Annotated in this window: 45 protein-coding genes and 2 pseudogenes (2 of these 47 only partly in view); 24 read left to right on the top strand and 23 right to left on the bottom strand. The window is 73.6% G+C overall.

All coding sequences use genetic code 11. The features are described from left to right. A protein-coding gene (locus tag ACFWUZ_RS24600; protein WP_384376977.1) for a hypothetical protein crosses the window boundary here: on the top strand, positions 1-76 show its final stretch. 404 nt of this gene lie to the left of the window's left edge; 76 of the gene's 480 nt are visible here — the last part of the coding sequence; its start codon lies off the left edge, out of view; the stop codon is at positions 74-76. 52 nt (positions 77-128) lie between these two features. Here the strand turns inward: ACFWUZ_RS24600 and ACFWUZ_RS24605 are convergent, their stop codons facing one another. The 7 genes from ACFWUZ_RS24605 to ACFWUZ_RS24635 all read right to left on the bottom strand — a co-directional run bounded on the left by ACFWUZ_RS24605 (position 129) and on the right by ACFWUZ_RS24635 (position 11000). After that, positions 129-1025 (bottom strand): DUF4231 domain-containing protein, encoded by an 897-nt coding sequence (locus tag ACFWUZ_RS24605; RefSeq protein WP_384376980.1) that lies wholly within the window; start codon positions 1023-1025, stop codon positions 129-131. A gap of 81 nt (positions 1026-1106) precedes the next feature. After that, entirely contained in the window at positions 1107-5090 is a 3984-nt protein-coding gene (gene fxsT / locus ACFWUZ_RS24610; protein ID WP_384376743.1) for an FxSxx-COOH system tetratricopeptide repeat protein, read from the bottom strand. Then, complete coding sequence (locus ACFWUZ_RS24615; protein ID WP_384376983.1) at positions 5074-6513, bottom strand: TIR-like protein FxsC; 1440 nt, start codon at positions 6511-6513, stop codon at positions 5074-5076. The genes fxsT and ACFWUZ_RS24615 overlap by 17 nt, the downstream gene beginning before the upstream one ends. Positions 6514-6556: 43 nt before the next feature. Next, positions 6557-7399: an aminoglycoside N(3)-acetyltransferase gene (locus ACFWUZ_RS24620; protein ID WP_384376746.1), complete on the bottom strand. Its 843-nt coding sequence runs from the start codon at positions 7397-7399 to the stop codon at positions 6557-6559. After that, positions 7396-9660 carry a radical SAM/SPASM protein FxsBH, inactivated beta-hydroxylase extension form gene (fxsBH, locus tag ACFWUZ_RS24625; RefSeq protein WP_384376749.1) on the bottom strand — a complete coding sequence of 755 codons (2265 nt, stop codon included), beginning with the start codon at positions 9658-9660 and terminating at the stop codon, positions 7396-7398. The genes ACFWUZ_RS24620 and fxsBH overlap by 4 nt, the downstream gene beginning before the upstream one ends. A gap of 29 nt (positions 9661-9689) precedes the next feature. Next, on the bottom strand, positions 9690-9854 hold the full coding sequence (fxsA, locus tag ACFWUZ_RS24630; protein WP_384376752.1) for an FxSxx-COOH cyclophane-containing RiPP peptide: 165 nt from the start codon (positions 9852-9854) through the stop codon (positions 9690-9692). Positions 9855-10097: 243 nt separating this feature from the next. Then, positions 10098-11000 (bottom strand): alpha/beta fold hydrolase, encoded by a 903-nt coding sequence (locus ACFWUZ_RS24635; protein ID WP_384376755.1) that lies wholly within the window; start codon positions 10998-11000, stop codon positions 10098-10100. A gap of 332 nt (positions 11001-11332) precedes the next feature. Between ACFWUZ_RS24635 and ACFWUZ_RS24640 the strand changes: the two genes are divergently transcribed. Then, positions 11333-11623 carry a hypothetical protein gene (locus tag ACFWUZ_RS24640; RefSeq protein ID WP_384376758.1) on the top strand — a complete coding sequence of 97 codons (291 nt, stop codon included), beginning with the start codon at positions 11333-11335 and terminating at the stop codon, positions 11621-11623. Between the two features lie 148 nt (positions 11624-11771). On the opposite strand, the gene ACFWUZ_RS24645 is transcribed toward ACFWUZ_RS24640, so the two are convergent. Continuing rightward, complete coding sequence (locus ACFWUZ_RS24645; RefSeq protein WP_384376761.1) at positions 11772-12374, bottom strand: TetR/AcrR family transcriptional regulator; 603 nt, start codon at positions 12372-12374, stop codon at positions 11772-11774. Between the two features lie 140 nt (positions 12375-12514). Between ACFWUZ_RS24645 and ACFWUZ_RS24650 the strand changes: the two genes are divergently transcribed. Next, positions 12515-13915, top strand: coding sequence for a purine-cytosine permease family protein (locus ACFWUZ_RS24650; protein ID WP_384376764.1), 1401 nt, complete (start codon positions 12515-12517; stop codon positions 13913-13915). 45 nt (positions 13916-13960) lie between these two features. Continuing rightward, the gene (locus tag ACFWUZ_RS24655) at positions 13961-15628 is read left to right on the top strand and encodes an amidohydrolase (RefSeq protein ID WP_384376767.1); all 1668 of its coding nucleotides are present in this window, start codon (positions 13961-13963) and stop codon (positions 15626-15628) included. A 128-nt stretch (positions 15629-15756) separates the two neighbouring features. On the opposite strand, the gene ACFWUZ_RS24660 is transcribed toward ACFWUZ_RS24655, so the two are convergent. The 3 genes and pseudogenes from ACFWUZ_RS24660 to ACFWUZ_RS24670 all read right to left on the bottom strand — a co-directional run bounded on the left by ACFWUZ_RS24660 (position 15757) and on the right by ACFWUZ_RS24670 (position 17975). Then, positions 15757-15948, bottom strand: coding sequence for a hypothetical protein (locus tag ACFWUZ_RS24660; protein WP_384377004.1), 192 nt, complete (start codon positions 15946-15948; stop codon positions 15757-15759). Between the two features lie 80 nt (positions 15949-16028). Beyond that, a pseudogene (locus ACFWUZ_RS24665) lies at positions 16029-16667 on the bottom strand (AAA family ATPase); the annotation flags it as partial. Between the two features lie 177 nt (positions 16668-16844). Next, complete coding sequence (locus ACFWUZ_RS24670; protein ID WP_384376770.1) at positions 16845-17975, bottom strand: DUF3533 domain-containing protein; 1131 nt, start codon at positions 17973-17975, stop codon at positions 16845-16847. Between the two features lie 160 nt (positions 17976-18135). Here ACFWUZ_RS24670 and ACFWUZ_RS24675 point away from each other — a divergent pair, with 160 nt between their 5' ends. From ACFWUZ_RS24675 to ACFWUZ_RS24685, 3 genes are all read left to right on the top strand, one after another. Beyond that, complete coding sequence (locus ACFWUZ_RS24675; protein WP_384376773.1) at positions 18136-21723, top strand: DNA polymerase III subunit alpha; 3588 nt, start codon at positions 18136-18138, stop codon at positions 21721-21723. 116 nt (positions 21724-21839) lie between these two features. Continuing rightward, positions 21840-22814, top strand: coding sequence for a hypothetical protein (locus ACFWUZ_RS24680; protein WP_384376986.1), 975 nt, complete (start codon positions 21840-21842; stop codon positions 22812-22814). A gap of 160 nt (positions 22815-22974) precedes the next feature. Continuing rightward, complete coding sequence (locus ACFWUZ_RS24685; RefSeq protein WP_384376775.1) at positions 22975-23835, top strand: esterase/lipase family protein; 861 nt, start codon at positions 22975-22977, stop codon at positions 23833-23835. Positions 23836-23887: 52 nt separating this feature from the next. Here the strand turns inward: ACFWUZ_RS24685 and ACFWUZ_RS24690 are convergent, their stop codons facing one another. Continuing rightward, on the bottom strand, positions 23888-24973 hold the full coding sequence (locus ACFWUZ_RS24690; protein WP_384376778.1) for a lytic polysaccharide monooxygenase: 1086 nt from the start codon (positions 24971-24973) through the stop codon (positions 23888-23890). Positions 24974-25230: 257 nt separating this feature from the next. After that, complete coding sequence (locus tag ACFWUZ_RS24695) at positions 25231-25716, bottom strand: DUF402 domain-containing protein (RefSeq protein ID WP_384376781.1); 486 nt, start codon at positions 25714-25716, stop codon at positions 25231-25233. A 302-nt stretch (positions 25717-26018) separates the two neighbouring features. On the opposite strand from ACFWUZ_RS24695, the gene ACFWUZ_RS24700 reads away from it, so the two are divergent. After that, positions 26019-26408, top strand: a complete 390-nt coding sequence (locus ACFWUZ_RS24700) for a GntR family transcriptional regulator (protein WP_384376784.1) — start codon at positions 26019-26021, stop codon at positions 26406-26408. Positions 26409-26529: 121 nt separating this feature from the next. Here the strand turns inward: ACFWUZ_RS24700 and ACFWUZ_RS24705 are convergent, their stop codons facing one another. Next, positions 26530-27627: a DUF5925 domain-containing protein gene (locus ACFWUZ_RS24705; RefSeq protein WP_384376787.1), complete on the bottom strand. Its 1098-nt coding sequence runs from the start codon at positions 27625-27627 to the stop codon at positions 26530-26532. A 206-nt stretch (positions 27628-27833) separates the two neighbouring features. Between ACFWUZ_RS24705 and ACFWUZ_RS24710 the strand changes: the two genes are divergently transcribed. After that, complete coding sequence (locus ACFWUZ_RS24710) at positions 27834-28637, top strand: SGNH/GDSL hydrolase family protein (RefSeq protein WP_384376989.1); 804 nt, start codon at positions 27834-27836, stop codon at positions 28635-28637. Between the two features lie 39 nt (positions 28638-28676). Here ACFWUZ_RS24710 and ACFWUZ_RS24715 read toward each other — a convergent pair whose 3' ends face one another. Continuing rightward, positions 28677-30314 (bottom strand): serine/threonine-protein kinase, encoded by a 1638-nt coding sequence (locus ACFWUZ_RS24715; protein WP_384376790.1) that lies wholly within the window; start codon positions 30312-30314, stop codon positions 28677-28679. A gap of 364 nt (positions 30315-30678) precedes the next feature. Here ACFWUZ_RS24715 and ACFWUZ_RS24720 point away from each other — a divergent pair, with 364 nt between their 5' ends. Beyond that, positions 30679-30948 carry a hypothetical protein gene (locus ACFWUZ_RS24720; RefSeq protein ID WP_384376793.1) on the top strand — a complete coding sequence of 90 codons (270 nt, stop codon included), beginning with the start codon at positions 30679-30681 and terminating at the stop codon, positions 30946-30948. A gap of 39 nt (positions 30949-30987) precedes the next feature. Here ACFWUZ_RS24720 and ACFWUZ_RS24725 read toward each other — a convergent pair whose 3' ends face one another. From ACFWUZ_RS24725 to ACFWUZ_RS24735, 3 genes are all read right to left on the bottom strand, one after another. Next, entirely contained in the window at positions 30988-32199 is a 1212-nt protein-coding gene (locus ACFWUZ_RS24725) for a CaiB/BaiF CoA transferase family protein (protein ID WP_384376797.1), read from the bottom strand. A gap of 81 nt (positions 32200-32280) precedes the next feature. Further along, a complete protein-coding gene (locus ACFWUZ_RS24730; protein ID WP_384376800.1) occupies positions 32281-33069 on the bottom strand; it encodes an ABC transporter permease in 789 nt (262 codons plus the stop codon). Further along, positions 33066-34037, bottom strand: a complete 972-nt coding sequence (locus tag ACFWUZ_RS24735; RefSeq protein ID WP_384376803.1) for an ATP-binding cassette domain-containing protein — start codon at positions 34035-34037, stop codon at positions 33066-33068. The genes ACFWUZ_RS24730 and ACFWUZ_RS24735 overlap by 4 nt, the downstream gene beginning before the upstream one ends. Positions 34038-34109: 72 nt before the next feature. On the opposite strand from ACFWUZ_RS24735, the gene ACFWUZ_RS24740 reads away from it, so the two are divergent. Next, positions 34110-34838 (top strand): TetR/AcrR family transcriptional regulator, encoded by a 729-nt coding sequence (locus tag ACFWUZ_RS24740; RefSeq protein ID WP_384376806.1) that lies wholly within the window; start codon positions 34110-34112, stop codon positions 34836-34838. Positions 34839-34910: 72 nt separating this feature from the next. On the opposite strand, the gene ACFWUZ_RS24745 is transcribed toward ACFWUZ_RS24740, so the two are convergent. Beyond that, on the bottom strand, positions 34911-36059 hold the full coding sequence (locus ACFWUZ_RS24745) for a type ISP restriction/modification enzyme (protein WP_384376992.1): 1149 nt from the start codon (positions 36057-36059) through the stop codon (positions 34911-34913). A gap of 119 nt (positions 36060-36178) precedes the next feature. On the opposite strand from ACFWUZ_RS24745, the gene ACFWUZ_RS24750 reads away from it, so the two are divergent. Continuing rightward, a complete protein-coding gene (locus ACFWUZ_RS24750; protein WP_384376809.1) occupies positions 36179-36343 on the top strand; it encodes a hypothetical protein in 165 nt (54 codons plus the stop codon). A 135-nt stretch (positions 36344-36478) separates the two neighbouring features. Here the strand turns inward: ACFWUZ_RS24750 and ACFWUZ_RS24755 are convergent, their stop codons facing one another. After that, positions 36479-37228, bottom strand: coding sequence for a GntR family transcriptional regulator (locus ACFWUZ_RS24755; RefSeq protein WP_384376812.1), 750 nt, complete (start codon positions 37226-37228; stop codon positions 36479-36481). Positions 37229-37303: 75 nt separating this feature from the next. Next, positions 37304-38647, bottom strand: coding sequence for a homogentisate 1,2-dioxygenase (gene hmgA / locus ACFWUZ_RS24760; RefSeq protein WP_384376815.1), 1344 nt, complete (start codon positions 38645-38647; stop codon positions 37304-37306). 220 nt (positions 38648-38867) lie between these two features. On the opposite strand from hmgA, the gene ACFWUZ_RS24765 reads away from it, so the two are divergent. The 5 genes and pseudogenes from ACFWUZ_RS24765 to ACFWUZ_RS24785 all read left to right on the top strand — a co-directional run bounded on the left by ACFWUZ_RS24765 (position 38868) and on the right by ACFWUZ_RS24785 (position 46381). Beyond that, positions 38868-40973, top strand: coding sequence for a right-handed parallel beta-helix repeat-containing protein (locus ACFWUZ_RS24765; protein ID WP_384376818.1), 2106 nt, complete (start codon positions 38868-38870; stop codon positions 40971-40973). Positions 40974-41833: 860 nt separating this feature from the next. Continuing rightward, positions 41834-42661, top strand: a complete 828-nt coding sequence (locus ACFWUZ_RS24770; RefSeq protein WP_384376995.1) for a hypothetical protein — start codon at positions 41834-41836, stop codon at positions 42659-42661. Positions 42662-43013: 352 nt separating this feature from the next. Further along, the gene (locus ACFWUZ_RS24775; protein WP_384376821.1) at positions 43014-44381 is read left to right on the top strand and encodes a hypothetical protein; all 1368 of its coding nucleotides are present in this window, start codon (positions 43014-43016) and stop codon (positions 44379-44381) included. A 36-nt stretch (positions 44382-44417) separates the two neighbouring features. After that, a complete protein-coding gene (locus ACFWUZ_RS24780; RefSeq protein ID WP_384376998.1) occupies positions 44418-45038 on the top strand; it encodes a TetR/AcrR family transcriptional regulator in 621 nt (206 codons plus the stop codon). Positions 45039-45191: 153 nt separating this feature from the next. After that, a pseudogene (locus ACFWUZ_RS24785) lies at positions 45192-46381 on the top strand (IS701 family transposase). A gap of 122 nt (positions 46382-46503) precedes the next feature. On the opposite strand, the gene ACFWUZ_RS24790 reads toward ACFWUZ_RS24785, so the two are convergent. Beyond that, positions 46504-46887, bottom strand: a complete 384-nt coding sequence (locus ACFWUZ_RS24790) for a hypothetical protein (protein ID WP_384376823.1) — start codon at positions 46885-46887, stop codon at positions 46504-46506. A gap of 285 nt (positions 46888-47172) precedes the next feature. Here ACFWUZ_RS24790 and ACFWUZ_RS24795 point away from each other — a divergent pair, with 285 nt between their 5' ends. The 4 genes from ACFWUZ_RS24795 to ACFWUZ_RS24810 all read left to right on the top strand — a co-directional run bounded on the left by ACFWUZ_RS24795 (position 47173) and on the right by ACFWUZ_RS24810 (position 53806). After that, entirely contained in the window at positions 47173-49473 is a 2301-nt protein-coding gene (locus ACFWUZ_RS24795; RefSeq protein ID WP_384376826.1) for a molybdopterin-dependent oxidoreductase, read from the top strand. 73 nt (positions 49474-49546) lie between these two features. Continuing rightward, on the top strand, positions 49547-51109 hold the full coding sequence (locus ACFWUZ_RS24800; RefSeq protein WP_384376829.1) for a CitMHS family transporter: 1563 nt from the start codon (positions 49547-49549) through the stop codon (positions 51107-51109). A 97-nt stretch (positions 51110-51206) separates the two neighbouring features. Continuing rightward, positions 51207-52619 carry an aldehyde dehydrogenase family protein gene (locus ACFWUZ_RS24805; protein ID WP_384376832.1) on the top strand — a complete coding sequence of 471 codons (1413 nt, stop codon included), beginning with the start codon at positions 51207-51209 and terminating at the stop codon, positions 52617-52619. 107 nt (positions 52620-52726) lie between these two features. After that, complete coding sequence (locus ACFWUZ_RS24810; protein WP_384376835.1) at positions 52727-53806, top strand: Zn-dependent alcohol dehydrogenase; 1080 nt, start codon at positions 52727-52729, stop codon at positions 53804-53806. Between the two features lie 31 nt (positions 53807-53837). Here ACFWUZ_RS24810 and ACFWUZ_RS24815 read toward each other — a convergent pair whose 3' ends face one another. Then, positions 53838-54620, bottom strand: a complete 783-nt coding sequence (locus tag ACFWUZ_RS24815; protein ID WP_384376838.1) for a TetR/AcrR family transcriptional regulator — start codon at positions 54618-54620, stop codon at positions 53838-53840. An 87-nt stretch (positions 54621-54707) separates the two neighbouring features. Between ACFWUZ_RS24815 and ACFWUZ_RS24820 the strand changes: the two genes are divergently transcribed. The 3 genes from ACFWUZ_RS24820 to ACFWUZ_RS24830 all read left to right on the top strand — a co-directional run. After that, the gene (locus tag ACFWUZ_RS24820) at positions 54708-55859 is read left to right on the top strand and encodes an acyl-CoA dehydrogenase family protein (RefSeq protein ID WP_384376841.1); all 1152 of its coding nucleotides are present in this window, start codon (positions 54708-54710) and stop codon (positions 55857-55859) included. A gap of 70 nt (positions 55860-55929) precedes the next feature. Beyond that, entirely contained in the window at positions 55930-56241 is a 312-nt protein-coding gene (locus ACFWUZ_RS24825) for a YiaA/YiaB family inner membrane protein (RefSeq protein WP_384376844.1), read from the top strand. Positions 56242-56299: 58 nt separating this feature from the next. Beyond that, on the top strand, positions 56300-56801 hold the 5' portion of the coding sequence (locus ACFWUZ_RS24830) for a TetR/AcrR family transcriptional regulator (RefSeq protein WP_384376847.1). Its footprint extends 140 nt past the window's final position; the window shows 502 of its 642 coding nt (coding positions 1-502); it begins with the start codon at positions 56300-56302; its stop codon lies off the right edge, out of view.

A 56801-nucleotide genomic window follows, 5' to 3' on the forward strand; every position in this document is an offset into this window, starting at 1 on the left:
CGAGATCGTCGCCTACGCCCGGGCGCTCGGGAAACCGGTCACCGTCATCTGGCGCGAGGGCGTGACCCGGGACTGAACCACCGCACCCGGACCACGCACCCGCACCGCACTTCGGCCCTGAGGTGCCGTCAACTGCTGTGCCGGGCCAGCCAGTCCGTGTGCTGCGGTGACACGTACCGCTCCGTCTCGTAGACCGCCGACGGCCACTGCGCCTCGGTGATCGTCGTCTGCATCACCACCATCATGGCGGCCAGGTCCTGCTCGATCAGCGTGTGCGCCTCGATCAGCGGATGGTGGCGGCGCACCTCGTTCCAGGCGATGCCGGCCGCGGCCGCCGCGCTCAGCAGACCCGGCAGCCCCGCCCCCGGACCCGAGCCGAACGTCCCGAACAGGGCGAACAGCAGGGCCAGACAGGTCAGCAGCACGATCGTCCACGACCACACGGTGGTCGCCCGCCGGGACACCTCCGTCCGCCGCCGGTACCAGTTGCGCTGCTCGATCAGCCGGTCCCGGACGTACGTCTCCCGCCGCACCTGGTAGTCCAGCCCGCGCAGCCGCTGCATCGCCCCGGTGATCTCCCCGCCCTGCGGCACCTGCCCGGCGGCCCGCGGATCCTCCCAGCCCATCTTGCGCAGCTCGTCCAGCCCCGCCTCCAAACGCGTGCGGTACGTCGACTCCACCCCGTCCGCATCGCTGCCGAAGGGCGCGCCGTGGACGGCGTACCGCCAGGCCAGCGACTTGATGAACTCCGCCGCACTGCGGTTCAGCTGCCACTGCGGGCGGGCCCGGCGCCGCGTCGCCCGTACGCCCACCCCCAGGACCCCGGTGTACGCGAGCACGCTGAACAGCCCGAACAGCCGCAGCGGGCCCAGCTGCGGCCCCGACGGCAGCGCGGCGGCCGCCGCGGCCGCGACCAGCAGCACCAGCTGCGCGCGCGTGGCCTGGGTGGACTCCCGCTGCCGGGAGACCGCCGCCTGGTCGGTGTGGTGGAAGAGGGCCGGCAGGTCCTCGTTGCGAAAGGTCATGCTGTCGGTCACGGCGCCCCCTGCTGTCGGGTGACGGGCGGCGGGACCCCGCTGTGGCCGGGCCCGCCGTCCGCCGTCGGATCACACGGCGAGGGGCTCCAGGTCACGATGGACCCGCCGCTCGTCGCGGGCGTAGCGGGTCAGCCCGTGGTCCTCACCGAGCAGCCGGGTCAGCTCGGACACCGCCTCGGCCCGCACCCGGGCCGCGTCCTCCTTGCGGCCCATCATGTCCAGGCTGACCGCCATGTTGGACGAACTGGCCAGGGTCTCGGGGTGGTGCGCCCCCAAGGCCTCGCGCAGCCGCCGGACGGCGACCCGCTCCAGCTCCAGCGCCCCTTCCGGATCGCCCAGGTCGGCCCGGGCGTTGGCCAGGTTGAGGTGCGCGAAGATCGTGTGCGGATGGTTGTCGCCCAGCACGTCCCGCATCAGCAGGATCACCTGCCGCAGCATCGGATCCGCCGTGTCGGCCGCCCCCGTGCCCCAGTGGAAGACCGCCAGGTTGTTCAGCGCGGCCAGGGTGTACGGGTGCCGCTCGCCCGGGACCTTCATGTACTCGTCCACCACCTCCTGCGCCAGGTCCCGCGCCGCCGCCGGGTCCCCCGTCGCGAACAGGTCCGCCGCCAGGTTCAGCTCGCACGCCAGCAGGTCCGGATTGACCGAGGTGTACTTGGCCCGGTAGCGGTTGCGGGTCGCCGTCGTCAGCCGCAGTGCGTCCTCCAGGTCACCGGCCCGCCGCAGCGACACCGCGAGGTTCTTCGCCGCCGACAGCGTGCCCGGAAAGGCCCGGCCCAGCTGCCGCTTGTAGGTCTCGTACGCCCGGCTCAGCAGCTGCACCGAGTCGTCGTACCGGCCCACCTCGCGCAGGTCGCGGGCGAGGTTCTGCGCCGAGGACAGGGTGTACGGGTGGTCCGGGCCGAGGACCTCCGTACGCCGGTCGAAGACCTCCTGGTCGATCTCCCGGGCCCGCGCGTACTGGCCGATCATGCGCAGGTTCAGCGCCAGGTTGTTCGCCGCGGCCAGGGTGCGCGGATGCGCCTCGTGGAAGATCTGCCCGAAGCCCTCGTGCGCGGCCGTGGCCAGCTCCATCGCCTCGCCGTAGCGGCCGAGCGCGCCGAGGTCCATCGCCAGACCGCTCGTCGTCATGTACGTGTGCGGGTGCGAGGGCCCGAGCGCGTTGCGCTGCCGCTCCAGGGTGCCCTCGTCCAGCTCCATCGCCTCCACGAACCGGCCCTGCGAACGCAGGATGTTGGAGAGGTGGAACCGCAGGTACAGGTACTGCAGGTCGTGGTCGCCCAGGGTCTCCTTCCAGACCGCGCGCAGCTCCTCGCCCAGCGCGTACGCGGCCTTGAAGTCACCGCGCTTCCACAGGTAGCGGACCCGGTCGATCAGGAGCCGGCGCGTCTCCGGCTCCTTGCAGTACCGGGCCTCGGACGGACTCAGGTGCGGCCAGATCGTGTTGAACCGCGGCCAGGTCTCCGGGTTGTCTATCGGCTCGTCGTCGTCCGGCCTGGCACCCGCCAGGATCCGGTGCACGGCGTGCCGGGCCTGGCTCTGCTCCTCCTCCGACAGCTGCGCCCGGATCACCGCCTGCACCAGGCGGTGGACCTGGATGCTGTTGCTGACCTGGTCGACCTTGGCCAGCGCGAAGCGGCCGATCTCCCGGATCACCCGGCCCAGCACCAGCTTCTCCTGCAGCGAGGAGTCGTACGGCTTGAGCGCGTCGATCATCTCCTTGCTGTACAGGAGGTTCGCCGAGATCGGCTCGGGCGCGAAGAAGGCGCACAGCTGCAGCAGCCGCACGGCAGCGGGGGAGCGGGACTGCAGCCGTTCTATGGACACGTTCCAGGTGGCGGCCACCGGCTGCGGGTAGCCGGGCGGCTGGTTCAGCGCCAGCACCCGCGCGGCCTGCTGCGCCAGCTGCTCGATGTACGCGGACACGGGCGTCGCGGTCTCCGCGATCCAGGCGCCCGCCTGCTCCACCGCCAGCGGCAGGTCGCCCACCGCGACGGCCACCTGCTCGGCATCCTCCTTGTCCAGTCCGGGGGCCCGGCGCTGGAGGTGCTCGATCGACTCCTCCCGCAGGAACACGTCCACCGGCAGCGCGTCACCGTACTGGGACCAGGACTGGTTGCGGGAGGTCACCAGCACGTGGCCCGGTCCACCCGGCGGGAAGAACCGCTTGAGGGCCTCCGGATCGTCGGCGTTGTCGAAGACCAGCAGCCACCGCGACGAAGGAACCCCCCGCCGCAGCAGGTCGATCGCCTCCTGCGAGGCCGCCGACATGTCCTCACCGGTCTGCGCGCCCAGCCGTACGGCCAGCTCCGCGAGGGCCGCGACCACGTCGTCGGTCTGCTCCGAGGAGATCCACCACACCAGGTCGTAGTCGGCCATGAACCGGTGCACGTACTCCAGCGCCACCTGGGTCTTGCCGACGCCGCCGAGGCCGTACAGCGTCTGCGGCTGGGGCAGCACCACGGCCATGCCGCCGCCGAGCTGGTCGCGCATCCGCTCCAGCACGATGCTGCGCCCGGTGAACCCGGGGTTGCGGGGCGGCGCGTTCCAGATCTTCGGGACGGTCCCCGGGAAGCGGGGCCCTGGCTGGGAGGCACTGCTGACGCTGTCGGGCAGGGCCATCGGCCGCTCCACCGCACGCAGCAGGGCGGTGGTGGCGTGCACCTCGTCGAGCCGGAACAGGTCCACCGGGTTGCGGTCGATGTAGGGGGTGGCCAGCCGGACGTCGCCCACCCTCAGCGGCACCAGCTGGCGCCGGCCGCCGGTCGGGTCCTCGGCAGCCGCCCGGTTCCACACGTCCACGGCCCGCGCGGACTTGAGGTAGGCGCTGGACAGCAGCACCACGGTGCGGGCGGCGGTGTCCACGCTGATGCCCGCGCCGCCGAGGGTGTCCCCCGCGGAGTCCGGCGGGGTCTGCTCGGAGGAGACGTCCTTGGGGACGACCCGGAAGCCGGCCCGGGTGAGGACCGACTCGATCCAGTCGGCCCACATCCGGTTCTCGGCGACGTAGGAGAGGAACAGGTCGGCGGGCAGCGCCGGGCGGCGCCGGGTGAAGGCGTCCCGGATGCGCAGCCGGACCTCCTCGCCGATCACCGGCATGGAGGTGATCTCGCCCTCGGTGACCACGGTCGTGAGCCGTTCGAAGGCGGAGAGCAGCGAGTTGGTGAGCCCGGCCTCGTCCCCGAAGGTGGCCAGGGTCTCCTCGTAGGCGTAGTAGGGACGGTACGGGATCTCCACCGCGCCCCAGTAGGAGGTGAGTTCGTCTCCGACCAGGCCGCCCGGGAAGCGGTCGAACTTGATCCGGGCCAGCGCCCGGCCGGCGTCGGCCTTCTCCTTCTCGCCCTCGTCGATCCGCATCGGGACCGGGTAGATCTTGATGCCGCGGTCGTTGAACCGCTCGTCGATCTGCCGGGCGACCGAGGCGGCGCCGTCGATGGACTGGTCGGAGAGGGTGAAGCAGTCGACGAGGACGTCGGGCAGGTGCACGGTGCAGATGTCGGCGATGTCGGACAGGCCGGTGCGGCTGTCGATCAGGACGTAGTCGTAGTTCTGCTTCATGTCCGCGCGTAAGGCGTCGAAGAAGAGCCCGCCGCCGAGCCGGTCGTAGAAGTTGTCCCAGTCGAAGGTGGAGACGGTCGCGGAGTACTCGCGGTTCTGCCGGCCCGCCGAGACGAAGTCGAGGGTGCCGCCGTCCGGGAACTCCCAGCCGAGGGTCTCCGGGGTGAGCGAGACGGCGTGCGGCTGTATCCGCGCGTAGTCCTTGTGCCAGTCGTCGGCGCGCTGCACCGGGCTGGTCGCGGCCCAGGCGTACTCGCTGATCAGGTCGATGACCCCGGTGGTGGCCCCGAGGGTGGAGGGGTCCAGGAAGGGGTGGAAGAAGCGGTGCAGGCCCGGCGCCTCCAGGTCCCAGTCCACGGCGAGGACCCGCTTGCCGTTGGCGGCGAGGATCCAGGCGGTGTTGGCCAGGGCCATGGTGCGGCCGGTACCGCCCTTGTACGAATAGAAGGTGACGATGCGTCCGTCACGGCTGTCACTGTCACGACTTGTTGTCATCCGCGTCCCCCCGGTCGGTGTCGTTGTCGTCGTCGTGAAGGCCCGCGCCTTGGAGGCCGCCGTCCTGGAGGCCGGTCTCCTCGAAGCCGGCCCGTTCCCGGTCCGTGTCGGGCGGGAAGGGGACGCGGGGCGGTGGCGGCCCGGGCGGCCCGTTCATCCCCATCGGCCCGAGCAGCCGGGGCCGTTTGATGGAGGCGTCGCCCTTCGGCGGGTTCGGGTGGGCGTGTCTGAGGAACTGCTGTGCGGCGGCCTCGACCACCTGCGGCAGTATCTGGCCGAGCGTCTCCACGTTGGCCACCCCGTTGGCGGCGGCCCGGCAGGCGGCCCGGCCCTGGCCCATGGTCTTCGGCATGGTGTCCTCCAGCCGGTCGGCCAGCTCGCCCTCCTTCGACCGGCTCTGATGGTCGTAGCGGTTCCACGGCACGACCACGTGGATCCACGGTCTGGGGTCCTTGTCGAAGGCGGCCAGACGCCGGCGCCGCTCCTCGTCCTCCACCGCCCAGCGGTCCACGATCAGGATCTCCGGCCGGGTCGGCAGCTGCTTGGGGTCGACGTGCCCGGCCTCGTCGTCGAAGGAGGACATGGTGGTCTGGTAGTTGAGGTTCTTGACCAGGTCCTCGGCCACGTAGGCGATGGGCCGCTGGGCGTCCGGATGATACGGGTTCCACTCCAGTGCGGTGTCCCCGTAGTACTCGGGGCTGCGGCCCTCGGGCAGGTCGTGCCGGGAGGCGGCGGCCACGGTCACGTGCAGGGTGCGGGCGGGACTGCCGCTGGTGCCGAAGGCGCTCGGCACGTTCCGGTAGTCCAGCGGACGGATGGGTTCGAGGTGGGCGGTCGCGGCGACCTGGACGATGCGTCGGGCGAGCTCGTACACGGCCTGCTCGTACTGCTCGGCGTAACCGCGCAGCTTGATCAGCCCGTACAGGCCGTCGGTGACGTAGCGCTCCCCGAAGGTGTTGTGGTTGAACTGAAGCCGTTCGGCGGGGCCGGGGAGCTGCTCCGGCGGCACCGGCACCCACAGCGCGGGCACGATGGCCTCGGCCTGCTTGTTGTTGACCGCGCCGTGCTGGACGGCGCGCTGCGCGAAGGCGAACCACTCCTTGCCGCACATCTCGCTGGCGAAGTACCGCGGCGAGAACAGGGGGACGAACACCCGGCAGTTGGCGAGTGCCCGCGCGAGCCGTTCGGACCAGCCCTCACCGCTGCGTATCTCCCGGTCCATGAACCCGACGTCGTACCCGGCGCGCAGGTCCGTGAGCGCCATGACGTGACCGCAGAGATCGCGGAAGAGACGCTCGACCCACATGTCCGGATCGGGTCCCCCGGGCCCGAACCTCGGTGTATGTGCGTAACTGAGAAAAAAGTACGGCTCCCCTGATGCGGGCACACGACCCCCGTCCCGAAGATGCGAGCGAAGAAACATCATTCCGGAGCTGCTTCGCCGCATCCCCTCATCGTTCAGTCAATCAGCGTCTGTTTTCGGTCATCCATTCCACGGCGTGATCGACGGCATCCGGAATCGAGAAGAGCATGGCCGCTGCCCCTCCCACCCGCCCCCTGCGCACCCGCGAATCCGGGAACGTCCGGCCGATCTCCGCGAAATCGCTGTCGTCCAGCGCGACGTCCTCGTATGCGGTCCACTCCCCCTCCTGGCGGCGTCCTTGCCGCCCCTCCGGAAGGTTCACCTTCACCACACACTCGTACATGCGCAAGGGGGGCTTCGGAATTCGATACTCCGCGAGATGGAAAGCGGTGCAGACCGAGAAACCCACATTGATCATGAGTACCTGGCCCCCCTCCCAGCACAGCTTTCCCAGGGGCGTCTCCTCGCCGAGATGGCTTTCGACGCGGTGCCCCGAGCAGAGCCGCTCGGCGTCCTTGCCGAGGGCCGCGAAAGAAGTCTGCGGATGGGCGCTGCGCGCGGCGCCGGGGGCGGTACGGACGGCCTCGGCGAGGGCACCCATGCCCTGACTGGGGGTGCTCGCCGGGTCGAAGGGCGGCATCCGGTCGCGGAAGGCCGCCGCCCCGGACGCGTCCAGGCCGGCGATCCGCTCCAGATGGGCGCGGGAGCTCCGGGAGTTCTCCGGGGTGAAGGCCGGGACCACCAGGGTGCCGCCCGGGCCGAGCACGCCCGTCAGGGCGTCGCGCACGCTCGCGGGGGCCAGGCCGGTGCCCGCCAGCGAGGCGTGCACCATGAGGCGCATGCCGGGACGCACACCGAGCAGCCGCAGGTGCACGGCCAGCGCGAGGGCACCCGGCCCGCGGCGGGGCGGTACCGGACGGGGGCCCGGCGGGGCGGGGGGCGTCACGCGTCGACCGCCTTCAGCTCCCAGCGCAGCTCCGCCACCAGGCGCTTGCCGGTGCTCGTCAGCTCGGCCGCCCCCGAGAGCCGGTCCAGGGCCTGGTGGATCGGTTCCGACCCGGACGGCCCCGGGGTGCCCGTGGCCCGCCGGTACGCCTCCACCGCCACCCGTTCGTACACGTCGGCCAGCAGCCGCGACACGGGAACCGGGCGCTGCCGCCACGGCGACGGGTGCTGCCACTCGCCGTCGAGGGCGTACAGGTCGGCCACCTCGGTCAGTGCCCGCAGCCGGGCCCGCCGCCCCCCGGTCAGCAGGGCCAGCGCGGTCTCGGGCACCCCCGCCGCGTACGGCACCCCCAGTGCGCCAGGGCCGTGCCTCCCGGCCTCGCCCCAGCTGCCGGCCCGGGGTCCGCCCGCGAGCGGGGTCAGCGTGGTCAGCCCGGCGGCTGCCGCCCGGGCGAACTCCGGCACCGCCCCGTGCAGCAGGGCCCAGGCCCCGTCCAGCCTGGCCCGCCACTCCCCGGCCTCGCCGGCGCCCAGCCGCAGCCGGGGCGGCCGGGCGAAGCAGCTGCGGTCCGGGTCGAGGTCCTCCAGGGCCACCGGGGGCGCGCCCGGCCCGGGCGACCAGCTCCGTACGGGCTGCCAGCGGGCGTCCCCCGCAGCGGGCCCGAAGCGGTGCTCGGTCCGGCCGTCCCGGACGGCGTACCCGTCACCGGTGGCGCGGAGCGCGGCCCGGCCGTCCGTGCCCGGCTCCCCGAGCCGCAGCAGGCCCAGCGTCGGCAGGTACACCTGGCCGTCCCGGTAGGCCACCTCGGCCGGCAGCTCCAGCCGGCCCCGCAGGACGGCGGCGGCGGCCAGCGCGGTCAGCCGGCGCGCCGCGTCCGGGCCCCCGGTGCCGCCGGCCCGCGGCCCCACCCGTACGCCGTCCAGGGCGGCCAGCACCCAGGTCCGGGTGAAGGGGTGGCCCAGTACGGCGTCCAGCGCGGCCTCCCCGGCCCGGCCGGCCCGCTCCACCTCGCCCAGCAGCTCCCAGGCCCGGGCCCACGCGGGCTCCCCGGCGAGGTCCTCGTGGAGCCGGGCCAGCAGCACCCGCGTCAGCTCCTCCTGACTGCGGGCGAGTTCGGCCGGGTCGGAGAGTTCCGGGGCGGTCTCGCGGAGCCCGGCCCGGCCCTCGACCCCGTCCACGAGCTCGCGCAGGTCGGCGCAGTACACGGAGGGGTTGTCGAAGCCGTTCGCGGCCCGGTAGCGGTGGGTGTAGAGCCCGCCCCCGCACGAACGTACGACGGGGCACCGGCGGCACGGGTCGCTGACCCCGGCCAGGCCCAGCTGCCGGGCCCGTACCCCCGGATGGGCCGCGACCTCGTCCAAGGCGTGGTCGAAGACGTTGAAGCCGGTGGCCGCGGCTCCGTCGAAGGCGCTCTTGAGCGAGTCCACCTGCTCCAGGGTCCCGTCGGTCTCCACGACGACCAGGTCCGTGGGGGCGAGGCCCAGGGACTCGGTGAGGCTGGGCCCTCCGCGCAGGGTGGAGTGCAGGGACTCGAAGAGCCGTACGGGCACGGGCCGCTCCCGGCGCTCCCAGTGGTCGTAGACCCGCAGCAGCCAGCGCGCGTACGCGTCGGGGGCGCCGTCGGGCCGGACCGGGGGCGTCTCCCAGGTGGCGTGGGGGAGGAGGAAGTCCACCAGGGGCGGCTCCAGTTCGACGAGCGCGTCCAGGACGGCGACGGGGTCGTTGGCCACGTCCACGGTGCACAGCAGGCCCTGGTAGAGGTGGCGGTAGGGCGCGGAGCGGAGCAGGGCCACGGCGGCCAGGACCAGGGGGTGGCTCGTACGGCCGTCCGCGAAGCGGCGGTGGCGGTCGTTGGCCGCGCGGTCCCCGTCGAGGGAGATGCCGACCCGGACGCCGAACTCGTCGAAGAGGTCCAGGTGACGGGGGCTCAGCTGCAGGCCGTTGGTGTGGATCCGCAGGTCGAGGGTGGCGGTCCCGGCGAGGGCGCGGCTGAACTCCTCGCACACCGTCCGGAGCCGGGAGGTGCCCGCCAGCAGGGGTTCCCCTCCGTGAAGAATCACCGTGACAGAGGGGAGGGCATGGTCACGGGCATGTTCGGCGAGCCGCGACGCGGTGCGGGAAATGACCTCGGGGGAGATCACTTTCGGCCGGGCTCGCCAGCTCTGATCTGCATGTTCGTAGACATAGCAATGATCACACGCAAGATCGCATCTGCTGTGGACTTTCAGGACGATCTCACGAAAAGCGATCAGGCCGGTCATTCCACCAGTCTAGAGCGCGTACTTCGGTGTCAGAGCGCAGAGTTGAAGATCGGTGACTGAACCGGACGGCTGGATTCTGCCGGCAGCACGCGGCCGAGCTTGGCCGCCGCGGAGGCGCTGTGGACGTCGATCTGGGCGAGCGGGGTCCGGCGGGCCTTGACCGTGCTGGTCGCGGGGGCTGCGGAAGTGTTCACGACACCGTCCTTGAGGGGGCCATGTGGAATGGGCATGTGAATGACAACAACGGTGCGCTGCTGTCAAGCGTGGACTTTACTCGGCCACACCCCATTGGCAACTGAGACATGACGCCTGGTCAAGCGTTCTAGGCAAAGCCTGGGGGATTTCCAGAGATGATGGATTCGGCCGTTTGCCGGACGGCAAGATCCATTTCATTGTCCGGCCCCGTCGGGCGTGTCCGGCCCGCTCGCAGGCCGCGGCTAGGCCGGCTGCTGTTCGGTGAGCGGGGGTGCGGGCAGGTCACGGAGCAGCCAGGTCAGTACGTCGGGCAGGGCGCGCAGGGCGGCGAAGTGGGCGGCGGCCGGGTCGATGGTGGTGGTGGCACCCGGGATGCGGCGGGCCAGCCAGCGGGAGTGGCCCACGGGGGAGAACACGTCGAGCTCGCCGTGCCAGATCAGCACGGGGCAGCGGATGTCGGCCGGGTCGAAACCCCAGGGGCGGCTGAAGGTCAGGACGTCGTCGATCCAGCCGTACGCCGAATGGCGCAGCCCCTCGCTGTAGTTGCGCAGCAGCATCGACCGCAGACCGGCGTCGGAGACGATCAGGCGGTCGTTGGCGGTCAGCTCCCGGCGCAGCTCGTCCAGGAGCCGGCCGGGGTCCTTGCGGATGCCGGCGGCGCGCGGGATCAGCCGGGCCTCCAGGCCCTCCGGGTCGTCGGAGGCGGCGGTGTACTCCCGCACGTTGGAGGCGGCCATGCCGGCGAACCAGTCCAGGTCCTCGGCGTCCCGGGGGGCCAGGCCCACCATCGCCGCGGTCCGGGTGACCCGGTCCGGGAGCAGGGCGGCGCAGGCCAGGGCGCCGGGGGCGCCGCCGGACCGGCCGGCCACCGCGAAGGTCTCCAGACCGAGGGCGTCGGCGATGGCGGCCACGTCCTCGGCCACGTCGGCGACGCTGCGGCCCGGATGGCGGTCCGAGCCGCCGTATCCGGGCCGGTCGTAGGCGATGAGCTGCATCCGGCGCTGGTAGAGGACCATGCCCCGGGGGGCCGGGCCCAGGCGGCTGCCCGGCATGCCGTGGAGCAGGAAGACCGGTTTGCCGTCCGGATCGCCCCAGCGCTCCACCGTCAGAGCGCGTCCGTCCGCGGCGCGCACCTGATTGCGCACGCGTTCCCTCCCTCGCAGTCGAAGTGGGTCGTCACGGTGATTGTGCGCGCTGGGGGAGGAGCGCGGTAGGGCGCACTTCGCGCAAATTATTGTGAAGACATTCACAAGCTCTCAGGGGTCTTTGGCCCTTCCCTGTTCATGCAGGTCACCATGGGTATGGCCGGGGAGTCGAGGAGGGTGGGGGAGGGTGAACGGTACTTCGTCCTCCCCGGAAAGGGCCTTTTCGGCGCGGCAGCTTCCGCTTTTGGATGTCGAATTGAGGTGGCAGGTCGAGCCGTCGGGAAAAGGCGGGTCGCCGGTTCGGTCCGGGTCGAAATGAAGGAGTTCCTGTCGTGCGGGCCGACGAGAGGGCGGACGGGCTGGTCCAGGCGGCGCTCACGGTGCTGGACCGGTTCGAGCCGCCCGATCAGGAGCGGGCGGGCCGCATCGTCAGGAACTGGCGCAAGAGCCGCCGCATGTCGTCGGTCATCGGCATCCGCCAGTGGGCGGGGGCGCACTGGTCGGCGTGGGCGTTCACGGCCTGGGCCGGCCGGGGCGCCGAGGAAGGTCCGCTCGTCCACCCGGCGCACTGCGGCACCGCGGAGGGCGTCCCGGCCGGGGAGGCCGCTGCCGAGGAGGGCTGACGTCCGACCTCCGGCGCCCGACCCCCACCCCGACCCTGACTTCCGCCCGGTGCCCGGCCACCGCCCCTGACCCCCGACCCCGGCCTCCGGCCGGGACCCCGGAGCCCGCCCGGGACCCCGGGCCCCGGGCGGGCTCCCGTCCTGCCGGTCAGAGGTGGGGGACGAGGGCCGCGGCGGCCGAGCGGGCCCGTTCCAGGGCGGCGGACCGGTCCGCGCCGCGCTGGCCCAGCACCACGCGGGTGCTCAGGCCGTCCAGCAGGGCGAGCAGCTCGGAGGCCCGGCCGGGCACGTCCATCGCGGCGAAGCGGCCCTGGTCCACGCCCTTGACCAGCAGGGCCTCCAGGTCGCGCTGCCAGCCGGCGTCGATCTCCTGCTGGGCGGCGCGCAGCGGTTCGTTGGAGGCCGTACGGGCCCACAGTTCGATCCACAGGGTCCAGCGGGGGTCGCGGGGGCCGTGCGGCAGGTACAGCTCGACGAAGAGCGCCAGCTTGCGCTGCGCGGTGACCCGACGGCCCATCAGTTCCGCCCGCTCGGCGCTCAGTCGGGCCTCGCTCCAGCGCAGGGCCTCCAGCAGGAGCCGGTCCTTGCTGCCGAAGTAGTACAGGATGTGGCCGCCGCTGGTGCCGAGGCGCTCGGCGAGCGCGGACATCGTGAGCGAGGCCAGCCCGTCCTCGGCGATCGCCGCCATGGCCTCCTCCAGCATCCGCTCCTGGGCGATCTGCCCGTCGCGCCGCCGCGCCGTTCCCGCCACCGGCCCCACCCTCCTGATCTTCCTGGCCCGACCTTATCCCGGACAGGGTCTTGACGGGCCGCGGTCCAGCGCGCATCTTGAATGCCATTCAAGAACTTAGAACGTCATTCAAGGTTCGCAGCCAAGGTCAGGGGCCCGCCATGGGACAGCAGCTGAGACAGCAGGAGACCGTCGACGCCGACGAGGTGTTCCGGGTCGAGACCCACGGCATCGACCCCATCCCCGACGCCGAGCGCCACGGCAGCGCCAAGGACCTCTTCTGGCTCTGGTTCGGCTCCAACCTCACCTTCACCTACGTGATCAACGGGGCCCTCGCCGTGGCCTTCGGGCTCTCCTTCTGGCAGGCCACCGCCGTGGTCGTGATCAGCGGGCTGTCCTTCTTCGCCGTCAGCGCCGCCGGCCTCAGCGGCATCCGCACCGGTACCGCCACCCTGGTCATCTCGCGCGCCGCCTTCGGGGTCCGCGGAAACCTTCCGGCAGGCGTCCTGAACTGGGTGGTGAGCATCGGCTACACCATCGTCAACACCGTGGTCGGGACGCTCGCCCTGGAGGTCTTCCTCGCCGGCGTCGGCCTCGGCAGCGGGACCGCGGTACGCGCCCTGTCGCTCGCCGTCACCCTCGCGCTGACCTTCGCCGTCGCCCTGTGGGGACACGCCACTGTGCAGTTCGCCGAGCGCTGGATGGCCTACGTCCTCGCCGCCGGCTTCGGCGTCCTGCTCGTCTTCGTCCTGCCCGGCGCCGACACCGCCGCCCCGGCCGCCGCCCCCGGGCTGTCCGGCTGGAGCCTCGCCTTCGTGGTCATGCTCGCCGGACCGTTCTCGTACCTGCCGATGCCCGCCGACTACACGCGCTACCTGCCCCGCACCACCACGCTCAAGTCGATCACCTGGAGCGGCGCGCTGGGCGGATTCCTCTCCTCCGTGGCCCTCGGCGTCGCGGGCGTCGCCGCCGCCACCCAGACCGACATGACCGACGCCGTCGCCGGGGCCGGGAGCCTGCTGCCCGGCTGGTTCCAGCCGCTGTTCCTGGCCCTCGTGCTCGGCGGCTCCGTCACCAACTCGATCATCACCCTCTACTCCTCCAGCCTGAACCTCCAGGTCCTCGGCATCCCCTGGAGCCGCGCCCGCGCCATCGTGATCAGCGCCGCCGTCACCGCCGCGGGCTCGCTGGCCGCCCTCTTCCTCACCGACTTCACCACCTCGCTGCTCTCCTTCCTCTCCCTGCTGATCATCGTGTTCGCCCCCTGGGGCGGCGTCTTCCTCGCCGACATGCTGCTGCGCCGCTGCCGCTACGACGCCGACGCGCTGCACGCCGGCCGCGCGGGCGCCTACTGGTACCGGGCCGGCTACCACCCGGCCGGCCTGGCCGCCCTCCTCGTCGGCATGGTCTTCGCCGCCCTGACCTGCGACTCCGCCCTGTGGACCGGGCCTCTGGTGGCCCCGCTCGGCGGCGCCGACCTCACCCTGCTCGGCGCGGTCGTCTCGGGGCTCGCCTACTGGGCCCTGGCGCGGCGCGTCCCCGCGTACGCCGCGGCCGCCTGACCTCCCCCCCCCGCACCCCACCCCTCTGCACAGGAGCACCACCCCATGCCTGGCACTGCACAGCCCTTCCCCGCCGACCTGCTGCTCACCGGAGCCCGCATCCACACCGTGGACCCGGACCTGCCGGAGGCCGAGGCCCTCGCCGTGCACGACGGCCGCATCGTCTGGGTCGGCCCGGCCGCCGGGGCCGCGGCCTGGTCCGGACCGGACACCGAGCGGATCGACGCGGGCGGGAAGCTGGTGCTGCCCGGCTTCATCGACGCGCACAACCACGTCCGGCTCGGCTCCGACGGGGCCTGCGTGCAGCTCGCCGGGGTACGCACCCTGGAAGGCATCCACGGGGCGATCCGGGCCTGGCACGTGGAGCACCCGGACGCCGAGTGGATCGAGGCCGAGGCCTTCGACTACTCGGCCATCCCCGGCGGCCGGATGCCGACCGCGGCCGACCTGGACCCCGTCACCGGGGGCACCCCCGCGATCGTGCTCTCGTACGACGTCCACACGGCCTGGCTGAACACGGCGGCCATGCGTCGCCTCGGCGTCACCCGGGACCGCACCGACCTCCCCTTCGGCACCGCCGCGACGGACCCGGAGACCGGCGAGCCCACCGGGTTCGTCAAGGACTTCGCCGTCAAGGGGCTCTCGCGCGACGGCCACCGCGCCCTGCGCGACCTGGGCGTGCCGTGGGCCTCGCCGGACCGGCAGTACGGGCGGCTCGCCAAGAGCCTCGACGACGCGATCGGCTTCGGCATCACCACGGTGGTGGAGCCGCAGAACTCCCTCGACGACCTGGAGCTCTTCGAGCGGGCCCGTGCGGAGGGGCGGCTGCGCTCGCGGATCGTCGCCGCGCTGTTCCACCCGCGGGGCACCACGGAGGCGGAGCTGGACGCCTTCGCCGCGGCCGCCCGCCGGTACGCGGGGGACCGGCTGCGGGTGGGACCGCTCAAGCTCTACATCGACGACGTGGTGGAGCCGCGTACGGCCGCGCTGCTGGAGCCGTACGCGGGCTGCGGCCACCACCGGGGCGAGACGTTCTACCCGGCCGAGGAGTTCGCGGAACTGCTCGCGGGGCTCGACGCGCGGGGCTTCCAGTGCTTCGTGCACGCCACCGGCGACCGCGGCATCCGGACCGTCCTGGACGCCGTGGAGCACGCCCGGGCGGTCAACGGCCCCCGCGACGCCCGCCACCAGGTCGTCCACGTGGAGTGCCTGGACCCGGCGGACGTCCCGCGCTTCCGGGAGCTGGGCGTGGTCGCCTGCATGCAGCCGAGGCACTGCGCGCCTGAGATCGCCGGTCCCGGCCAGGACTGGGCCGAGAACGTCGGCGAGGACCGCTGGCACAAGGCCTGGCCCATGCGGAGCCTGCACGAGGCCGGGGCCGTACTGGCCTTCTCCAGCGACTGGAACGTGGCCGAGATGGACCCCATGGTCGGCATCTACACGGCGGTCACGCGCCGCCGGCTGTCCGGCGGGGGCCCCGCGTGGCAGCCGGCCGAGACGGTGGACGTGGAGACGGCCGTGCACGGCTACACGATGGGCTCGGCCCACGCCAACTTCCTGGAGGCGGACCGGGGTTCGCTCACCGTGGGCAAGGCCGCCGACTTCGTGGTCCTGTCCCGCGACATCCTCGCCGTCCCGGCGGAGCAGATCCCGGGCACGGTCGCGGAGACGGTGGTGGTCGCGGGCGAGGTGGTCCACCGGGCCGGCTGCTGACGCGGGGATTCCGCTCGTAGGGCGGGGCCGTTCCCCGCAGGGGCAGCGCTTGTCCGGGGGGTCACCGTCTCCTGGCCGTCCCGGACCCGGCCGACTGCGCCTGAGCCAGGGCGGGTGCGGGCCCCGGTTCAGCGCTGGGGCCAGTACCAGAGCGGCTCGTCCAGGGGGCCCTCGCGGTCTGCGACCTCCGTGCGGCCGTACTCCTTGACCAGCTCCACCGTCCGCAGGTGCACCCGGTGGCGCCGGGCACCCGCGGCCAGGGCCTCGGCCAAGGGGGAGGCGTGGGTGACCACCACCGTCCGGGTGTCCCGGCTCGCCATGAGGACCAGGTCGGCGAGGGGGCCAGCAGGTCCGGGTGGAGGCTGGTCTCCGGCTCGTTGAGGACCATCAGGGCGGGCGGGCGCGGGGCCAGCAGGGCCGCCGTCCACAGCAGGTGGCGCAGGGTGCCGTCGGAGAGTTCGGCCGCGCCCGGTGGCCGCAGCAGGCCGTGCTGGTGGAGTTCCAGCCCGAACCGGCCGTCGAGGTCGGTGACCGAGACCCGGGTCCCGGGGAAGGCCGCGTCGACGGCGGCGTCCAGCGCGGCGTGGTCGCCGGTCTCCCGGATCGCCTGGAGCGCCGCGGGCAGGTCTGAGCCGTCGGAGGCGAGCACCGGCGTACGGGTGCCGATCCGCGGGCGAAGAGGGAGCCCGGGACGGGCGCCGGGTGGCCGAAGTCCACCGCGTACCCGAACCCTCCGCCCGCGAAGCCCAGCCGCAGGCTGACCGGCTCGGTGCGGACCGTCCCCGGAGCGGCTGGGTCCCCTCGCGGACGGCCCGGGCGAGCTTCTCCGGGCCCGCCCACAGGGTGGACGGCAGCCCGCCCTCCCGGGCCGGCGCGGCGACGGCCCGCCCCGCCCCGGGCGGAGCCGGCGAGCAGGCGCAGCGCGGTGGAGGCTGGACTTCCCGGTCCCGTTCGCGCCCGTGACGACGGTGAGCCGGGCCAGCGGGACGACCAGTCCGCGCAGGGAGCGGTAGTTCTCGACCGCCCGGGTCGTGATCACGGGGAGGTCATGTCTCGGGGTGTTCCTCGGGGGCGAGGAAGCGGCCCACGGGTGAGGGTGACCACGCTGAAGCCGGTGAGCCCGGGCGCGCCCGGCCGGGCCCGGGCGCCGGGTTCCGTCCGCCCGAGGGGCCGGCCTGTTCGGCCGGCCCCTGACGGTTGCGGAGGACGGGGTCGTTCACCGGGCGTCCGTCTCCTCGGGGCCGCCGGTGGCGGCGAACCGCGGGACGGAGGGCGCGTCGTCGGGGAGCCCGCTGCCCACGGCGGCCCCGGCCCGTCCCTTGCGGGACCGCGCGCAGAGCAGGGTGACCGCGGAGCCCAGTACCGCCCAGCAGGCCAGCACCAGCACGGGTCCGCCCGCGCCGTTGCCCCTGAAGTACGCGATGGAGCGCGCGGCGTACGTACCGGCGCCCGGCGGCAGGGCCGGGCCGATGGTGCTCCAGAACGGCGGCAGCAGCGGGTAGGGGTAGGCGCCGCCCGCACTCGGGTTGCCGAACACCACCACCAGCAGGATCGCGAGGCCGATGCCGACCACGCCCGCCAGCCCCTGGAAGGCCAGGGTGATCGCACCGACCGCGAAGACGACCAGGGCGCCCAGCCCCCACAGGGCCACGAGGGATCCGGGCAGGGCGTCCAGGACCGGGCCCGCGATGACCGCGCCGAGCAGCCCCGCGGCCAGGGCGTACACGAGCAGCGCGCCGAGCCGGATGACCGCCCGGGCGGCGTTCGCGGGCCGGGCGCCGGCGCTGATCGCGAGGATCGCGGCGCACAGGTAGCCGCCCACGCACCAGCCCACGACCAGGTAGAAGGAACTGAGGCCGCGCGCGTCGCCCGCGGCGACCGGGGCCACGTCGGTGACCCGGACGGAGCGGCCCTGGCTCTCCCCGACCTTGAGGACGACCTCCTCGATGGCCTGGGCGAGCGAGGCCCCCGCGCCGCCCGCGACCAGCAGCCGGTCGGTCCGCCCGGCCGGGTCGACGATCAGGGCGCCGTCCACCTCCCGGTTCCTGACCTGGGCGCGCGCCGTGCCCTCGTCCTCGACCGCGCGCGGGTCGAGCGGCCTGCCCTCCAGGGCGCCGAGCTGCCGTGCGTACTCCTCGGCGGCCCGGGGGGTGGGTGCGGCCACGGCGACCGGGATCTCGCTGGGCCGGGGGTGGTGGAACGCGCCGACGTACGAGGTGATGAAGGCGAGCTGGAGCGCCAGCACCCCCAGGACCAGCAGCGCGGCCCGGGTGGTCACGGCGTCCTTGATCTCGGCGAGGAACCCGCCGGACGGACCTGCGTCGTTGCTCTGGGTGGGCTGGGTCATGCCCCCACGCTCGGCGCGGGGGCGGGGAGCCGCAGCAGGGACGGGCCGAATGGATGACCTGCGAGCCAAGAGCAGTCGAACTGGTGTTTCGCACGGATATTCGAATTGCTCTATGGTGGATGACGGGGGGAGGTTCATCGAGCGAAGCAGGAGGCCGCGGGTGCCTGGTTTTACGCATCTGCACACCGTTTCGGGGTTCTCCGTGCGCTACGGAGGCTCGCACCCGGAACGGCTGGCGGAGCGCGCCGCGGAGCGGGGCATGGACGCCCTCGCCCTGACCGACCGCGACACCCTGGCGGGCGCGGTGCGGTTCGCGAAGGCGTGTGCGGAGGCCGGGATCAGGCCGCTGTTCGGGGTGGACCTGGCCGTGCCGTCCGCGGCGGACTCGGCAGGTCCGGGGAGCACCGGCCCCGGCCCCGGTTCCGCAGGATCCGGTCCGGCAGGGTCCGGTCCGGCGGGGTCCGTCTCCGGTCCCGGCGGTTCCGCCGAGGCCTCGTACCGGCGGCGCAGCCCCGTCAAGGGCGGGGCCTTCATCGACGAGTCCGCCCCGCGCGCCGTCTTCCTGGCCCGCGACGGGGCCGCGGGATGGGCCGAGCTGTGCCGGATGGTCACCGCCGCCCACGCCGGGTCCGGGTCCGGGTCCGGGCAGCCCGTGCTGTCCTGGGGCGACCTGCGCGGAGAGGGCGTCTTCGTCCTGCTCGGGCCGGGCTCCGAGCCGGTCCGGGCGCTCGCCGCGGGCCGCCCCGACCGGGCCGCCCGGCTGCTCGCGCCCTGGCGGGAGGTCTTCGGTGCATCCCTGCGCCTGGAGGCCGTCCACCACGGCCGGACCGGCACCGGCCCCGGCTCGCTCCGACTGGCCGCCCGCACCGTCGGCTTCGCCGCCGAGCAGGGCGTCCCGGCCGTGCTGACCAACGCCGTCCGGTACGCCGACCCCGGGCAGGGCCCGGTCGCCGACATCCTCGACGCGGCCCGCCGCCTGGTCCCCATCGACCCCCGCGGCCCCCTCGACAGCGGCGAACGCTGGCTCAAGGACCCCGGAGCCATGGCCGAGGCCGCCGACCGGATCGCCCGGGCGGCAGGGCAGCGGCCCGCCGACGCCCGCCGGCTCCTCGCGGAGACCCGGCGTACGGCCGAGGCCTGCGCGGTGGACCCCGAGGACGACCTCGGCATGGGCTCCGTGCACTTCCCCGAGGCCCGACTCGTCGGCGCCGCCCACCGCAGCGCCCAGCGCGTCCTCGCCTCCCGCGCCTCGGCGGGCATGGTGCTGCGCGGCTACGCGGACGACCGGGCGTACTGGGAGCGGATGCACCACGAGCTCGACATCATCGCCTACCACGGCTACGCCTCATACTTCCTGACGGTAGCTCAAGTAGTGGACGACGTACGGGAGATGGGGATCCGGGTGGCCGCCCGCGGCTCCGGGGCGGGCTCCCTCGTCAACCACCTGCTCGGCATCGCGCACGCCGACCCCGTCGCGCACGGCCTGCTGATGGAGCGCTTCCTGTCCAAGCGCCGGCACGTCCTGCCCGACATCGACATCGACGTGGAGTCCGCCCGGCGCCTGGAGGTCTACCGGCGGATCATCGGCCGGTTCGGGGCCGAGCGCGTCGCCACCGTGTCCATGCCCGAGACCTACCGGGTCCGGCACGCCATCCGCGACGCCGGCGCAGCCCTGTCCATGGACCCGGCCGCCGTCGACCGGCTCGCCAAGGCCTTCCCGCACATCCGGGCCCGCGACGCCCGCGCCGCGCTGGAGGAGCTGCCCGAACTGCGCGACGTACGGGGGGAGTCGTACGGGAGGCTGTGGGAGCTCGTCGAGGCGCTGGACGCGCTGCCGCGCGGTACCGCCATGCACCCGTGCGGGGTGCTGCTCTCCGACGCCTCGCTGCTCGCCCGTACGCCGGTGGTGCCCACCAGTGGCGAGGGCTTCCCCATGTCCCAGTTCGACAAGGACGACGTGGAGGAGCTCGGATTGCTCAAACTCGACGTGCTGGGCGTGCGCATGCAGTCCGCGATGGCGCACGCGGTCGCGGAGATCCGGCGCGGTACGGGGGAGGAGCTCGACCTGGACGACCCGGCGCAGGTGCCGCCGGGCGACCGGGCCACGTACGCGCTGATCCGCTCCGCCGAGACGCTGGGCTGCTTCCAGATCGAGTCGCCGGGCCAGCGCGACCTGGTGGGACGGCTCCAGCCGTCGACCTTCGACGACCTGGTCGTCGACATCTCACTGTTCCGGCCGGGGCCGGTGGCCGCCGACATGGTGCGGCCCTTCATCGAGGCCCGGCACGGGCGGGCGCCGGTGCGCTTCCCGCACCCGGACCTGGCCGACGCGCTGCGCGAGACGTACGGGGTGGTGGTCTTCCACGAGCAGATCATCGAGATCGTGAACGTCATGACCGGCTGCGGGCGGGACGAGGCGGACCGGGTGCGGCGCGGACTGTCCGACCCGCAGTCGCAGGGACGGATCAAGGTCTGGTTCGCGGCGAAGGCGGGCGAGCGCGGCTATCCGCTGGAGGTGATCGGCCGGACCTGGGAGATCGTGGAGGCCTTCGGCAGCTACGGCTTCTGCAAGGCGCACGCGGTGGCCTTCGCGGTGCCGACGTACCAGTCGGCGTGGCTGAAGGCGCACCACCCGGCGGCCTTCTACGCCGGCCTGCTCACCCACGACCCGGGGATGTACCCCAAGCGGCTGCTGCTGGCGGACGCGCGGAGGCGGGGCGTCCCGGTGCTCCCGCTGGACGTGAACCGGTCGGCGGCGGACCATCGTATCGAACTGGTGTCCGATGCACCTCGGGTGTGGGGCCTGCGCCTGGGGCTGTCCGACGTCCACGGCATCAGCGAGGCCGAGGCGGGCCGGATCGAGGCCGGACGGCCGTACGCGTCCCTGCGCGACTTCTGGGACCGTGCGCACCCGGGCCGGCCGGTGGCCGAACGCCTCGCCCAGGTGGGGGCGCTGGACGCCTTCGGCGCCAACCGGCGCGACCTGCTCCTGCACCTGACGGAACTGCACGGCGCGCAGCGGGCCGCCGGGGTGCGCGGCGCCGCCCAACTCCCCCTGGAGGGAGGCCGTTCCACGGCTCCCGTCGGGCTGCCCGACCTGACCGACACGGAACGGCTCAGCGCCGAACTGGGGGTGCTCGGGATGGACACCTCACGACACCTGATGGAGGACCACCACGCCTTCCTGGCCGAGCTGGGGGTGATCCCGGCGCGGCGGCTGCGGGACGTCGAGCACGGGCGGACGGTGCTGGTCGCGGGCGCCAAGGCGGCCACCCAGACCCCGCCGATCCGCTCCGGGAAGCGGGTCGTCTTCACCACGCTGGACGACGGGACGGGCCTGGTCGACCTCGCCTTCTTCGACGACAGCCACGAGGCCTGCGCGCACACCGTCTTCCACTCCTTCCTGCTGCTGGTACGGGGAGTCGTGCAGCGGCGGGGCCCGCAGAGCCTGAGCGTGGTCGGGGCGGCGGCCTGGAACCTGGCGGAACTGGTGGAACTGCGGGCGTCGGGCGGCCTGGACGCGGTCGCCTCCCGGCTGGCCTCCGGCGGCGGCGGTGCCGGGGCGGCCCGGAACGGAGGCGGGGACGCCGGCGGGGCCGGGGCCGACGCCGGCGCGGCGGGGGCCGGCCGCCGGATCCGCCTCTCCACGGGGTACGAGCTGAACCCCTGGGCCGACCTGCAGCCGCCGGGCGAGGGCCCCGCGACCGGCCGCAAGCTGTGGCACTCCAGCCCGGGGAGCGCGGGATGACCTCCGCCGGGAAAACGGCGACGGGACCGGCTCCGGCCCCGGCTCCGGCTCCGGTGTCGGGTCTGCTCCCGGTTGCGGGGGCGGGTGGGCCGGAGCGGGTCGTGGCCTGTCTGCGGATGCACCCCGCGGACGGCGGACCGCTCGGCGCGGAGCAGTACGCCGGGGTGCTCGCGCTGCTCGGCGGACTCACGCCGGCCGTGCAGGCCCTGCCGCCCGAGACCGCCCTCGCCGAAGTCCGCGGCGCACTGCGGTACTTCGGGTGCGATGCAGCCCGGCTGGCCGCCGTGGTCCGGGTCCGGGCCCTTGCCCTGTACGGCGTCGACTGCACCGTCGGCGTCGCGGGCAACCCCATGCTGGCCCGGGCGGCCGCCCGCACGGCCCGGCCCGGGGGCACCCTGGTGGTGCCCGACGAGCCCGCCGCCGTACGCGAGTTCCTGGCGCGCAGGCCCGTCGGCGCCCTCGACGGCGTCGGCCCCAAGGCCGCCCGCACCCTGTGCTCGTACGGCCTCGACTCCGTCGGCAAGGTCGCCGCCGCCCCGCCCGCCGCCCTGCGCCGGATCCTCGGCGCCCGGCTCGGCCGCGAGGTGCACGAACGCGCCCTGGGCATCGACCGGACCCCCGTCCAGCCGGGCGCGGCCGCCCGGTCCATCGCCGCCGAGCGGCCCTTCGACCGGGACGAGCTGGACCCCGTACAGCACCGGCGGGCCCTGCTCTCGCTGACCGAGGAGCTCGGCGCGAGGCTCCGTACGCCGGGGTCGGGGCCGGGGCAGGTCTGCCGCGCCCTCTCGCTCACCGTCCGCTGCGCCGACCGCACCACGCTCACCCGGACCCGCACCCTGCCCGAACCCACCGCGCACTCCGCCGCGTTGACCGCCACGGCCTACGCCCTCTACGCCGGGCTGGGACTCCAGCGGGCCCGGGTCCGTGCGCTGTCCTTGCGGGCCGAGGACCTGACCGCGGCCGACCGGGCGGTCCGGCAGCTCAGCTTCGACCCGGAGGACGAGAAGGCCCGCCGCCTGGAGGCCGTGACGGACCGGGTCCGCGCACGCTTCGGACCCCACGTCATCGCCCGCGGCACGCTCGCGGCGTAGCAGGGTCCCGGTCGACACGTGAGTTTTTTACCGACGCGTAACTTCCCAGACTTACTACTCACCCGTAATTTAGCGGCAGCAGCACCCCTTGTGATCCGGATCACGGGATGAAACCCCCACGCTCCATCCCCTTGAGTCGCAACCGCAAGGAGATCACACGATGCTGCCCTGGAGACGCCTGCTCCGCCAGCTGGCCGTCCTCGCCCTCACCGCCGCCGCGCTCGTCGCCCCCACCGGCACCGCGCAGGCCGCGTCCGCACCCAGCAGCGGCTGGAACAACTGGTCCTGCAAACCGTCCGCCGCACACCCGAGGCCCGTCGTCCTCGTGCACGGCACCTTCGGGAACTCCGTGGACAACTGGCTCGGCCTCGCGCCGTACCTCGTGCACCGCGGGTACTGCGTCTACTCGCTCGACTACGGGCAACTGCCCGGCGTGCCCTTCTTCCACGGGCTCGGCCCCATCGACAAGTCCGCCGAACAGCTCGACGTCTTCGTGGACAAGGTGCTCGCCGCCACCGGCTCGGCCGAGACCGACATCATCGGGCACTCCCAGGGCGGCATGATGCCGCGCTACTACCTGAAGTTCCTCGGCGGCGCCCCCAAGGTCAACGCCCTGATCGGACTCGCCCCCGACAACCACGGCACCGACCTGCTCGGTTTCACCAAGCTCCTCCCGTACTTCCCCGGAGCCGAGCACCTGATCAGCACCGCGACCCCGGGCCTCGCCGACCAGATCGCCGGATCCGCCTTCCAGAACAAACTGAACGCGGGCGGGGACACCGTGCCCGGCGTGAAGTACACGGTGATCGCGACCAGGTACGACCAAGTGGTCACGCCGTACCAGAGCCAGTTCCTCAGCGGACCCGACGTACGCAACGTCGTCCTCCAGGACCTGTGCGTCCTGGACTTCTCCGAGCACGTGGCCATCGGGCTCACCGACCGGATCGCCTGGCACGAGGCGCTCAACGCCCTCGACCCGGCGCACGCCGAACGGACCACCTGCGCATCCGTCTTCGACTGACGCGCAGGCGGTCCGGGGCCGTCGGGCCGGCGCCCGCGGCGGCGCTTCCCGCCTACCGCCGGGAAGCGCCCCCGGTCGCACGGCGGCGGGCGATGCCGAACAGCACCGCCGCGCCGACGGCCAGGGCGCCCGCTCCGGTGATCGCGATCGCCGGGGTGGCGCCGCTGCCGCCCGTCTGCGCCAGGTTGTCCGACGGGTCGGACGAGCCCGAGGGGGCTGCCGCGACGGGGACCGGAGCGCCGGAGGCGCCGTTCGTCTTCGGGTCGTTGTCGCCGTGGCCGTTGTGCTCCACGCTGGACTTGTCCGCACCGTCGGCGATCTGCTGGTCCGTCGGGACCTTGGCCGGCGGCGCGGCGGGCTTCTCGGACGGCTTCGCGGAGGGCTTCCCGGACGGCTTCGCCCCGGGCGTGGCACCGGTGCCGGTGCCGGTGCTCGGCTCGGCGCCCGTCCCGCCGCCGCTCCCGTTCCCGCTTCCGCCGCTGCCGCTGTCCTTGCCGAAGACCACGTCCGAGCAGGTGTAGAAGGCCTCCGGGCTGTCCGAGCGCTGCCAGATGCTGTAGATGAGGTGGCGGCCCGACTTGTTCGGGACCGTGCCGGAGAAGACGTAGTCACCGCCCTGCATGCCCGGGTCGGTGGCCTTCGCGAACGGTGCGGGCTCCAGGTCCGACCACTTCAGCGGCTTCGCCGGGTCGTAGCCGTCCTTCGTCACGTACAGCTCGAAGGACCCCTTGTGGGGTGCGGTCCCCTTGTAGCGGAAGGTGTGTGCGCCCGCCGTCATCGGGCTGGCCGGCCAGTCGCCGCGGGCCAGGTCGAGGCCGCGGTACTTGTCGTTGCCCGCCGAGCAGAGCTGGCCGTTGGGGATGAGCGCCCGGTGGTTGCCGGCCGCGTTGGCGATGTTCACCGCGTTCCAGTCGTAGAACGCCTGCGACCCGCTCTCCTTCACCGCCGCCTTGCAGGCCGCCGACTGCGGGGACTCCGGCCCTTCCGCGTAGCACGCCGCCACCCGGCTGACCGGGTCCGTCATCGAACCGTGGGCGGCCGCGGGAACGGCTGCGTACGCGGCCACCGCGAGCGGGGCGAGGCCGGCGGCGGCGATCCGGGTCAGGGTACGGGCGGTGGCGGTGCTGCGTGCGGGCATGGGTGGATCTCCTTCGGGCGCAAGGCAGGGTTGCGCCAGTGGAACCGGGCTGTGCAGCGCCGCCCCCCGTGGGCTCCGGCGCCGCCTCCGGCCCTCCCTGGCCCCGCCAAGCTAACCGCCCGGACCCCCCGTCCCACCGGGTTCGGCCCCCAGGAAGGGATCTTTAGGCTCCGCTTAAGGAAGCGCTAAGCGGGCCCACAGGCAGAACGGCTCCCCGGGCTCCGGTGCGGGCTCCTGGTGAGGGACCGGCAGAGGGTTCAGGGCAGCAGCGCGGACAGGCCGGCCGGCGTGTGGGCCTGTTCGTCCAGGGCGTCGAGGGCGCGTACGGCCTGGCCGGCGGCCTCCGGGTCGCTGGTGGCGAGGCCGCTCGCGGCGAACTCGTCCTCGTCCAGCCGCAGTACGGAGGTGCCGTCCGCCGACACCCACAGGTCGAGGTCCAGGTCCTCCACCAGGATCTCCCCGGCCCGTACCACCGCGGGTCGGGTCACGTCGCAGTACCAGCCCTTCAGGACGCCGTCGCCGGTCCACACCTCCTTGACCGCGTACCAGCGGGTCCGCCAGAAGTGCTCGACGAACACGTCGCCCGGCTCGAAGCGCACGAAGCCGAAGTCCCGTACGCCCTCGGCCGCCCAGGGGGCGCGTACGGAGATCCGGTCGCCGTCGTCGGCCACCTGCACCGCCGGGTACCGGATCTTCGTGCGTCCCGCCTTGGTCAGGACGACGGTCAGGGGTGAGCCGTTCACACTGCCTCCGGTTTCTTCGTGCAGCGCGTCCCGGTCGCGCAGATCTCGTAGCCGAACCCGCTGTGCGCGGACCGGCGGGGTGCTCCTCGGCCGCGGCCGGCAGCAGGCCGCCGGCGCGAAGGCCCCCCCGGGAGGTGGCGCTCATGAAGGGGAGTGCGGCGCGGCGCACCCGTACGACGGCCTCCGTGTCTGGAGGGTCGCCCGGGCGCAGCTCGCGAACGAGAAGGGGCATGGGGGCGACGCTACGGGCGGGACCGGTCCGGGCGCCTCCCGATTGACGGCGATGGGGGACAATCGGCCAGGTGACCTCGACGAACCTGAAGATCACCATCGACGGCTCGGCCGGTTCGGCCGCCCCGTACGAACAGCTGCGCGCGCAGATCGCGGACCGGGCCCGGTCGGGGAAGCTGCCCGCGGGCTTCAAACTGCCCACGGTACGCGGGCTGGCGGAGGAACTGGGGCTCGCGGCCAACACCGTCGCGAAGGCCTACCGGGCGCTGGAGGGCGACGGGGTGATCGAGACGCGGGGCCGGCACGGGACGTTCGTCGCGGCGACCGGCGAGGGCCCGGCTCGCGAAGCGGCCTCCGCCGCACAGGCGTTCGCGGAGCGGGCCCGCCGGCTGGGCCTGACGCAGGCCGAGGCCCTTGCCGCCGCCACCGAAGCACTCCGGGCCCGGTACGCCGCCGAGTAGCCCCCGCGGCCGGTCGGCACCGCGCGGCACCAGCCACCGCGGGTCCGGCCGGCGCCCGGGCTGCCCGGCCCGGGCGCCGGGCCCGCGGCCCCGGCCGCCACCCCCGGGTCCGGCCCGGCAGTTACAGGTAGAGACCCGCCTCGGGAGAGTGCGGCTGGAGCGGGAGGACCGCCGCCGGGCCCGTGCCGCGGCGCAGGGCGAACAGCTCCGCCAGGGTGGCCCCCTCGCGGGGGACGCCCTCGTCCGTGCCCAGCCAGTCCACCGCCTCGGGGTGCGTGAGCCGGCCGACCTCGATGCGGGCCAGGCAGCGGCCCGGCCGGACCACCGCCGGGTGCAGGCGCTCCAGGTCCTCGTTGGTCGTGACGCCGACCAGGACGTTGCGGCCCTGTCCGAGCAGACCGTCCGTCAGGTTCAGCAGCCGGGACAGCGCCTGCCCGGCCGTGTGGCGGGCCTCGCCGCGGATGAGCTCGTCGCAGTCCTCCAGCAGCAGCAGCCGCCAGCGGCCCTTAGCCGTGCCCTCGTCCTCGCCGATCGCGATGTCCATCAGGTAGCCCACGTCGTTGAACAGCCGCTCCGGGTCCAGTACGCAGTCCACCTGGCACCAGTTCCGCCAGGACCGGGCCAGCGTGCGCAGGGCGGAGGTCTTCCCCGTACCGGGCGGGCCGTGCAGCAGGAGCAGCCGTCCCGCGATGTCGTCGGGCGTCACCTTCATCAGCCGGTCCATCGCCCCGGCCACCGGCGCGGTGTAGTTGGGCCGCACCTCCGGCCAGGTGCCCGCCGCGATCTGGCGGGTCGTCCGGTACGGGCCGCGGCGCGGGGAGACGTACCAGAAGCCCATCGTGACGTTCTCCGGCTGGGGTTCGGGTTCGTCCTGCACCCCCTCCGTGGCCCGGCCGAGGACCTCGGCGGCGAGTTCGTCGCTCACCGCCGTCACGGTGACATCGGCGCCCCGGTTCCACCGGGAGACGAGCATCGTCCAGCCCTCGCCCTCGGCCAGGGTGGCGCTGCGGTCGGTGTCGCGCGCGGAGCGCAGCACGGTGGATCCGGGCGGCAGGAGGGTCGACTCCGGCTTCACCCGCTCGATGGTCACGCTGTGCGAGTACGGCTGTTCGCCGGACGCGAACCGGCCGAGGAACAGCGCGTCGACGACGTCCGACGGTGAGTCGCTGTCGTCGACGTTGAGCCGGATCGGCAGCGCGTCATGCGGGTTGGCTGGCATGGCGCCCATGATCCGGCACGCAATGCCCCGACGCACCCGTGTTTCGCCGGATCGGATGCCCGTGTTTCCCCCTTCAAACGCACTGGTCGTGAAGATTCCCGCGGTGATCTGCCCGGAACATTCTTGGCATGGACACTTCCGGCCAGGCCCGGCTGCTTGTACCACGGACTCAGGAGTAACCCCCACAAGGAGCCGCACACATGAGCATGAGACTGTCGCGCTTCGCAGCTTTGACCTCCTCCCTGTTACTCGCCGCGGGCGCCGCCCTGTTCGGCGCCGGTCAGGCGGCCGCCGCCCAGGCCGACTTCGGCTACGTCGCCCTCGGTGACTCGTACTCCTCCGGCGTCGGCGCCGGCAACTACGACAGCGCGAGCGGCAACTGCAAACGCACCAGCCGCGCGTACCCGGCCCTGTGGGCCGCCGCACACTCCCCGCAGACCTTCTCCTTCACCGCCTGCTCGGGCGCCCGTACCGGTGATGTCCTCTCCGGCCAGCTCGGCCCGCTGAACTCCGGCACCGACCTGGTCAGCATCACCGTCGGCGGCAACGACGCCGGTTTCGCCGACGTCATGACGACCTGTGTGCTCCAGTCCGAGTCCACCTGCGTCAACCGCGTCAACCAGGCCAAGGCCTACGTCGACACGACCCTCCCCGGCCGGCTCGACCAGGTCTACGACGCCATCGACAGCCGGTCGCCCAACGCCCGCGTCGTCGTCATCGGCTATCCCCGCTTCTACAAGCTGAACGGCACCTGCACCACCGGCCTGACCGAGGGGGAGCGCGCCGCCATCAACGGCGCCGCCGACCACCTCAACACCGCCATCGCCAAGCGCGCCGCCGACCACGGCTTCACCTTCGCCTCGGTCGCCGGTGCCTTCACGGGGCACGAGATCTGCTCCGGCGCCCCGTGGCTGCACAGCGTCAACTGGCTCAACATCGGCGAGTCCTACCACCCGACCGCCGCCGGACAGTCCGGCGGCTACCTGCCGGCCTTCACCAACGCCGCCTGACCGGCCCGACCGTTCCGGGGGACGCACCGGCGGGGGCCGTCAGGCGGCCCCCGCCGGACCCGCCGGCGGCGGGTCCGGCGACTCGCCCGGGGACGCGCCGGGCGACGCGTCCGGGGACACGCTCGCGGACGTGCCGGGCGAGGCGCTCGCGGACGTACTCGCACCGGGGGAGGAGGCCCCGCCCGTCGGGGTCTCCTCCTCGCAGGTCACGGAGATCCCGACCCACTGGGTGGCCACCTCCGCCGGACCCCGCACCTCCAGCCGGACCGCGTCGTCGAAGGCCCGCTCCGGGACGTGCGTCAGCTCCGTGTGCTCCAGCCGCCGGCTCCGCGGCCCGCCCGTCCCGTAGGTGACGGACTGCCAGCCGGGTCCGGAGGTCTTCCCGCTCCGGGTGGCCCAGCGGTACTCCAGCACGGCCGGGACCCGCTCCACCTCGACGGTGGCCGTGAAGGCCGGCGCCCGCTCCGGGGGCGGCGGGCAGATCCCGGTGTAGGAGGTCCGTACGGCATCCACGTACGCGAGGACCTGCTGCCCGGGAGCAGCCGACGGCGTCCCCTGCCCCGGCGCCGGGCCCGAGGCGGACGGGCCCGGACCCGTGGAGCCCGCCGTCCGGGAGTCCGTCGCCGTCCCCGCCGGGCCGCCGCCGCGGCCGTCGTCCCCGGCCCCGCGGTCCTTGAGCAGCAGCCAGGCCAGCGCGGCCAGGGCCAGCAGCAGGAAGACGATCCCGGCCGTCAGCACCAGCCCGGCCCGCCCCCGCGCAGGCACCGGCCGCGGCGGAGCGGGCTCCCCGTACGGAGACCCGTGCGCCCCCCGTGCTCCCGCCCCGGCGCGCGCCGCCCCGTCGCGCGGCCCGTGTCCGTGGCGCGCCGTCACCGCTGTCGTGTCCGGGCCCGGCACCCCCTCGCCGCCCGGGGCCCGCGCCGTCCCGCCCGCGCCGATCACCCGCAGCATCCGGGCCGCCTCCGCCGCGGGCAGCCGCTCGGCCGGGTCCTTGCGCAGCAGGCCCTCCAGGACCGGTTCCAGCGGCCCGGCCCGGCGCGGGCGGGGCAGCTCCGCTTCCATCACCGCCCGCAGCGTGGCCAGCGGGGTGTCCCGGCGGAAGGGCGTGCTCCCCTCGACGGCCGCGTACAGCATCACCCCGAGCGCCCACAGGTCCGACCCGGCCCCCGGTTCCTGTCCCCATGCCTGCTCCGGCGCCAGGAATTCGGGGGAGCCGAGCACCTCGCCCGTCATGGTGATCGCCGAGGAACCCTCCAGGCTCGCGATCCCGAAGTCGCTCAGCACCACCCGTCCGTCGTTGGCGATCAGCACGTTGCCCGGCTTGACGTCCCGGTGCAGCACCCCCGCCTCGTGCGCCGACCGCAGCGCGGCCAGCACCTGCTCCCCGAGGTGTGCGGCCCGCTGCGGGCTGAGCCGCCCCTCGGCCTCCAGGACGTCGGCCAGCGAGAGCCCCCGGACCAGCTCCATCACGATCCAGGGCCGGCCGTCCTCGGAGGCCACGTCGTAGACCGTGACGACCCCGCGGTGCGAGACCCGGGCCGCAGCCCAGGCCTCGCGCTCCAGCCGCCGGTACAGCCGCTGCAGTTCGGCGGCCTCCAGGCCGGCGGGCGCCCGTACCTCCTTCACGGCCACCTCGCGGGCCAGCACCTCGTCCCGGGCGCGCCACACGATGCCCATGCCGCCGCGTCCGATCGGCTCCAGCAGCCGGTAACGGCCCGAGATGACATGACCGGCGCTTGAATTCCCGCCCCCGCCACCCGCGTTCCCACTCACGCGACCCCCCTGTGCGTCCTTGTGTTACCGGGCGATCACTTCAAGTTAGCGCAGTGCGTGCGAAGTGACCCCTGGTGCGACACGACTCGGCATGAAGGCCCCCGAACGCGGCCCATCTGTGCGGAGAGTGACGGTCGACTCCGCTGAGTAATCGTCAACCCCCGTCGCCACAGGGGTAATTCACACCACCGGGATACCCGAGCGCGACGCGGGGGCGATAGGGTTAACCTGCCCGGGCCGGGTGCCCTCGTACGGGTGGGGAGAGAACATGGAACAGATAGCAATGCGCAGCAGGCCGCCTCGCGTGCCTGCCATCACGTGCGGAAGCAGTGCGACCAGCTCGCGCCTCGACCGCCACCTCGCCGTGCTGGGCGGTCCCGCCCTGCCGCACGGCGAGACCGCCGAGGCGACGCTGCTGATGCGCGAGCTGACCTCCCGCGACCACACGCACCGTCTGCGGAGCCGGAGCGCGCGCGTATCGCTCTTCGCGCCGCTGCGGCGTCTGCGTCGCACGCTCTTCGGCAGCCGCCGCTCGTAACCGTCCCCCGTACCGCGACCGTCCGCCCTCCGGCACCCTCTACGCGACGACACCGTCCCGGCGCAGGTCCGCGATCTGCGCGCCCGTCATCCCCAGGGCGCGCAGCAGGGCCTCGGTGTGTTCCCCGAGTGCCGGCACCGCACCCATCCGCGGTGCCGCACCACCCGGCAGCCCGATCGGCGGCAGCAGGGCCCGCAGCGGACCCACCGGTGAACCCACCTCCCGCCAGCGGTCCCGGGCCGCCAGCTGCGGATGTCCGGCCAGCCGGCTCACCGGGTTCAGCCGGGCGCAGGCGATGCCCGCCTGCTCCAGCCTCCCGATCGCCTCGTCCGCCGTCAGCCCGCCCAGCGCCTCCGCGACCACCGCGTCGGTCTGCTCCCGGTGGGCGGTGCGCGCGGCGTTCGTCCCGTACGCGGGGTCACCGGCCAGCTCCGGCCGTTCCAGCACCCGCTCCGCCAGCCGCCGCCACTCGCGGTCGTTCTGCACGGACAGCAGCACCCGGTCCCCGTCGGCCGTCGCGTAGGCGTCGTAGGGCGCGATGACGGCGTGGGCGAGACCGGTGCGCGCGGGCTGTTCGCCCCCGTGCATCGTGTGGTGCAGCGGATGGCCCATCCACTCGGCGAGCGCGTCCAGCATGGACACCTCCACCCTGCCCCCGCGCCCGGTCGTACCGCGCCGCAGCAGGGCCGCGAGGACCCCCGAGAAGGCGTACATGGCGGCCGCGATGTCCGCGGCCGGGATGCCGGCCTTGACGGGCTCGTCGGGCGTCCCGGTGACCGAGACCAGCCCGGCCTCGCACTGGACGAGCATGTCGTACGCGCGCTTGTGGGCGTACGGGCCCTCGGGGCCGTAGCCGGAGACGTCCACGGCGATCAGCCGCGGGTAACGCCCGCACAGCACGGCCGAGTCGAGGCCCAGACGGGCGGCGGCGCCGTGCGCGAGGTTCTGGACGAAGACGTCGGCGTCCGCCAGCAGACCGTGCAGGACCTCCCGGCCGCGCGGGTCCTTCAGGTCGAGCGCGATCGACTCCTTGCCGCGGTTGGCCCACACGAAATGCGAGGCGAGACCCTGCGCGGCGGTGTCGTAGGCGCGCGCGAAGTCGCCCCCGTCCGGCCGCTCGACCTTGATCACCCGAGCGCCGAGGTCGGCGAGCTGACGGGTGGCGAAGGGGGCCGAGACGGCCTGTTCGACGGAGACGACCGTGATGCCGGCGAGCGGGAGGGGTTCGGGCTGGTGCGCGTCGTGGTTCATGACGCGTGCCTACCTGCTCGGACCCCGTTCTGTCACCACCCCGGGGCCGCGGACGTCCCCCGGGTGCGGTCCCGGCCCCGCTCAGTCCTGGCCGCGCGCGAACCTGTGGGTGGCCAGCGGAACGAAGAGCGCGAGGAGGAGCACCGACCAGAGCAGCGCCCCCGCGACCGGGTGCGCGGCGGGCCAGGCGGCCCCCGCCGCCGCTTCGGCCCCGGCGTTCCCGCACAGCTCGCGGACCGCGGTGGCGACGGCACTGATCGGGTTCCACTCGGCGACCGTACGCAGCCACCCGGGCAGCCCGGCCGTCGGCAGGTACGCGCTGGACAGCATCGGCAGGACGAAGGTGGCGCCGCCCAGCTGGCCCGCCGCCTCCTCGCTCCGGCTCAGCAGGCCGAGGTAGGTGCCCACCCAGGCGGTGGCGAAGCGGAACAGCAGCAGCACGCCGAGCGCGCCCAGCGCCCCGGGCAGCCCGTTCTCGATCCGCCAGCCCATGGCCAGCCCCACCAGCATCAGCGGCACCATCGACAGGGACGTGGTCAGCAGGTCGGCCGCGGTCTGCCCCAGCGGGACCGCGGTCCGGCTCATCGGCAGGGTCCGGAAGCGGTCCATGACCCCGCGGTGGGCGTCCTGTGCGGCGGTGAACAGGCCGGTCATCAGGCCGTTCGCGGCGGTGGCGGCGAGCAGCCCGGGGACGAGGAACTCGCGGTACTGCGAGCCCGGCATGGCGAGCGCACTGCCGAACACGTAGCCGAAGAACAGCAGCATCATGATCGGCATGGTCTGGGTGAGGATCAGCAGGGCCGGAGCGTGCCGGGCCTTCTGGAGCTGGCGGGTGAAGACCGCTCCTCCGTCGTACAGCAGGGTGTTCATGCGGCGAACTCCTTGTCGTCGGGACCGGCCCGGCCGACCCGGGTGAGGCGGAGGAACACCTCGTCGAGGGTCGGCGGGCGCAGGCTCGCGTCGGTGACCGGGACCCCGTGGGTGTCGAGCTCGCGGATGATCCGGGGCAGGGTGAGCCCGGCGTCGAGCACGGTCACGGCCACGGTGAGCGCGTCCTCGTCCAGGGCCGGCCGGCCCCCGGTGAGCCGGTCGAGCACCACGGCGGCGCCCGCGAGGGCTTCGCGTCCGGCGACGGCGACCTCGGCGCGGGCGCCGATCCGGGCCTTCAGCTCGGCCGGGGTGCCGGTGGCGGCGGCCCGGCCGCCGTCCACCACCACGATCTCGTCGGCGAGCCGGTCGGCCTCCTCCAGGTACTGGGTGGTGAGCAGCACGGTGGTGCCCTCCTCGGCGAGTGCGCGCACCGCCGTCCAGATGTGCTCGCGGGCCGCCGGGTCGAGCCCGGTGGTGGGCTCGTCGAGGAACAGCACGCGGGGGCGGGTGGTCAGTCCGGCGGCCAGGTCGAGGCGCCGGCGCATACCGCCCGACCAGGTCGAGGCCACCCGGTCGGCGGCCTCGGCGAGCCCGAACCGCTCCAGCAGTTCGTCGGCGCGGGCCCGGCCCGCGGCGCCGCGCAGCCCGGAGAGGCGGGCGAAGAGCCGGAGGTTCTCACGGCCGGTCAGGTCCCCGTCGACGGAGGCGTACTGGCCGGTGGCGCCGATGGCCCGGCGGACGACCGCCGGTTCCCGGGTGACGTCGTGCCCGCTCACGAGGGCGCGGCCGCCGGTGGGGGTGGCGAGGGTGGTGAAGATCCGGACGGCGGTGGTCTTGCCCGCGCCGTTGGGGCCGAGGAGCCCGCAGACCGTGCCCTCGGGAACGGCGAGGTCGAGGCCCCGCAGTGCGTGGACCTCCCCGTAGGTCTTCTCCAGACCTTCACTAAGTACAGCGTACGTAGTAGTCATGAGCGGCACCCTACCTCACTACGTACGGTGTACGTAACTAGGATGGAGGCAAGACGGACGAGGTGATGAGCGATGACACCCAGCGGGCGCCCCGCTGAACCCGAAGTGATCTGGGCCCGCCCGCACCGGGCCGGACGCGGACCCCGGCCCGCGCACAGCCGCGAGTCGATCGCCGCCGAGGCGGTGCGGATCGCCGACGCGGAGGGGATCGAGGCCGCCTCCATGCGGAGGGTCGCGGCCGGGATCGGCGCCGGGACGATGTCCCTGTACAACTACGTCCCGCGCAAGGAGGACCTGTACGAGCTGATGGTCGACGCGGTCAGCGGGGAGTACGAGCTGACCCCGCCGACCGGCGACTGGCGCGCCGACCTGCTCGCCCTCGCCCACCAGACGCGGGAGCTGATGCACCGCCACCCCTGGCTGCCCCGGCTGCTGAGCCCCGTCTACGGCTTCGGCCCCAACGCCCTGCGCTATCTGGAGCACAGCCTGGACTGCCTGCTGCCGCTGGACGTGCCCGACGGCGAGAAACTGGAGCTGGTCGCCGCGGTCAACGGCGCGGTGGCGACCTACGTGTCGGGCGAGCTGGCCCTCGCCGAGCGCGCCCGGGCGCTGCCCTGGTCCGCGGCCCAGGAACGGGGCGTACGGGCGGCATGGATCGGGTCGCAGCTGGCCACCGGGCAGTACCCGCTGCTGACGGCGGCCCTGACGGGCGGCCCCGCCCCGATCACCGAGGCGGGGCCGGAACTGGCCGCGGCCTTCGACCGCTCGATGGCCCGGCTGCTGGGAGCCTGGGGCGCGTAGGACACGTGGCGCCGGCCGTGCCGTGCCGGGGGTGGCCGCCGGGCCGGGCCGGACCCCGCGTCGCCCGGCGGCTCAGAGGAGCGCGAACTGCCCGCCCGGGCCCTCCTCCTGGTGGTCCAGCACCGAAGCCGGGCGGCGGGCCCAGCGCGGCGCCGGCAGCACCCCGGCCGCGCGCAGCTCCGCCCCCGGCAGGAGCGGGCCCGGCTCGAACGCGGCCCGCTCCGGGGCCAGGTCCGCCAGCAGCGCCAGGGTCGTGACCAGGGCCAGCAGCTCCGAGGTCCAGCCCTGCGGCCATGCAGCCGGGCCCAGCGCCTCCAGCCCGTCCGTCCCGGGCCGGCGGTGCGCGGTGCGGGCGGCGAACCAGGCGTCGAGCACCCTCACGCCCTGCACCTCGAACTCCCAGGCGCCGGCCGGGACGGGGGAGAGGGTCCCGCCGCCGAGGTGCAGCGACTCGGTCCCGGCGTCGTACGACAGCTCGTGCGGCCACGCCGGGACCGCCGACCGCACGTACGGGCGGCGCCCGCCGGGCAGCCGCGGCGGCTCACCCCCGCGGCCCCCGCGCACCTGCACGGTGAGCAGGCGGTGCCCCAGCTCCAGCCCGGCCCGCCAGCGCCCCGGATCGGCGGTGAGGGGGACCTCGTGGCCCCGCGGCCCCGGGCGGCCCGCCGCGAGGACCCAGCACAGCACGTCCTCGGGGGTGACCCAGCCGCCGTAGCGCTCGCCCAGCAGCGTCAGCAGGCCGGGCGCGAGGTTCGGCTCGGCGCCCCCGGGGCGCCGGTGCAGCGGGCGGACCCGGCCCAGCCGCCCGGCCGGCAGGTGTGCGGTGACCAGCAGGTCCGGCGTCTCGACCAGGAACAGCTGGTGCTCGTCCCGCACCCGCCACAGCTCCGGGCGGGCGCTGTCGATGAGCCGCTGGTCCGGCAGCAGCCACTGCTCGTCGAAGGGTTCGCGGAGCACCCGTACGGGATCGGGGCAGGGGCCCGGCTCGTCGGCGAACCGGGCCGTACCCGAGCGCTGGCCCGGCAGCGCCGCCGCCCCGGCGGCGGGCGTACGGCTCCGGCTCGGGCGGAACAGCCGCTCCCGCTCGGCCCCTTCGGCGGCGGTCAGGGCCGCCCAGCGGGCGCGCAGGGCGGCCGGATCGGGCGCGGCCACCCAGTCGCGGCCCAGGCGCAGCCCGCCCACGGCCCAGGGCATCAGATCGTCCAGCAGCAGGTCCGGCATCGGCGTGTCAGCGCTCACCCGGCAGATGGTAGCGACGGGCCCGGGTGGCCGGGCTGCGCACAGGCCGAAGGGCTACGCTCCTTATGTACGCATACGTACCATCGACCGAGGAGACGGCCATGAGTCAGTACGACGAATACTCGACTCCGTCGCAGGCCGAGGGCGAGCGGCTCGACGAGGACATGGACGAGGTCCAGAAGAAGCAGACGCACCCCCAGACGATGCGGACCACCCCCTCCCAGGCGGAAGGCGAGCGCGGCGCGGAGGAGGAGGGCAAGAAGTAGCCCCGAACCGCGGCGGGGCCGTCACCGTGCCCGTCACCGCCACGGCCGCGGGCGGCCCGGCCCGCCGCTGTGGCCGTCAGCGGGCGTCGGCGTCGTCGGCGAGCTTCGGCGTCCGTCGGCGGGCTTCGGCGTCCGTCAGTGGGCTTCGACGGTCACCGTGAAGGAGAACCGGTCTCCGCGATAGCGGATCCGCGCCACGTCCACCACCCTCCCGTCCTCGTCGTAGGTCACGCCCGTGTAGTGGAGGATCGGGCTGAGCAGGGGGACCCGGAGCAGCTCGGCCGTCTCCGGGTCGGCGAGCCTGGCCTCCACCGTGTCCGTGATCCGGCTGATCCGCACCCCCACGACGTCCCGCAGCACCTTGGTCATCGGCCACCGTTCGAGATCGGCCAGGTCCACCGAGTCGGCGAACTCGGGAAGCACCGCGTTCTCGGCCCAGTTGGTCGGCTCGCCGCTCTCCCGGTCGTGCCGGAGCCGCCGGTACGTGACCACTTCGGACGTGTCCGGGAAGTGCTCCAGCAGCTCCCCGGCCACGGTCGTCCGCGCACGCCCGAGAACCGTCGTACGGTCGCCCGACTGCTGGGCCACGATCGCGTCGACCGAGCCCAGCAGCCGGACCGGGGTGCCGCGCCGCGCCCCCGGCTCGATGAAGGTGCCGCGCCGACGGTGCCGGCTGATCAGCCCCTCGCCCTCCAGCTCCTTCAGCGCCTGCCGCATGGTCAGCACGCTGACCCCGTAGTGCTCGGCGAGCTGCTCCTCGGTGGGCAGGCGCAGCGAGGCGTCCGGAGTGCGCCCGAGTATCGAGGCGCGCAGCGACTGCGACACCTGGTACCAGAGCGGCAGCTTCCGGTTCAGCACCAGGGAATCGGGGGCGAAGGCGGTCACGGCTGGGTTCTCCGAACGGCTGGACGGGGACGACGTGCGGCGTCGCACGCAGCGTAGCCGCGTACGCGGCGCAGGTCAGGGGCGGAAATGGCGCTCGAGCCCCTGCCAGACATCGTCGTACGCCTGCTGGAGGTGGTCCGCCGCGGCGGCCTGGGCGGTGGCGGTGATCGGCCACCGCGTCTCGAACATGAAGGCCAGGCCGTCGTCGATCTTCTGTGGCTTCAGCTCGGCGGCGCTCGCCCGGTCGAAGGTCTCCCGGTCCGGGCCGTGCGCGGACATCATGTTGTGCAGCGAGCCGCCGCCGGGGACGAAGCCCTCCGCCTTGGCGTCGTAGGCCCCTTCGATCAGGCCCATGTACTCGCTCATGACGTTGCGGTGGAAGTACGGCGGGCGGAAGGTGTCCTCGCCGACCAGCCAGCGCGGGGCGAAGACCACGAAGTCCACGCCCGCCAGCCCCGGGGTGTCGGAGGGCGAGGTCAGCACGGTGAAGATCGACGGGTCGGGGTGGTCGTAGCTGATGCTGCCCAGCACGTTGAAGCGCCGCATGTCGTAGACGTACGGCACGTGGCTGCCGTGCCAGGCGACCACGTCGAGCGGGCTGTGGTCGTAGGTGGCGGACCAGAGGTTGCCGCAGAACTTGTTGACCACCTCGGTCGGCCGTCCGTCCGCGCCCGGGTCCTCGTACGCAGCCACCGGGGCCTGGAAGTCCCGCGCGGCGGCGAGGCCGTTGGCGCCGATCGGACCCAGGTCGGGCAGCTCGAAGGGCTGGCCGTAGTTCTCGCAGACGTAGCCGCGGGCGTCGGCGTCGAGGAGCTCCACGCGGAAGCGGACGCCGCGGGGGATCAGCGCCACCTCGCCCGGGCGGGCGGCGAGGAGGCCGAGCTCGGTGCGCAGGAGCAGTCCGCCGCGCTCGGGGACGATCAGCAGCTCGCCGTCGGAGTCACTGAACACCCGGTCCGTCATCGGGGCATTGGCGGCGTAGAGGTGGATGGCCATGCCGGTGCGCTGCGCCGCGTCGCCGTTGCCGCCGAGGGTCCACAGGCCGGCCAGGAAGTCGGTGCCGGGGGCGGGGTCGGGCAGCGGGTTCCAGCGCAGCCGGTTCGGGTCGGCGGGGACTTCGGTGAAGGGCGCGGTGCGCAGGTTCCCGTTGTCCGTCCGGGTGAAGGGCGGGTGCGCGGCGGAGGGGTGGATCCGGTAGAGCCAGGAGCGGCGGTTGCGGCTGCGGGGCTCGGTGAAGGCGCTGCCGCTCAGCTGCTCGGCGTAGAGGCCGAGGGGGGCGCGCTGGGGCGAGTTCCGGCCGAGCGGCAGTGCACCAGGGACGGCCTCCGAGCTGTGCTCGTTGCCGAAGCCGGTGAGGTACTCCAGTGCCTCCGCCGTCTTCCTGGCCTGCTCGATGCCGTCGGCCTGCTGCTCGCTCATCGCTGCTCCCGCTCCGTCGAAGGAATCCTATGGCTGACAGTAGGATTCCGCGGCCCCTCGCGTCAACGGCCGCTCCCGGCCGCCTGGCCGATTTCGCGGGCCGGGCGGGCCGGCCGCGCGGGCTGTCCGGGCGGGCTGCCCGGCGGTCGGTGGGCGGGGCCGGCGCGGATTCGTGCAGAGGGGGATCACAAAAGATGAACATTGCTCTACTCTCTCGCGCATGTCGTGGACCCGCAGGTTCCCTGCCGTGCCCGGGAGTACCCCCGGACGAATCCTGGGGGTGGCGCTCCTCGCCGCCCTGCTAGCCCTCCTGTCCCTCCTCGCCGCCGCGCCCGCCGCCCGCGCGCACGAGGAGCGCCCCGTCACCTTCCCGGACGGCTCCGGATCCGTGCCCGAGTACCGCACCGGGGAGCCCGACCTCGTGGTCTGCAAGACCGACCGGGCCGCCTTCGAACGCCGGATATCCGCTTTCCCGGACGACCTCAGGCAGCGCAACCTCGCCCTGTACGAGCGGTGCGAGAAGAGCGGCTACCGCCACCTCCAGGAGGCCGTCGACGCCGTCGACCGTCCCGGGATGAACATCGCGATCCTCCCCGGCCTGTACGAGGAAGAGCCCTCGCTGCCGCCCCCGGCGGGGGAGTGCGCGTCGCTGAAGGCCCCCAGCTCCTCGCTGGGCTACCAGATCCTCAGCTACGAGCAGCAGGTCCAGTGCCGCCACAACCAGAACCTCGTCGCGATCCTCGGCAAGACGAACCTGCAGATCGAGGGCACCGGAGCCAGCAGGCAGGACGTGGTCGTCGACGCCAAGTACCAGAAGCTGAACGGCATCCGCGCCGACCGGTCGAACGGCATCTACTTCCGCAACTTCACCGCGCAGCGCACCACCTTCAACTCCCTGTACGTCCTGGCGGGCGACGGCTTCGTCATCGACGACGTACTGACCCGGTGGAACGACGAGTACGGCTTCCTGACCTTCGCCAGCGACCACGGCCTGTACAAGAACTGCGAGTCGTACGGGAACGGCGACTCCGGCATCTACCCCGGCAGCGCCTCCGACATCAACAACGGCCGCGGCTACGAGGTCCCGCGCTACTCCATCGAGATCACCGGCTGCCGCAGCCACCACAACATGGTCGGCTACTCCGGCACCGCGGGCGACTCGGTGTGGGTGCACGACAACGAGTTCGACCAGAACATGGGCGGCGCCTCGATGGACAGCGCCTTCCCGGGACATCCCGGGCTCCCGCAGAACCACGCCAAGTTCGAACGGAACCTGATCCACGACAACAACCAGGACTACTACAAGTACGTCGCCGACGGCACCTGCGCCAAGCCGCCCGTCGAGCGGGGCTACGAGCGGGGCGTCGTCTGCCCGCAGATCTCCATGCCGCCGGGCACCGGCATCATCACCGCGGGCGGCAACTGGAACCTGTACGAGGACAACTGGGTGTACGGGCACCGGCGCGCCGGCTTCTACCTCAGCGCCGTCCCCGCCTTCATCCGCGGCGAGGAGGCCTGGTCGAAGCAGGCGGACACCTCCCACCACAACCGGTACGCCGGGAACGTCATGGGCAAGGACAGGTCCGGCGCGTCCCGGCCGAACGGCATGGACGTGTGGTGGGACGGACAGGGCCGCGGAAACTGCTGGCAGGACGGGCCCGGCGGCTCCAGCCCCGGCACGCTGCCGCAGTGCGGCGAGCGCCGCGGCGCGGTCTCCGGGGCGTCGGCCCGCCTGGTCGGCGAACCGGTGAAGCTCGTCCAGCTCCTGGTCTGCGCCGACTACAGCGTGCAGGCGCGCAAGCTCCCGGCCGGCTGCGACTGGTACGGGGCCCGGGGCCTGGAGCGGGTCGAGACCCAGATCGCGCTGGCCGTCGCCGCGGTCCTGCTCCTGGTCGGCGGCGTCCTGTGGGCGCGCCGCCTGCGCGGCTCCCGCCTGGGCACGGCCGCCTCCGTGCTGGGCCTGGCGGGGCTGGCCCTCGACGTGGCGGGCTCCACGACCCCCCTGACCGCGACGGCCGTCCCCGCACTGGCCCTGCTCCTGCTGGGCGTGTGGTGGACGGGCGTCGGCCTCGCCCTGCGCCCGAGCCGCCCCTGGTTCGCACGCCTGAGCCTGCTGCTGGCCGGCCTCACCCTGCTCGACGCCTTCGACAAAGCCGTCCTGATGATCCCCTGGACCCCGCTGAGCCCCGCCTGGGTACGGGCGCTCGTGGCCCTCGTCTGGGTCCTCTGGGCCGTCATCGCCTCGGCCCGCCCGACCCCCCAGCCCCAGCCCACCCCCACCCCCACGACACCCCCCGCCCCACCCGTACCCACCCCGACCCCTTGACCGCCCCTGGTCGCCGCCCGACCACCGGGGCGACCTCACGGGCGGCTGGCCCCGGCGGGGAGGCCCGCGCGGAGGCTGGCCCGCGGGGAGGCGGGCCCGCGGGGTGGCCCGAGCGGGGGCTGGCCCGCGGGGTGGCCCGCGCGAAGGCGGGGCCGTGTGAGGCGGGCACCCCGCATCGGGCGGTCCCGTGCGAGGCGGCCGTCCCGCAGCGTGCGGTCCCGCATGGGGCGATTCCGCACCGGGCCCGTCCCCCATGGGGTCGCCTCGCTGGGCCTGCCCCGCTGGGCCCGTCCCGCCGCGGGGCTCCCGGAGGCGGGCATCGCGCACCGGGCGGTCCCGCACCGGGCCCGTACCGCGGGCCCGTCCCGCCGCGGGGCTCCCAGGGAGGGCATCCGCACCGGGTGGATCCGGCACCGGGCCCGCCTCCCTTGGGGCCGCCTCGCTGGGCCCGTCCCCCGTGCGGGGCTCCCGGAGGCGGGGATCCCGCACCGGGCGGTCCCGGCACGAGGCCCGCCCCGCTGGGGTCCGTCCCGCCGGGGTGGCTCCCCGGAGGCGGGCATCGCGCACCGGGCGGTCCCGCGCCGGGCCCGTTCCGCGCCGCGGGGGGCCCACCGGGCCCGGCCCGCGTGCGGTCCAACGCGCCGATCCCGGCCCGTGTTCGGCCGAACCCGCCGATCCCGGCGAGCCAGACGAGAGAAGCCGTCCAGGCGGCACCGACCACAGGAGGCCCTGCTGTGACCGACCGGCCCGAGGAACGCATCCGGTGCGATGCCTGCGCTCCGCCCACCCGCCGCCGGACCCGAAGGGCCCGCGCGGCGCGCGGCACGGACAGGCCGCAACCGGCCGCCCGGACCACCGCACTGGTCGCCCTGGCGCTGCTCCTCGCGGGCAGCGCGGCGACGGGCTGCGGCGGGCGGGCCACCACCCACCACAAGCCCGGCACCAGCCACGAACAGGCCTCCGGCAGCGTGGGCACCCTGCTCACCACCGAGGACGGCTCCGGCCACCGGCTCCGCGAAGTCCCCGCCGCCGGCGCGCCCGAGGTGCGGCTCGCCGCCCGCCCGGACTCCGAGGACGGCTGGAACCTCCAGCTGACGGTGAACAACTTCCGCTTCACCCCCGACAGTGCCGGCGGCGCAGCCCTGCCCGGCGCCGGCCACGCGCACCTGGAGCTCGACGGCCGCAAACTCGCCCGGCTGTACGGCCCCTGGCACCACCTGCCCGCCGCACAGGTCCCCGAGGGCACCCACACCCTGACGGTCCGCCTCTACGCCGACGACCACACCGCCTGGGCGGTGTCCGGCAAGCCGGTCGAGGGCACGACCCAGCTCACGGCCACGGCCACCGCTCCCGGCGGCCACGGTCACGGCAGTACCCCGCAACCGCCGGAGCAGGGACAGGGACAGGCACAGGGGCAGGGCGAGGCCGACCGCACGGTCACCCTCACCGTCCGGGACGGCAAGGTCAGCCCCGCCCCGGCCCGGACGGAACTCAAACGGGGCGAACGCGTCGCCCTGCGCGTCACCAGCGACCGCGCCGACACCCTGCACGTCCACGGCTACGACCAGGAACTCGCCCTGCCCGCAGGCCAGGAGGCCACCCTGGTCCTCACGGTCGACCGCACCGGCCTCTTCGAGGTCGAGACGCACGAGTCCGACCTCGTACTGACCCAGCTCCTCGTCCGATGACCCCGCACCCGCCCGTACCGGCACCCGGGTCCGCAGCCACCACCCCAGGCGGCCCGGCACCGACCCCGCCCATGCCGGCACCCCAGGCCGCAGCCACCGCCAGAGGCCCGGCACACACCCCGCCCAACGCCCGGCCCGGTGCCGCAGCTGCGACCGTTCGCCCGACCCCGACCCCGACCCCGACCCCGACCCCGACCCCGACTCCGACCCCGACCCCGAGCACCGCGCGCGGCACCGGAACCGGCACCGGAACCGGCCACCGACTCCGCCCCGAGCGACCCCCCGGGCTCGGGCCCGAGCCCGGGAGGCCGGTCCGTCGGCGAGGCGGGGCCGCGGCCCCGGTGGGCCGGTGGTGAGCATGCTCGGGCTCGGGCCCGACACCGGTGCCGGCGGCGGCGGCGATGGCGGTGGCCAGGGCGTGGTCCCGTACCCGGCCGAGCCGTTCACCGCTCTCGCGCACGGGATCGGGTCCCAGCACGATCTTCCGATCTCTCCCTTCTACGCCTTCGCCGGTGCCTTCACCGCACTGTTCGTCTCCTTCCTCGCCCTCGGCCTCCTCTGGTCCGCCTCCCGCTTCCGCGGAGACCGCTCCGGGATCGCCCTGCCCGCCGTCCTCCAGCGGGCCGCCGACCGGCCCGCCACCCGCACCGCCTTGCGCCTGCTCGGTCTCGCGGCCGCCCTCCTGCTCCTCCTGCACCTCCTCCTCGGTCCCGACGACCCCGCGCGCAACCCCGCTCCCGGCGCCGTCTACGTCCTCTTCTGGGTCGGGCTCGTCCCCGCCTCCCTCCTCCTCGGCCCCGTCTGGGCCCTGCTCAACCCGCTCCGCACCACGCACCGCCTGCTGTCCCGGGCGCTGCCCCGCCGCAGCCCCCACCGCCCCCTCCCCGCCCGGCTGGGCCAATGGCCCGCCGCCATCGGGCTGTTCGGCTTCACCTGGCTCGAACTCGCCGCTCCTGATCCCGCATCCACCACCACCCTCCTCATCGCCCTCGCCCTCTACGCCACCGCCCAACTGCTGTTCGCCGCCCGGTTCGGCGAGCGCTGGTTCGCCGACGGGGATGCCTTCGAGGCGTACAGCGCCCTCCTGGCCCGGCTGGCCCCGCTCGGCCGGCGCAGCGACGGCTGCCTGGTCCTGCGCAACCCCTTCCACGGACTCGACGCGACACCCGAGCGGCCCGGACTCGTCGCCACCGTCTGCGTCCTGCTCGGCTCCACCGCCTACGACGGTTTCTCCGACCACCCCACCTGGATCAACGCCCTGCAGACCTCCCCCCTCGGCCGCACCCCCACGGCAACCCTCGGACTCCTCGGCTCCGTCGCCCTCGTCGCCACCCTCTACTGCCTGTGCGCGGCGGCGACCCGCCTCGTCTGCGGCCCCCATCCCGGCCCGCTCACCGCCTTCGCGCACTCACTGGTGCCGATCGCGCTCGGCTATCTCATCGCCCACTACTTCTCCCTCCTGGTAATCGAAGGACCACGCACGGTAAGCATGGCACTCGGCACTGACAACGCCACCGCGCCCGCCCCACCACTGGGCCCGGGCGCCCTCGCCGCCCTCCAGGTCGTCGCCGTCATCACCGGCCACGTCCTCGGCGTCGTCGCGGCGCACGACCGCTCCGTACGCCTCTTCCCGCCCGCCCGGGCGGTGGCCGGACAACTGCCCCTGCTCGCGCTGATGATCACCTACACCATCGGCGGGCTCGGCCTCCTGCTGAACTGAGGCCTCCCGCCGACGACGGAAGCGAAGCGCGGCATGATGGACCCCGTGCCCCCCGCCCACCCCATGCGCCGTACGCCCGTCCAGCAGCGCAGCGCCGACCGGCTCGCCCGGATCCTCGACGCCTGCGCCGAGCTGCTGGACGAGACCGGGTACGAGAAGCTCAGCACCCGCGCCGTCGCCGTGCGCGCCGGGGTGCCGATCGGCTCCGTCTACCGCTTCTTCGGCAACAAGCGGGCCATGGCCGTCGCCCTGGCCCACCGCAACCTCGACCGGTACGCCGACGGCATCGCGGTCCGCCTCGCCGGCCTCCCGGCCAGTGACTGGCGGCCCGTCGTGGACGCCGTGCTGGACGAGTACCTGTCCATGAAGCGCAGCGTCCCCGGCTTCGCGCTCGTCGACTTCGGTGTGCCCGCGCCGCCGCCCGACGGGCCTGCGGCCGACCCCAACCACCTGGTCGCCGCCCGCCTCACCCAGCTCATGTGCGGCCACCTCGGCCTCACCCCGGGCGCCGACCTCGAACGGGCCGTCCTGGTCGCGGTCGAGGCCACGGACGCCCTGATACAGCTGGCCTTCCGGTCCGACCCGGCGGGCGATCCCCGCATCGTCGCCGAGACCCGCGTGATGATGCAGGCCTACCTCGCCCGCGTCCTCGACTAGTACTCCAGCGGTAGATCGTGATCATGCTGGTGGGGCCGGTGCGGAAATGGGTGCGGCCACCGTTGATCATCGGTGTGTGTTGACAAGCGATCATGCGGTGGCCGCGAGTCGCAGCGTAGACCCTGCCCCTGGCAGGACGGGTGCGAGGCCTTGATGGCCAGGATCGCGGGTCGATTCCCCCGCGTCGAACCTCGCCGCCGGGTACCGCGGTTGGTCCTCGGACTGCTCTCGGATCTGCCGCGCAAGAACTGCTGGACCATCGCCGAATGGGCCGGTGACGCAACACCGGACGGGCTGCAGCACCTGCTGAATCGCGCCAAATGGGACGCCGCCGGCGTGCGCGACGACCTGCGCGACTATGTGGCCGAGTACCTGTACGACGACCAGGCGGTCCTCGTCGTGGACGAGACGGGCGACCTGAAGAAAGGTATCCACACTGTCGGCGTCCAGCGCCAGTGCACCGGCACCGCAGGCCGCATCGAGAACTCCCAGGTCGCCCCTCTACTTGGTCTACGCAGGTCATCGCGGCCACGCCGCCGTGGACCGGGAACTGTACGTTCCCCGCTCATGGACCGACCGGCCCGAGCGCTGCGACGCGGCCGGGCTTGAGCCGGACACCGTCTTTGCCACGAAACCGGAACTGGCCACCCGAATGATCGCGAGGTTCCTCGACGCCGCTCATCACGCCCACTGGGTGGCCGGCGACGAGGTCTACGGCGGCAACCCGAAACTCCGCACGGCCCTGGAACACCGCGCCACCGGATATGTACTCGCGGTCGCCCCCACCCACGAAACACGCACGCACGAGAGCAGGGAAGTTCCGCGCAGACACCCTCGTCAAGCAGGTCCCTGGTCCGTCGTCGACCTGCCCGACCCCGGGCTTGGCCACCGCCACCTGCTGATCCGCCGCAACCACACCACCGGGGAACTCGCCTACTACCTCTGCTACTCACCCCGGCCAGTGCCGCTGACCGTTCTGGTTCGCGTCGCGGGATCCAGAGGGCGAGTCGAAGAGACCTTCCAGTCCGCCAGAGGTCTGGCCGGGCTGGACGAGCACCAGGTCCGCCGCTATACGTCCCGGTCCCGCTGGGGCACCCTCGCCATGCCTGCCCATGCCTTCCTGGCCGTGGTCCCCGCAGACGAACACCTCCGGCATCCCGCCCCGGACCGCCTGATCCAGCTCACCTGCAACGAAATCGCGCGCCTGTTCATCACGCACACCACCCAAACGCGTCGTCCAGGGCGCCGCGCACCAACTCCACTGGTCCCACCGGAGACGCCGCCACCAGGCACAATCCCGAGCCGGCCACTATCGACGCCAGGCCACAGCCTCCTGTGACTGAGTGCTTGGGTCGGCCCGTCCGGCCAACCAGCGTGCTGAGTTTCGACGGCCTTTGAACTGCAGAGACGCCGGGAGGCAACGGCCTCGGGGCTCCGCTCGATCTTGTCCTGATCGCCCAGCCGACTACGGGGCCGCCGCGCGAAAGAGGGCCAGGAGGGCCTGCGCCGGCGTGGTGTCCGCGTCGAAGAACTGTGTGGCCAGCGCGGGTGGCACGGCCCGACCGTGCATGCGGATCTCGTGGCAGCTGAAACAGAACGCCGCCTCGAACAGCGCCAGACCCAGAGAGTCCTCGTATGCCCGGACGCTCCAGCCGGGCGAAAAGCCGCAGCGGTGCTGTTCGCTGCCGGGCAAATTCTCGATCAAAGTCAGGACGTCGGTGGCCTCGCTCCCGATCCAGTGGGCGACTGCCCTGCCGGGGTATGGAACGCCCCGCTTGGTCGGGAGGGCGGAGATCCTGACGACCTCGATCAGCGCGGTGGCGGCAACGGCTTCGGCGGGGAGCTGCATGTGAGCAGTCTGCCTGCCGGGCCGTCCGACAGTCGCGGCATATCGCGAGCGGAGACCCTGTCGCACGAAAAGCACAGGTACAGAGACCCAACAGGCCAACTCCCCTCGGTGCACCTGCCAACTGAAGCGCTCCGTCATCACGATCCACCGCTGGAGTACTAGGCCGGCGGCCGGCGGGAGGGTCGCATCGGGTCGCGCACGGCCCTCCCCGACGTGCCTACCGGTCGGTATGCTGATGGTCCCCGCAAGCCCGTGCCGCAGCCTGCCGCCGTCCTGGAGGGCCCCATGCCCCGCACCGCCCTGCGCATCTGCCCCCTCTGCGAGGCCACCTGCGGCCTCACCCTCACCATCGAGGGCACCACGGTCACCGGAGCGCGCGGTGACCGCGAGGACGTCTTCAGCCGCGGTTTCATCTGCCCCAAGGGCGCCGCCTTCGGCGCACTCGACGCCGACCCCGACCGGCTGCGCACGCCACTCGTCCGGCGCAACGGCCGACTCCAGGAGGCCACCTGGGAGGAGGCGTACGAGGCCGTCGCCGCCGCGGTCCCCGCCCTCGTCCGGGAGTACGGGGCCCAGTCGGTCGGTGTCGTCCTCGGGAACCCGAACGTCCACACCATGGCCGGCGCCCTCTACCCGCCCCTGCTCCTCAAGGCCCTCGGCACCCGCAACCTCTTCACCGCCAGCACGCTCGACCAGATGCCCAAGCACGTCTCCAGTGGGCTGCTCTTCGGCGACCCCTTCGCCATCGCCGTGCCCGACCTGGACCGCACCGACTTCCTGCTCCTCGTCGGAGCCAACCCGGTGGAGTCCAACGGCTCCTTGTGCACCGCCCCCGACTTCCCCGGCCGGCTCAAGGCCCTGCGCGCCCGCGGCGGCACCCTGGTCGTCGTCGACCCGCGCCGCACCCGCACCGCCCGGCTCGCGGACCGCCACCTCGCCCCGCGGCCCGGGAGCGACGCGCTGCTCCTCGCCGCCCTCGCGCACACCCTGCTCGCCGAGAAGCTCGCCGCGCCCGGCGTACTCGAGGAACGGAGCGAAGGGCTCGGGGAACTCGCCGCCGCCCTCGGGAGTTTCACCCCCGAGGCCGTAGCCCCCGCCTGCGACCTCCCGGCCGACGAGATCCGCTCCCTCGCCCGCGAGCTCGCGGCCGCGCCCACCGCCGCCGTCTACGGGCGCATCGGCAGCTGCACCGTCGAGTTCGGCACGATCGCCAGCTGGCTGGTCGACGTACTGAACGTCCTCACCGGAAATCTCGACCGGCCCGGCGGAGCCCTCTTCCCGCTCTCGGCCACCGGTTCCCGGCCCCGCCCGGCCGGGCCCGGCAAGGGCTTCGCCCTCGGGCGCTGGCACAGCCGGGTCAGCGGCCATCCCGAGGTCAAGAGCGAGCTGCCCACCGCCGCCCTGGCCGAGGAGATCGAGACCCCGGGTGAGGGGCGGATCCGCGCGGTGATCGCCATCGCCGCGAACCCCGTGCTGTCCGCGCCCGACGGCCGGCGCCTCGACGCGGCCCTGGCCGGGCTCGACTTCATGGTCAGCGTCGACCCGTACCTCAACGAGACCTCGCGCCACGCCCACGTCGTGCTGCCCCCGCCACCGCCCTCGCGGAGCGCGCACTTCGACTTCGCCTTCAACGCCTTCGCAGTCCGCGACCAGGTGCGCTACACCCGCCCCGCCGTCCCGCCGGAGGCGGGCCTGCCCGACGAGTGCGAGATCCACGCACGCCTCGTCCTCGCCGTCTCCGGCATGCACGGATCGGCAGGTCCCGAAGCCGTGGACGAACTGGCCGTCAAGGCCGCCCTCGCGAGGGAGACCGCCGACCCGGACTCCCCGCTGCACGGCCGGGACCCGGCGCAGCTCGCCGCCCTGCTGACCGGCGAGAACGGCCCGGAGCGCCGGCTCGACCTGATGCTCCGGCTCGGACCGTACGGAGACCGGTTCGGCCTCGCCGAAGCCGGCACGCCCGCACGCCCCGAGGCCCGCACGCCCGCACGCCCCGAGGCCGGAACGGAGCCGGAGGCTGAGCCGGGTCTCAGCCTGGAGCGGCTGCTGGCGCACCCGCACGGGATCGACCTGGGCCCGCTGCGGCCGCGGCTCCCGGGCGTGCTGAGGACCCGCAGCGGCAGGATCGAGCTGCTCCCGGACCCGATCGCGGCCGAGCTCCCCAGGCTGCGCGCGGCGCTCACCGACCGCCCCGCCGCCCTGGTGCTCGTGGGCCGCCGCCATCTGCGGTCCAACAACAGCTGGCTGCACAACGTCCCGGCCCTCGTCGGAGGCTCCAACCGGTGCACCCTCCAGGTCCACCCGGAGGACGCCCGCCGGCTGGGCCTCGCCGACGGCGGCCGTGCCCGCGTCACCGCGGACGGCGGCAGCCTGGACGTACCCGTGGAGGTCACCGACGCCGTCCGCGCGGGCGTGGTGAGCCTCCCGCACGGCTGGGGCCACGACCGCGCCGGGTCCCGGCTCTCCGTGGCCTCGGCCGAGCCCGGCGTCAACGTCAACCAGCTGCTCGACGGCACCCGGCTCGACCCGCTCTCCGGCACGGCGGTGCTCAACGGATTCCCCGTGGATCTGACACCCCTGCCCTGAGCTGGGGTTTTGCTCGTATTGCTCACGCGTCGACGTCTTGTTGGGCCCCGGAGGAGGCACCTACGTTCCCTGCATGCTGACCTTCCTCGGCTTCGCCATGATCGCGACCTTCCTGGTCCTGATCATGATGAAGAAAATGTCGCCCATCGCGGCGCTCGTCCTGATCCCCGCACTCTTCTGCGTGTTCGCCGGGAAGGGGGCGCACCTCGGCGACTACGTCATCGACGGCGTCGGCAAGCTCGCCCCGACCGCCGCCATGCTGATGTTCGCCATCGTCTACTTCGGCGTGATGATCGATGTCGGCCTCTTCGACCCGATCGTGCGGGGCATCCTGCGCTTCTGCAAGGCCGACCCGATGCGCGTCGTGGTCGGCACCGCCGTCCTGGCCGCGATCGTCTCGCTGGACGGGGACGGGTCGACCACCTTCATGATCACGGTTTCGGCCATGTACCCGCTGTACAAGCGGCTCGGCCTGAGCCTGGTGGTGATGACGGGTGTCGCCGCCACCGCCAACGGCGTCATGAACACGCTGCCCTGGGGCGGTCCCACGGCCCGGGCCGCCACCGCCCTCGAGCTGGACGCCGCCGACATCTTCGTCCCGATGATCCCGGCCCTCGCGGCGGGTCTGCTCTTCGTCTTCCTGCTCGCCTACGTCCTCGGCCTGAAGGAACGCCGCCGGGTCGGCGTCCTGGCGCTGCCCGGGACCGGGGAGGACGCGGAGGCCGGGAAGGACGCCGGAGCGGACGCGGCGAACGGCACGCACCGGGGCGCGGCGGAGGCGCCCGCCGCCGAGGAGCGCCTGGTCGCGGCCGGGTCCGGGACTGTGGCCGGTGCCGGTGCCGGTGCCGGTGCCGGTGCCGGTGCAAGTGCGGTCGGCGGCGGGCTTCCCGGCCCCGCCCCCGCCCCCGCCCCCGGCGGCCCCGGGGCGGCTCACGGCGCTGCCACCGGCGCCCCCGGCGGAACGGACACCACCCCCGCGTACGCCGAGGACGGCTTCCAGGGCCTCGACCCGGACCGGCCCACCCTGCGTCCCCGCCTCTACTGGTTCAACGCGGGCCTCACCGTCGCCCTCCTCACTGCGATGATCATGGAGCTGCTGCCCATCCCGGTGCTGTTCCTGCTCGGAGCCGCCCTCGCCCTCACCGTGAACTACCCCCACATGCCCGACCAGAAGGCCAGGATCGCCGCCCACGCCGACAACGTCCTCAACGTCGCCGGCATGGTCTTCGCCGCTGCCGTCTTCACGGGGGTCCTCTCCGGCACCGGCATGGTCAAGCACATGGCCGACTGGCTCGTCGGGGCGATCCCCGAGGGCATGGGCCCGCACATGGCGCTCGTCACCGGCCTGCTGAGCCTGCCGCTCACCTACTTCATGTCGAACGACGGCTTCTACTTCGGCGTGCTGCCCGTCCTGGCCGAGGCCGGCGCTGCGCACGGGGTCTCCCCGCTGGAGATCGCCCGCGCCTCCCTCGTCGGCCAGGCCCTGCACATGTCCAGTCCGCTGGTTCCGGCCGTCTACGTCCTCGTCGGCATGGCCAAGGTCGAGTTCGGCGACCACACCCGCTTCACGGTGAAATGGGCGGCCCTCACCTCCCTGGTGGTACTGGGCGCAGGGATGCTTTTCGGCATCATCTGATCGCCGCAGCCCTGGCGCGCAGAAAACTACCGGCGCTAGTTTGTAGGGTGTCCGCGAGGTCAGGTCTACGCGCCGGTGCGTGCTCGGGAGGAATGCCATGAAGGCCCACGACGGGATGTACATCGACGGCGCATGGCGGCCCGCCGCCGGACGCGAGCGCATAGAGGTGGTGAACCCGGCGGACGAGCAGGTCATCGCGGGCGTCCCGGCGGGCACCGCGGAGGACGTGGATGCGGCCGTACGCGCGGCCCGTGCGGCCCTTCCCGGCTGGGCGGCCGTGCCCCCGGCGGAGCGGGGGGCCCTGATCCGCGCCCTGCGCGACGTGCTGGCCGCCCGCAAGGGCGAGATCGCCGAGACCGTCACCGCCGAACTCGGCTCCCCGCTGGGCTTCTCGGAGATGGTCCACGTCGGGTCGCCGGTCGCGGTGGCCTCCTCCTACGCCGAGCTGGCGGCCTCGTACGCCTTCGAGGAGCGGATCGGCAACTCCACCGTGCTGCTGGAGCCGGTCGGCGTGGTCGCGGCCATCACGCCCTGGAACTACCCGCTGCACCAGGTCGTTGCAAAGGTGGCGCCCGCTCTCGCCGCCGGCTGCACCCTCGTCCTCAAGCCGGCCGAGGACACCCCGCTGACCGCACAGCTCTTCGCCGAAGCCGTGCACGAGGCGGGCATCCCGGCCGGGGTCTTCAACCTGGTGACCGGGACCGGCCCGGTCGCCGGCCAGGCCCTGGCCGCGCACGAAGGGGTCGACCTCGTCTCCTTCACCGGCTCGACCGCCGTCGGCAGGCAGATCGGCGCCACCGCCGGCGCCGCCGTCAAGCGGGTCGCCCTCGAACTGGGCGGCAAATCGGCCAATGTCATCCTGCCCGGCGCCGACCTCGCCAAGGCCGTCAAGGCAGGCGTGGGCCACGTCATGAACAACTCCGGCCAGAGCTGCAACGCGCTGACGCGCATGCTCGTCCACCGGGACCAGTACGAGGAGGCCGTCTCCCTCGCGGCCGCGGCCGTCGCCGCCTACCCCAGCGGCGACCCCACCGACCCGGGCACCCGCATCGGCCCGGTGGTCAACGCCAAACAGCGCGACCGCGTGCGCGGATACATCACCAAGGGCATCGAGGAGGGTGCGCGCCTGGTCGCGGGCGGCCCCGACGCGCCGCACGAGCGCGGGTACTTCATCGCCCCGACCGTGTTCGCCGACGTCACGCCCGACATGACCATCGCGCAGGAGGAGATCTTCGGCCCGGTGCTGTCGATCATCCGGTACGAGGACGAGGAGGAGGCCCTGCGCATCGCCAACGGCACCGTCTACGGCCTGGGCGGCGCCGTCTGGGCGGCGGACGACGAGACGGCCGCGGCCTTCGCCCGCCGTATGGACACCGGGCAGGTGGACATCAACGGCGGCCGCTTCAACGTGCTCGCACCCTTCGGCGGTTACAAGCAGTCGGGCGTGGGCCGCGAGCTGGGCCCGCACGGCCTGGCCGAGTACCTCCAGACCAAGTCCCTGCAGTTCTGAACCCGGCGGCTCCGGGGGCCCGCAGCCCCCGGGCCGCGCCCACCCCGGGCTCCCCGCCCCGCCTGCCCCGCACCCCGCCTCAGCACCGGAAAACGGAGACGACGACCATGGTCCGCGCCGCCATCCTGCCCGCCGTCGGAGCCCCGCTGGAGATACGGGAGATCGTGCTGCCCGATCCCGGCCCCGGGCAGGTCCGGGTACGGCTCGCCGCCGCCGGGGTCTGCCACTCCGACCTCTCCCTCACCAACGGCACCATGAAGGTCCCCGTCCCCGCCGTCCTCGGCCACGAGGGCGCGGGCACGGTCCTGGCCGTCGGGGAGGGCGTCACCCACGTCGCCCCCGGCGACCCGGTGGTGCTCAACTGGGCCCCGTCCTGTGGAGAGTGCCACCACTGCACCATCGGCGAGGTATGGCTCTGCGCCAAGGCCCTCACCGGCGTCGGGGCCGTCTACGCCCACGACGCCGAGGGCACCGCCCTGCACCCCGGGCTCAATGTCGCGGCCTTCGCGGAGGAGACCGTCGTCGCGGCCCACTGCGTGCTGCCCGCGCCCGACGGGATCCCGCTCGCCGAGGCGGCCCTGCTCGGCTGCGCCGTCCTCACCGGCTACGGAGCCGTCCACCACAGCGCCCAGGTCCGCCCGGGCGAGTCCGTGGCGGTCTTCGGCGTCGGCGGGGTCGGCCTCGCGGCCCTCCAGGCCGCCCGCATCGCGCAGGCGGGCCCCCTCGTGGCCGTCGACGTCTCCCCGGCCAAGGAGGAACTGGCCAGGGCGGCCGGGGCCACCGACTTCGTGCTCGCCTCCGACACCACCGCCCAGCAGATCCGCGCGCTCACCGGCGGACAGGGTGCGGACGTCGCCGTCGAATGCGTCGGCCGGGCCGAGACCATCCGCACGGCCTGGGAGTCCACCCGGCGCGGCGGCCGCACCACGGTCGTGGGCATCGGCGGCAAGGACCAGCAGGTGAGCTTCCACGCCCTGGAGATCTTCCACTTCGCCCGCACCCTCACCGGCTGCGTCTACGGCAACAGCGATCCCGCCCGGGACCTCCCGGTCATCGCCGGGCACGTCCGGGCCGGCCGCCTCGACCTCGGGGCCCTGGTCACCGACCGCATCACCCTCGACGGCATCCCGGCCGCCTTCGACGCCATGCTGGCGGGCAAGGGAGGCCGCTCGCTCATCGTGTTCTGAGCAGCGCCCCCGCCCGGCCCGGCCCGACCGGTCACGCGGGCCCGCGCAGGGCCTCGTACTGAAGGGCCAGGCCGTCCAGGAGCGCCTTCAACCCCGTCTCGAAGGCGCCGTCGTCCACCTCGCGCCGGCGCTCGGCCAGCAGGTGGGCCTGGCCCAGGTGGGGGTAGGCCGACGGGTCGTAGGCCGTCTCGTCGTCGACGAAGCCCCCCGCGAAGGAAGCCACTGCCGAGCCCAGGATGAAGTAGCGCATCAGCGCGCCGATCCGCGTCGCGTGGGCGGGCGGCCACCCGGCCGCCGTCATCGCACCGAACACCGCGTCCGCCACCCTCAGTCCGGCCGGCCTGCGCCCCGGCCCCCGGGCCAGTACGGGCACGATGTTCGGATGGTCGGACAGGGCCGCCCGGTAGGAGTGGGCCCAGTCGTGGAGCGCGGTACGCCAGTCAGCACCCGCCCCTGCGCCTGCGCCGGGCCCTGTCCCTGCACCCGCCCCTGTCCCTGCATCCGCCTCTGCGCCTGCGCCCGGCCCTGCCCCCGCCCCGGAATCGGGCGCCCCCGCCCCGGACGCCCCGGCCGCCGACGTGAACCGCGGCGCCTCGAACATCGACAGGTCGACCCGTGCGCTCACCGCGTCCGCCACCGCGTCCAGGATCTCGTCCTTGGTGCGGAAGTGGTTGTACAGCGAAGGCCCGCTGACCCCGAGCGCCGCCGCCAGCCTCCGCGTCGACACCGCGTCCAGCCCCTCGGCGTCCACCAGGGCCCCCGCCGCCTCGACGATGAGGGCGCGGCTGAGGAGGGGCTTGCGCGGTCTGGCCATGCGCCACATAGTAGAGCCTGCCCTCAATAAACTACCGGTGCTAGTTAACTGGTGCCGGACCCTGTCACGCGACCTCGGAGGTGCCCGGTGGATCTGGAGCTGAGCGAGGAACAGGACGCCGTCCGCCGGCTCGCCCGCGAGTTCGCCGACCGCGAGGTCACCCCCCACGCCGCCGCATGGGACCGCGCCGAGAGCGTGGACCGGGGCATCGTCAAGAAGCTGGGCGCACTGGGTTTCCTCGGCCTGACCGTCCCCGAGGAGTACGGCGGCTCGGGCGGTGACCACCTCTCCTACGTCCTGGTCACCGAGGAGCTCGGCCGCGGCGACTCCGCTGTCCGCGGCATCGTCTCCGTCTCCCTCGGCCTCGTCGCCAAGACCATCGCGGCCTGGGGCACCGAGGACCAGAAGCGTGCCTGGCTGCCCCGCCTGTGCTCCGGCGACGCACTCGGATGCTTCGGCCTGACCGAACCGGGCACCGGCTCCGACGCGGGCAACCTGACCACCCGCGCCGTGCGCGAGGGGGACGCATACGTCCTCGACGGCAGCAAGATGTTCATCACCAACGGCACCTGGGCCGACGTGGTGCTCCTCTTCGCCCGCACGGGCGCGGAGCCCGGCCATCGCGGGGTCTCCGCCTTCCTCGTCCCCACCGACGCGCCCGGTCTCACCCGCCGCGAGATCCACGGCAAACTCGGCCTGCGCGGCCAGGCCACCGCCGAACTGGTCCTCGACGGTGTCCGCGTCCCCGCCTCCGCGATGCTCGGCCCCGAGGGCAAGGGCTTCTCGGTGGCCATGTCCGCCCTGGCCAAGGGCCGCATGTCGGTCGCCGCGGGCTGCGTCGGCATCGCCCAGGCCGCCCTGGACGCGGCCGTCTCGTACGCCGCGGACCGCGAGCAGTTCGGCAGGCCCATCGCCCACCACCAGCTGGTCCAGGAGCTGATCGCGGACATCTCCGTGGACGTGGACGCCGCCCGGCTGCTGACCTGGCGGGTCGCCGACCTCATCGACCGCGGCAAGTCCTTCGCCACCGAGTCCTCCACCGCCAAGCTCTTCGCCTCGGAGGCCGCCGTGCGCGCCGCGAGCAACGCCCTCCAGGTGCACGGCGGTTACGGCTACATCGACGAGTACCCGGCCGGCAAGCTGCTGCGCGACGCCCGGGTGATGACCCTGTACGAGGGCACCAGCCAGATCCAGAAGCTGCTCATCGGGCGGGCCCGTACCGGGGTTTCGGCCTTCTGAGGCCGGGCTGAGTACGCGCATGAGTACGCGAGCGGATGTGGCGCCGGTCACTGCGCCCGATGCTGGTGTCATGAACGAGACACCGGTCAAGCAGCAGAACACAGGGGCGTACTACGGCCAGGCCGTTGCCGCCTTCGGCATCGCCCTCGGCTCCGTGGCCCTCGGGATCTACAACCTGGAGGTCGACGGCTGGGTCCGGGCCTTCCTCGGCATCGCGGTCCTGTACCTCACGACCTCGGCCTTCACCCTCGCCAAGGTCATCCGCGACCGCCAGGAGGTCACCCAGATCGTCAGCCGGGTGGACCAGGCCCGGATGGAGAAGATGATGGCGGACTACGACCCCTACGCCCCGAAGAAGCCCGCTCGGCCCAGCGCGTCCTAAGCGCTTGCTCACCCTCCGGTAGGGTGTCACTCCCACACGGTGAAGAGGTGAGTGAGCGATGGACAGCGCGGAGGAGACGGCCGGCGGCTATCAGCCCTGGTCGGAGGTGATCCCCGACGCGGCGCGGCGACTGCTGGTCGCCGCCGTCGAGGCCTTCGCGGAGCGCGGGTACCACGCCACCACCACGCGTGACATCGCAGGGCGCGCCGGGATGAGCCCGGCCGCGCTCTACATCCACTACAAGACCAAGGAAGAGCTGCTCCACCGGATCAGCCGGATCGGCCACGACAAGGCGCTGAAGATCCTGTCCTCGGCGGCCGACGGCCCCGGATCCGCGGCCGAGCGGCTCGATGCCGCCGTGCGGTCCTTCGTACGGTGGCACGCGGCCCATCACACCACCGCGCGGGTGGTCCAGTACGAGCTCGATGCCCTCGCCCCGGAGCACCGCTCCGAAATCGTGGCACTGCGCCGGCAGAGCGACGCGGCCGTGCGCGGCATCCTGGCCGACGGGGTCGCCGCCGGGGAGTTCGACGTCCCCGACGTCCCCGGCACCACCCTCG

The sequence above is a fragment of the Streptomyces sp. NPDC058646 genome (assembly GCF_042716875.1).
Lineage (GTDB): Bacteria > Actinomycetota > Actinomycetes > Streptomycetales > Streptomycetaceae > Streptomyces.

Bases quoted from the DNA above. Each gene is read 5' to 3' on its own strand.
- ACFWUZ_RS24690 (WP_384376778.1), bottom strand. From the start codon at position 24,973: ATGCCCGCACGCAGCACCGCCACCGCCCGTACCCTGACCCGGATCGCC.
- ACFWUZ_RS24655 (WP_384376767.1), top strand. From the start codon at position 13,961: ATGCCTGGCACTGCACAGCCCTTCCCCGCCGACCTGCTGCTCACCGGA.
- ACFWUZ_RS24720 (WP_384376793.1), top strand. From the start codon at position 30,679: ATGGAACAGATAGCAATGCGCAGCAGGCCGCCTCGCGTGCCTGCCATC.
- ACFWUZ_RS24705 (WP_384376787.1), bottom strand. From the start codon at position 27,627: ATGCCAGCCAACCCGCATGACGCGCTGCCGATCCGGCTCAACGTCGAC.
- ACFWUZ_RS24825 (WP_384376844.1), top strand. From the start codon at position 55,930: ATGAACGAGACACCGGTCAAGCAGCAGAACACAGGGGCGTACTACGGC.
- ACFWUZ_RS24815 (WP_384376838.1), bottom strand. From the start codon at position 54,620: ATGGCCAGACCGCGCAAGCCCCTCCTCAGCCGCGCCCTCATCGTCGAG.
- ACFWUZ_RS24780 (WP_384376998.1), top strand. From the start codon at position 44,418: ATGGACCCCGTGCCCCCCGCCCACCCCATGCGCCGTACGCCCGTCCAG.
- ACFWUZ_RS24790 (WP_384376823.1), bottom strand. From the start codon at position 46,887: ATGCAGCTCCCCGCCGAAGCCGTTGCCGCCACCGCGCTGATCGAGGTC.
- ACFWUZ_RS24735 (WP_384376803.1), bottom strand. From the start codon at position 34,037: ATGACTACTACGTACGCTGTACTTAGTGAAGGTCTGGAGAAGACCTAC.
- ACFWUZ_RS24795 (WP_384376826.1), top strand. From the start codon at position 47,173: ATGCCCCGCACCGCCCTGCGCATCTGCCCCCTCTGCGAGGCCACCTGC.
- ACFWUZ_RS24660 (WP_384377004.1), bottom strand. From the start codon at position 15,948: ATGGCGAGCCGGGACACCCGGACGGTGGTGGTCACCCACGCCTCCCCC.
- ACFWUZ_RS24745 (WP_384376992.1), bottom strand. From the start codon at position 36,059: ATGCCGGACCTGCTGCTGGACGATCTGATGCCCTGGGCCGTGGGCGGG.
- fxsT (WP_384376743.1), bottom strand. From the start codon at position 5,090: ATGACAACAAGTCGTGACAGTGACAGCCGTGACGGACGCATCGTCACC.
- ACFWUZ_RS24650 (WP_384376764.1), top strand. From the start codon at position 12,515: ATGGGACAGCAGCTGAGACAGCAGGAGACCGTCGACGCCGACGAGGTG.
- ACFWUZ_RS24765 (WP_384376818.1), top strand. From the start codon at position 38,868: ATGTCGTGGACCCGCAGGTTCCCTGCCGTGCCCGGGAGTACCCCCGGA.
- ACFWUZ_RS24800 (WP_384376829.1), top strand. From the start codon at position 49,547: ATGCTGACCTTCCTCGGCTTCGCCATGATCGCGACCTTCCTGGTCCTG.
- ACFWUZ_RS24740 (WP_384376806.1), top strand. From the start codon at position 34,110: ATGACACCCAGCGGGCGCCCCGCTGAACCCGAAGTGATCTGGGCCCGC.
- ACFWUZ_RS24725 (WP_384376797.1), bottom strand. From the start codon at position 32,199: ATGAACCACGACGCGCACCAGCCCGAACCCCTCCCGCTCGCCGGCATC.
- ACFWUZ_RS24680 (WP_384376986.1), top strand. From the start codon at position 21,840: ATGCACCCCGCGGACGGCGGACCGCTCGGCGCGGAGCAGTACGCCGGG.
- ACFWUZ_RS24805 (WP_384376832.1), top strand. From the start codon at position 51,207: ATGAAGGCCCACGACGGGATGTACATCGACGGCGCATGGCGGCCCGCC.
- ACFWUZ_RS24685 (WP_384376775.1), top strand. From the start codon at position 22,975: ATGCTGCCCTGGAGACGCCTGCTCCGCCAGCTGGCCGTCCTCGCCCTC.
- ACFWUZ_RS24670 (WP_384376770.1), bottom strand. From the start codon at position 17,975: ATGACCCAGCCCACCCAGAGCAACGACGCAGGTCCGTCCGGCGGGTTC.
- ACFWUZ_RS24605 (WP_384376980.1), bottom strand. From the start codon at position 1,025: ATGACCTTTCGCAACGAGGACCTGCCGGCCCTCTTCCACCACACCGAC.
- ACFWUZ_RS24715 (WP_384376790.1), bottom strand. From the start codon at position 30,314: ATGGGCATCGTGTGGCGCGCCCGGGACGAGGTGCTGGCCCGCGAGGTG.
- ACFWUZ_RS24615 (WP_384376983.1), bottom strand. From the start codon at position 6,513: ATGTTTCTTCGCTCGCATCTTCGGGACGGGGGTCGTGTGCCCGCATCA.
- fxsBH (WP_384376749.1), bottom strand. From the start codon at position 9,660: ATGACCGGCCTGATCGCTTTTCGTGAGATCGTCCTGAAAGTCCACAGC.
- ACFWUZ_RS24750 (WP_384376809.1), top strand. From the start codon at position 36,179: ATGAGTCAGTACGACGAATACTCGACTCCGTCGCAGGCCGAGGGCGAG.
- hmgA (WP_384376815.1), bottom strand. From the start codon at position 38,647: ATGAGCGAGCAGCAGGCCGACGGCATCGAGCAGGCCAGGAAGACGGCG.
- ACFWUZ_RS24810 (WP_384376835.1), top strand. From the start codon at position 52,727: ATGGTCCGCGCCGCCATCCTGCCCGCCGTCGGAGCCCCGCTGGAGATA.
- ACFWUZ_RS24710 (WP_384376989.1), top strand. From the start codon at position 27,834: ATGAGACTGTCGCGCTTCGCAGCTTTGACCTCCTCCCTGTTACTCGCC.
- ACFWUZ_RS24730 (WP_384376800.1), bottom strand. From the start codon at position 33,069: ATGAACACCCTGCTGTACGACGGAGGAGCGGTCTTCACCCGCCAGCTC.